57 protein-coding genes (1 of these 57 only partly in view) are annotated in these 55,762 nt (G+C 57.8%); 22 read left to right on the forward strand and 35 right to left on the reverse strand.

The window, feature by feature from the left end; all coding sequences use genetic code 11:
- Window positions 1-138: 138 nt before the first annotated feature.
- From DXX3274_RS01910 to DXX3274_RS01945, 8 genes are all read right to left on the reverse strand, one after another.
- Window positions 139-354, reverse strand: coding sequence for a hypothetical protein (locus DXX3274_RS01910; protein WP_238556077.1), 216 nt, complete (start codon window positions 352-354; stop codon window positions 139-141).
- A gap of 63 nt (window positions 355-417) precedes the next feature.
- Window positions 418-1,179, reverse strand: coding sequence for an amino acid ABC transporter ATP-binding protein (locus DXX3274_RS01915; protein WP_038663273.1), 762 nt, complete (start codon window positions 1,177-1,179; stop codon window positions 418-420).
- An 8-nt stretch (window positions 1,180-1,187) separates the two neighbouring features.
- Complete coding sequence (locus tag DXX3274_RS01920; protein ID WP_038917525.1) at window positions 1,188-2,282, reverse strand: amino acid ABC transporter permease; 1,095 nt, start codon at window positions 2,280-2,282, stop codon at window positions 1,188-1,190.
- Between the two features lie 9 nt (window positions 2,283-2,291).
- Window positions 2,292-3,470, reverse strand: a complete 1,179-nt coding sequence (locus DXX3274_RS01925; RefSeq protein ID WP_042858278.1) for an amino acid ABC transporter permease — start codon at window positions 3,468-3,470, stop codon at window positions 2,292-2,294.
- A 72-nt stretch (window positions 3,471-3,542) separates the two neighbouring features.
- On the reverse strand, window positions 3,543-4,568 hold the full coding sequence (locus DXX3274_RS01930; protein WP_038669033.1) for an amino acid ABC transporter substrate-binding protein: 1,026 nt from the start codon (window positions 4,566-4,568) through the stop codon (window positions 3,543-3,545).
- 297 nt (window positions 4,569-4,865) lie between these two features.
- Complete coding sequence (locus tag DXX3274_RS01935; RefSeq protein WP_042858279.1) at window positions 4,866-5,561, reverse strand: CTP synthase; 696 nt, start codon at window positions 5,559-5,561, stop codon at window positions 4,866-4,868.
- A gap of 114 nt (window positions 5,562-5,675) precedes the next feature.
- Window positions 5,676-6,341 (reverse strand): amino acid ABC transporter permease, encoded by a 666-nt coding sequence (locus DXX3274_RS01940; protein WP_042858282.1) that lies wholly within the window; start codon window positions 6,339-6,341, stop codon window positions 5,676-5,678.
- Between the two features lie 25 nt (window positions 6,342-6,366).
- Complete coding sequence (locus DXX3274_RS01945) at window positions 6,367-7,137, reverse strand: amino acid ABC transporter substrate-binding protein (protein WP_042858284.1); 771 nt, start codon at window positions 7,135-7,137, stop codon at window positions 6,367-6,369.
- 245 nt (window positions 7,138-7,382) lie between these two features.
- Between DXX3274_RS01945 and DXX3274_RS01950 the strand changes: the two genes are divergently transcribed.
- The gene (locus DXX3274_RS01950) at window positions 7,383-8,525 is read left to right on the forward strand and encodes an endonuclease/exonuclease/phosphatase family protein (RefSeq protein ID WP_042858286.1); all 1,143 of its coding nucleotides are present in this window, start codon (window positions 7,383-7,385) and stop codon (window positions 8,523-8,525) included.
- 253 nt (window positions 8,526-8,778) lie between these two features.
- Window positions 8,779-9,621, forward strand: a complete 843-nt coding sequence (locus DXX3274_RS01955) for an SDR family oxidoreductase (protein WP_042858288.1) — start codon at window positions 8,779-8,781, stop codon at window positions 9,619-9,621.
- A 43-nt stretch (window positions 9,622-9,664) separates the two neighbouring features.
- Here DXX3274_RS01955 and DXX3274_RS01960 read toward each other — a convergent pair whose 3' ends face one another.
- Window positions 9,665-10,558 carry a LysR family transcriptional regulator gene (locus tag DXX3274_RS01960; RefSeq protein ID WP_042858291.1) on the reverse strand — a complete coding sequence of 298 codons (894 nt, stop codon included), beginning with the start codon at window positions 10,556-10,558 and terminating at the stop codon, window positions 9,665-9,667.
- A gap of 238 nt (window positions 10,559-10,796) precedes the next feature.
- On the opposite strand from DXX3274_RS01960, the gene DXX3274_RS01965 reads away from it, so the two are divergent.
- Genes DXX3274_RS01965 through DXX3274_RS01975 form a run of 3 tightly spaced genes read left to right on the forward strand, consistent with a single transcriptional unit; the run spans window position 10,797 to window position 13,042 of the window.
- A complete protein-coding gene (locus DXX3274_RS01965) occupies window positions 10,797-11,192 on the forward strand; it encodes a cupin domain-containing protein (RefSeq protein ID WP_042861803.1) in 396 nt (131 codons plus the stop codon).
- A 26-nt stretch (window positions 11,193-11,218) separates the two neighbouring features.
- Window positions 11,219-11,959, forward strand: a complete 741-nt coding sequence (locus DXX3274_RS01970) for an SDR family oxidoreductase (protein WP_042858292.1) — start codon at window positions 11,219-11,221, stop codon at window positions 11,957-11,959.
- 30 nt (window positions 11,960-11,989) lie between these two features.
- A complete protein-coding gene (locus tag DXX3274_RS01975) occupies window positions 11,990-13,042 on the forward strand; it encodes an NAD(P)-dependent alcohol dehydrogenase (protein ID WP_042858293.1) in 1,053 nt (350 codons plus the stop codon).
- Between the two features lie 162 nt (window positions 13,043-13,204).
- On the opposite strand, the gene fis is transcribed toward DXX3274_RS01975, so the two are convergent.
- From fis to DXX3274_RS02030, 11 genes are all read right to left on the reverse strand, one after another.
- Window positions 13,205-13,489: a DNA-binding transcriptional regulator Fis gene (gene fis / locus DXX3274_RS01980; RefSeq protein WP_042858294.1), complete on the reverse strand. Its 285-nt coding sequence runs from the start codon at window positions 13,487-13,489 to the stop codon at window positions 13,205-13,207.
- 23 nt (window positions 13,490-13,512) lie between these two features.
- Window positions 13,513-14,478 carry a tRNA dihydrouridine synthase DusB gene (gene dusB, locus DXX3274_RS01985; RefSeq protein WP_038663237.1) on the reverse strand — a complete coding sequence of 322 codons (966 nt, stop codon included), beginning with the start codon at window positions 14,476-14,478 and terminating at the stop codon, window positions 13,513-13,515.
- Between the two features lie 343 nt (window positions 14,479-14,821).
- Window positions 14,822-15,709 carry a 50S ribosomal protein L11 methyltransferase gene (prmA, locus tag DXX3274_RS01990; protein WP_042858297.1) on the reverse strand — a complete coding sequence of 296 codons (888 nt, stop codon included), beginning with the start codon at window positions 15,707-15,709 and terminating at the stop codon, window positions 14,822-14,824.
- 14 nt (window positions 15,710-15,723) lie between these two features.
- On the reverse strand, window positions 15,724-17,169 hold the full coding sequence (gene panF, locus DXX3274_RS01995) for a sodium/pantothenate symporter (protein ID WP_042858299.1): 1,446 nt from the start codon (window positions 17,167-17,169) through the stop codon (window positions 15,724-15,726).
- Complete coding sequence (locus DXX3274_RS02000; protein ID WP_042858300.1) at window positions 17,159-17,401, reverse strand: YhdT family protein; 243 nt, start codon at window positions 17,399-17,401, stop codon at window positions 17,159-17,161. Before DXX3274_RS02000 ends, panF begins: the two co-directional genes overlap by 11 nt.
- A 440-nt stretch (window positions 17,402-17,841) precedes the next feature.
- Complete coding sequence (gene accC, locus DXX3274_RS02005; RefSeq protein ID WP_042858302.1) at window positions 17,842-19,185, reverse strand: acetyl-CoA carboxylase biotin carboxylase subunit; 1,344 nt, start codon at window positions 19,183-19,185, stop codon at window positions 17,842-17,844.
- 11 nt (window positions 19,186-19,196) lie between these two features.
- On the reverse strand, window positions 19,197-19,658 hold the full coding sequence (accB, locus tag DXX3274_RS02010; RefSeq protein WP_038917541.1) for an acetyl-CoA carboxylase biotin carboxyl carrier protein: 462 nt from the start codon (window positions 19,656-19,658) through the stop codon (window positions 19,197-19,199).
- A 35-nt stretch (window positions 19,659-19,693) separates the two neighbouring features.
- Complete coding sequence (aroQ, locus tag DXX3274_RS02015; RefSeq protein WP_029456545.1) at window positions 19,694-20,146, reverse strand: type II 3-dehydroquinate dehydratase; 453 nt, start codon at window positions 20,144-20,146, stop codon at window positions 19,694-19,696.
- Between the two features lie 238 nt (window positions 20,147-20,384).
- Window positions 20,385-20,984 carry a protein-methionine-sulfoxide reductase heme-binding subunit MsrQ gene (gene msrQ / locus DXX3274_RS02020; RefSeq protein ID WP_042858303.1) on the reverse strand — a complete coding sequence of 200 codons (600 nt, stop codon included), beginning with the start codon at window positions 20,982-20,984 and terminating at the stop codon, window positions 20,385-20,387.
- Window positions 20,985-21,051: 67 nt separating this feature from the next.
- Window positions 21,052-22,053: a protein-methionine-sulfoxide reductase catalytic subunit MsrP gene (gene msrP / locus DXX3274_RS02025; protein ID WP_042858304.1), complete on the reverse strand. Its 1,002-nt coding sequence runs from the start codon at window positions 22,051-22,053 to the stop codon at window positions 21,052-21,054.
- Window positions 22,054-22,289: 236 nt separating this feature from the next.
- Window positions 22,290-23,276, reverse strand: a complete 987-nt coding sequence (locus DXX3274_RS02030; RefSeq protein ID WP_042858305.1) for an MDR family oxidoreductase — start codon at window positions 23,274-23,276, stop codon at window positions 22,290-22,292.
- 152 nt (window positions 23,277-23,428) lie between these two features.
- Here DXX3274_RS02030 and csrD point away from each other — a divergent pair, with 152 nt between their 5' ends.
- The 8 genes from csrD to tldD all read left to right on the forward strand — a co-directional run bounded on the left by csrD (window position 23,429) and on the right by tldD (window position 35,993).
- On the forward strand, window positions 23,429-25,375 hold the full coding sequence (csrD, locus tag DXX3274_RS02035) for an RNase E specificity factor CsrD (RefSeq protein ID WP_042858306.1): 1,947 nt from the start codon (window positions 23,429-23,431) through the stop codon (window positions 25,373-25,375).
- 314 nt (window positions 25,376-25,689) lie between these two features.
- Window positions 25,690-26,733 carry a rod shape-determining protein MreB gene (gene mreB, locus DXX3274_RS02040; RefSeq protein ID WP_012883014.1) on the forward strand — a complete coding sequence of 348 codons (1,044 nt, stop codon included), beginning with the start codon at window positions 25,690-25,692 and terminating at the stop codon, window positions 26,731-26,733.
- A 103-nt stretch (window positions 26,734-26,836) separates the two neighbouring features.
- On the forward strand, window positions 26,837-27,976 hold the full coding sequence (gene mreC / locus DXX3274_RS02045) for a rod shape-determining protein MreC (RefSeq protein ID WP_038663203.1): 1,140 nt from the start codon (window positions 26,837-26,839) through the stop codon (window positions 27,974-27,976).
- A gap of 13 nt (window positions 27,977-27,989) precedes the next feature.
- Window positions 27,990-28,478, forward strand: coding sequence for a rod shape-determining protein MreD (gene mreD, locus DXX3274_RS02050; protein WP_033570505.1), 489 nt, complete (start codon window positions 27,990-27,992; stop codon window positions 28,476-28,478).
- Window positions 28,479-28,502: 24 nt separating this feature from the next.
- Window positions 28,503-29,096, forward strand: a complete 594-nt coding sequence (locus DXX3274_RS02055; protein ID WP_042858308.1) for a nucleoside triphosphate pyrophosphatase — start codon at window positions 28,503-28,505, stop codon at window positions 29,094-29,096.
- Window positions 29,086-30,555 carry a ribonuclease G gene (gene rng / locus DXX3274_RS02060; RefSeq protein WP_042858309.1) on the forward strand — a complete coding sequence of 490 codons (1,470 nt, stop codon included), beginning with the start codon at window positions 29,086-29,088 and terminating at the stop codon, window positions 30,553-30,555. The genes DXX3274_RS02055 and rng overlap by 11 nt, the downstream gene beginning before the upstream one ends.
- A gap of 109 nt (window positions 30,556-30,664) precedes the next feature.
- Window positions 30,665-34,501, forward strand: a complete 3,837-nt coding sequence (gene yhdP, locus DXX3274_RS02065; RefSeq protein ID WP_042861805.1) for an AsmA2 domain-containing protein YhdP — start codon at window positions 30,665-30,667, stop codon at window positions 34,499-34,501.
- Between the two features lie 46 nt (window positions 34,502-34,547).
- Complete coding sequence (tldD, locus tag DXX3274_RS02070; RefSeq protein WP_042858310.1) at window positions 34,548-35,993, forward strand: metalloprotease TldD; 1,446 nt, start codon at window positions 34,548-34,550, stop codon at window positions 35,991-35,993.
- A gap of 49 nt (window positions 35,994-36,042) precedes the next feature.
- Here the strand turns inward: tldD and aaeR are convergent, their stop codons facing one another.
- Window positions 36,043-36,987, reverse strand: coding sequence for an HTH-type transcriptional activator AaeR (gene aaeR, locus DXX3274_RS02075; protein WP_042858311.1), 945 nt, complete (start codon window positions 36,985-36,987; stop codon window positions 36,043-36,045).
- Between the two features lie 326 nt (window positions 36,988-37,313).
- On the opposite strand from aaeR, the gene aaeX reads away from it, so the two are divergent.
- From aaeX to aaeB, 3 genes are read left to right on the forward strand one after another with little or no spacing between them, the layout of a single operon-like run.
- A complete protein-coding gene (gene aaeX / locus DXX3274_RS02080; RefSeq protein WP_042858312.1) occupies window positions 37,314-37,517 on the forward strand; it encodes a p-hydroxybenzoic acid efflux pump operon protein AaeX in 204 nt (67 codons plus the stop codon).
- A 31-nt stretch (window positions 37,518-37,548) separates the two neighbouring features.
- On the forward strand, window positions 37,549-38,472 hold the full coding sequence (gene aaeA, locus DXX3274_RS02085) for a p-hydroxybenzoic acid efflux pump subunit AaeA (protein WP_084478861.1): 924 nt from the start codon (window positions 37,549-37,551) through the stop codon (window positions 38,470-38,472).
- Between the two features lie 14 nt (window positions 38,473-38,486).
- Window positions 38,487-40,442 carry a p-hydroxybenzoic acid efflux pump subunit AaeB gene (aaeB, locus tag DXX3274_RS02090; RefSeq protein WP_042858317.1) on the forward strand — a complete coding sequence of 652 codons (1,956 nt, stop codon included), beginning with the start codon at window positions 38,487-38,489 and terminating at the stop codon, window positions 40,440-40,442.
- Window positions 40,443-40,454: 12 nt separating this feature from the next.
- Here the strand turns inward: aaeB and DXX3274_RS02095 are convergent, their stop codons facing one another.
- Entirely contained in the window at window positions 40,455-40,955 is a 501-nt protein-coding gene (locus tag DXX3274_RS02095) for a DUF1543 domain-containing protein (protein WP_042858319.1), read from the reverse strand.
- Between the two features lie 116 nt (window positions 40,956-41,071).
- Here DXX3274_RS02095 and DXX3274_RS02100 point away from each other — a divergent pair, with 116 nt between their 5' ends.
- Window positions 41,072-41,698 (forward strand): LysE family translocator, encoded by a 627-nt coding sequence (locus DXX3274_RS02100; RefSeq protein ID WP_042858320.1) that lies wholly within the window; start codon window positions 41,072-41,074, stop codon window positions 41,696-41,698.
- A 34-nt stretch (window positions 41,699-41,732) separates the two neighbouring features.
- On the opposite strand, the gene yjgA is transcribed toward DXX3274_RS02100, so the two are convergent.
- The gene (gene yjgA / locus DXX3274_RS02105; RefSeq protein WP_038663181.1) at window positions 41,733-42,281 is read right to left on the reverse strand and encodes a ribosome biogenesis factor YjgA; all 549 of its coding nucleotides are present in this window, start codon (window positions 42,279-42,281) and stop codon (window positions 41,733-41,735) included.
- A 190-nt stretch (window positions 42,282-42,471) separates the two neighbouring features.
- Between yjgA and pmbA the strand changes: the two genes are divergently transcribed.
- A complete protein-coding gene (gene pmbA, locus DXX3274_RS02110) occupies window positions 42,472-43,812 on the forward strand; it encodes a metalloprotease PmbA (protein ID WP_042858321.1) in 1,341 nt (446 codons plus the stop codon).
- A 66-nt stretch (window positions 43,813-43,878) separates the two neighbouring features.
- On the opposite strand, the gene rnk is transcribed toward pmbA, so the two are convergent.
- The 12 genes from rnk to DXX3274_RS02170 all read right to left on the reverse strand — a co-directional run bounded on the left by rnk (window position 43,879) and on the right by DXX3274_RS02170 (window position 52,619).
- The gene (gene rnk, locus DXX3274_RS02115) at window positions 43,879-44,289 is read right to left on the reverse strand and encodes a nucleoside diphosphate kinase regulator (RefSeq protein ID WP_038917556.1); all 411 of its coding nucleotides are present in this window, start codon (window positions 44,287-44,289) and stop codon (window positions 43,879-43,881) included.
- A gap of 224 nt (window positions 44,290-44,513) precedes the next feature.
- Window positions 44,514-44,786 (reverse strand): PTS phosphocarrier protein NPr, encoded by a 273-nt coding sequence (npr, locus tag DXX3274_RS02120; protein WP_042858322.1) that lies wholly within the window; start codon window positions 44,784-44,786, stop codon window positions 44,514-44,516.
- Window positions 44,783-45,637: an RNase adapter RapZ gene (gene rapZ, locus DXX3274_RS02125; RefSeq protein WP_013316003.1), complete on the reverse strand. Its 855-nt coding sequence runs from the start codon at window positions 45,635-45,637 to the stop codon at window positions 44,783-44,785. The genes npr and rapZ overlap by 4 nt, the downstream gene beginning before the upstream one ends.
- A 148-nt stretch (window positions 45,638-45,785) precedes the next feature.
- Complete coding sequence (ptsN, locus tag DXX3274_RS02130; RefSeq protein ID WP_042858324.1) at window positions 45,786-46,274, reverse strand: PTS IIA-like nitrogen regulatory protein PtsN; 489 nt, start codon at window positions 46,272-46,274, stop codon at window positions 45,786-45,788.
- A 92-nt stretch (window positions 46,275-46,366) separates the two neighbouring features.
- Window positions 46,367-46,654, reverse strand: coding sequence for a ribosome hibernation promoting factor (gene hpf, locus DXX3274_RS02135; RefSeq protein WP_022631818.1), 288 nt, complete (start codon window positions 46,652-46,654; stop codon window positions 46,367-46,369).
- A gap of 24 nt (window positions 46,655-46,678) precedes the next feature.
- A complete protein-coding gene (gene rpoN / locus DXX3274_RS02140; RefSeq protein ID WP_042858326.1) occupies window positions 46,679-48,112 on the reverse strand; it encodes an RNA polymerase factor sigma-54 in 1,434 nt (477 codons plus the stop codon).
- A gap of 48 nt (window positions 48,113-48,160) precedes the next feature.
- A complete protein-coding gene (lptB, locus tag DXX3274_RS02145) occupies window positions 48,161-48,886 on the reverse strand; it encodes an LPS export ABC transporter ATP-binding protein (protein WP_022631820.1) in 726 nt (241 codons plus the stop codon).
- A gap of 15 nt (window positions 48,887-48,901) precedes the next feature.
- On the reverse strand, window positions 48,902-49,480 hold the full coding sequence (lptA, locus tag DXX3274_RS02150) for a lipopolysaccharide ABC transporter substrate-binding protein LptA (protein ID WP_038663163.1): 579 nt from the start codon (window positions 49,478-49,480) through the stop codon (window positions 48,902-48,904).
- Window positions 49,458-50,027 (reverse strand): LPS export ABC transporter periplasmic protein LptC, encoded by a 570-nt coding sequence (lptC, locus tag DXX3274_RS02155; protein WP_042858328.1) that lies wholly within the window; start codon window positions 50,025-50,027, stop codon window positions 49,458-49,460. Before lptC ends, lptA begins: the two co-directional genes overlap by 23 nt.
- Complete coding sequence (gene kdsC, locus DXX3274_RS02160) at window positions 50,024-50,590, reverse strand: 3-deoxy-manno-octulosonate-8-phosphatase KdsC (RefSeq protein WP_038663157.1); 567 nt, start codon at window positions 50,588-50,590, stop codon at window positions 50,024-50,026. Before kdsC ends, lptC begins: the two co-directional genes overlap by 4 nt.
- Window positions 50,591-50,639: 49 nt before the next feature.
- The gene (gene kdsD, locus DXX3274_RS02165; protein ID WP_042858330.1) at window positions 50,640-51,626 is read right to left on the reverse strand and encodes an arabinose-5-phosphate isomerase KdsD; all 987 of its coding nucleotides are present in this window, start codon (window positions 51,624-51,626) and stop codon (window positions 50,640-50,642) included.
- Window positions 51,627-51,656: 30 nt separating this feature from the next.
- The gene (locus tag DXX3274_RS02170; protein WP_039694580.1) at window positions 51,657-52,619 is read right to left on the reverse strand and encodes a calcium/sodium antiporter; all 963 of its coding nucleotides are present in this window, start codon (window positions 52,617-52,619) and stop codon (window positions 51,657-51,659) included.
- Window positions 52,620-52,899: 280 nt separating this feature from the next.
- On the opposite strand from DXX3274_RS02170, the gene mlaF reads away from it, so the two are divergent.
- The 4 genes in view from mlaF to mlaC are tightly spaced (at most 11 nt apart) and all read left to right on the forward strand, a layout consistent with a single transcriptional unit that may run on beyond the window.
- Window positions 52,900-53,709 (forward strand): phospholipid ABC transporter ATP-binding protein MlaF, encoded by an 810-nt coding sequence (mlaF, locus tag DXX3274_RS02175; RefSeq protein ID WP_042858332.1) that lies wholly within the window; start codon window positions 52,900-52,902, stop codon window positions 53,707-53,709.
- 3 nt (window positions 53,710-53,712) lie between these two features.
- Window positions 53,713-54,495 carry a lipid asymmetry maintenance ABC transporter permease subunit MlaE gene (mlaE, locus tag DXX3274_RS02180; protein WP_042858333.1) on the forward strand — a complete coding sequence of 261 codons (783 nt, stop codon included), beginning with the start codon at window positions 53,713-53,715 and terminating at the stop codon, window positions 54,493-54,495.
- A 4-nt stretch (window positions 54,496-54,499) separates the two neighbouring features.
- Window positions 54,500-55,129, forward strand: coding sequence for an outer membrane lipid asymmetry maintenance protein MlaD (mlaD, locus tag DXX3274_RS02185; protein WP_042858335.1), 630 nt, complete (start codon window positions 54,500-54,502; stop codon window positions 55,127-55,129).
- Window positions 55,130-55,140: 11 nt separating this feature from the next.
- Window positions 55,141-55,762, forward strand: the 5' portion of a protein-coding gene (gene mlaC, locus DXX3274_RS02190) for a phospholipid-binding protein MlaC (RefSeq protein ID WP_042858337.1). It continues 11 nt past the right edge of the window; 622 of the gene's 633 nt are visible here — the first part of the coding sequence; the start codon lies at window positions 55,141-55,143; its stop codon lies off the right edge, out of view.

Below are 55,762 nucleotides of genomic sequence, written 5' to 3' on the forward strand. Positions count from 1 at the left end.
GGCGGATACGGCCGGCGGCCTGGCGTTGTGGCTTACGGTCTGGTCCGGTTCTGTCTTCCGGCGTTGTGTGGCTCTTCCTCTGTGTACCCTATCCCCTTTTTGTGCCTGTCGGCAGAGAAAACATCCCTTAATACGCGCTCAGTCTCCGGTTGTCCCTCTCCTTAACAACCAGCCGCGGATAAACGCGGCGATCTGCGCCGGCTGGTTAAGATCCAGACAGGGCAGGTCGAGCGTTAATGCGGAATCGCTGGCCACGGCCAGCGTGTCGGCATCGATCAGCGTGTCGATATCACGCCCAGACTCGTGACGGTACAGCAGAATTTTATCGATCGGTTCGTGTTTGAAGCCTTCCACTGCGGTATTCAGAGCATGAAAAAGCCCGCTACAGTGAGCGGGCCTGAGAGATGTTGGGTGTGATTAATGCAGTATCTGAGCCAGAAACGTTTGTGTACGTTCTGAGCGCGGGCTGCTGAAGAAGATATCCGGCGGCGCCTGCTCGACGATCTCACCCTGATCCATAAAGATCACCCGGTTGGCTACAGTACGAGCGAAGCCCATTTCATGGGTCACGCACAGCATGGTCATGCCGTCTTCCGCCAGACCCAGCATAGTATCCAGAACTTCTTTCACCATCTCTGGATCCAGCGCCGATGTCGGTTCGTCAAACAGCATGATTTTTGGTTTCATGCACAGTGAGCGGGCAATCGCGACACGCTGTTGCTGTCCGCCGGAAAGCTGACCGGGGTATTTATGGGCATGCGCGGCGATGCGCACTCGTTCCAGATAGTGCATCGCCAGCTCTTCCGCTTCTTTTTTCGGCATATTGCGGACCCAGCTCGGCGCCAGCGTACAGTTCTGCAGAACCGTCAGATGCGGGAACAGGTTGAAATGCTGGAACACCATGCCCACTTCGGTTCTGATTTTCTCAATGTTGCGGCTATCGTGGTTAAGTTCGATGCCGTCTACCACGATACGTCCCTGCTGATGTTCTTCCAGATGGTTGATACAGCGGATGGTAGTTGATTTACCGGAGCCTGACGGTCCGCACAGAACAATACGTTCCCCTTGTTTGACCTGCAGGTTGATATTTTTCAGTACGTGGAACTGCCCATACCACTTATTCACGTTTTCCAGCGTGATCATGTAGTCGGAAGATGGTGTTAACGTGTCCTGGTTCATGGGTAACCTCAATGAGACTTGCGTCCGGTATCAAAACGTTTTTCTAAGTGCTGGCTATAACGCGACATGCTGAAACAGAAGATCCAATAGAGGATGGCGGCAAATACGTAGCCTTCCGTGGACATTCCCAGCCAGGCCGGATCAACGGTCGCTTGCTGAATGCTGCTGAACAGGTCGAACAGGCCGATGATGATCACCAGGCTGGTGTCTTTGAACAGTGCGATGATGGTGTTGACCAGACCAGGTATCACCATCTTCAGCGCCTGAGGCAGAATCACCAGCCCCTGCATACGCCAGTAGCCGAGCGCCAGAGACTGGGCCGCTTCATATTGCCCCTTGGGCAGCGCCTGCAGACCGCCGCGGACCACTTCCGCCACATAGGCGGACTGAAACAGAATCACCCCGACCAGCGCACGCAGCAGTTTGTCGATGTTGGTGCCTTCCGTCAGAAACAGCGGCAGCATGACGGAGGACATGAACAGTACGGTAATCAGCGGCACGCCGCGCCAGAACTCGATAAAGATGACGCAGAGCGCCCGCAGTACCGGCATGTTGGAGCGACGTCCCAATGCCAGCAGGATTCCCAGCGGCAAGGCGCCGGCGATGCCGATGGCCGCGATGATGATGGTCAGCGTCAGGCCACCCCACTGGCGGGTTTCCACTCGAGTCAGGCCGCCAAAACCACCGAACAGCAACCACCAGGCGATTAGCGGATAGACCACGCACCAGATGGCGATGTAACGGCCGCGGCGCGGCAGGTTGCGCCAGAACATCGGCAGGATGCTGATCAGCGCCAGTACCAGCGCGAAATTGATGCGCCAGAGCTCTTCCCGTGGGTAAAGCCCGTACATGAACTGCTCGAAACGGGCATGGATAAACACCCAGCAGGCACCGTCGCTGGTGCAATCCGCGCGGGTGGATCCGATCCAGTTCGCCTTGAGAATGGCCCAGTTCAGCAGCGGCGGGATCAGCGTCCACAGCAGCCACAGGCAGGCCAGCGTCAGCACACTGTTGGTGATGCTGGAGAACAGGTTCCGTCGCGCCCAGACGATGGCGCGGTTAATGGGCGTCGGGTTGGATGGTGTGTGTGTAATCATGGTCATCCTATTCCTTTAACGCTCAATTAAGGCGATTTTCCGGTTATAGATGTTCATCAGTAACGAGATCAGCAGGCTGATAATCAGGTAGACCGACATGGTGATGGCGATGGTTTCGATGGCCTGACCGGTCTGGTTCAGCACGGTGCCGGCGAACAACGACACCATATCCGGATAACCGATGGCGGCAGCCAACGACGAGTTTTTCACCACGTTCAGATACTGGCTGGTCAACGGCGGAATAATCACGCGCAGCGCCTGCGGCAGAATGACCTTGCGCAGGGTGACCGGTTTGGGCAGGCCCAGCGACAGCGCCGCTTCGTGCTGCCCATAAGAGACGGACTGGATCCCGGAGCGGATGATCTCGGCGATAAAAGAAGAGGTGTACACCGACAATGCCAGCGCCAGCGCCGCCAGTTCAGGAATCAGCACTAGCCCGCCGCTGAAGTTGAATCCTTTCAGTACCGGGAAATCCCAATGCAGCGCCCGGCCGAAAATCAGGTGCGATAAGCCGAGCAACACCACGAGCATCGCCAGCGGAATCGGCCAGACTCTGCGTTGCTGACCGGTAAGGGCATGGTAGCGCTTATTGCGGCGAAAAATCATGGCGGCGACGACCAGCGTAATGATCAGCGCCAGTATCGAAGGAAGCGCCCCCGGGCCGAACTCGGCGGCCGGAATATACAATCCGCGGTTGCTCAGGAAAAAGGTATCGAGCGCATTTACCGCCTGACGTGGGCCCGGCAGGTTGCGCAGTACCGCGAAATACCAGAAGAAGATTTGCAGCAGCGGCGGAATATTGCGGAATGTCTCGATATAGATAGTGGACAGTTTACGCAACAGCCAGTTGTCGGACAGACGAGCCAGACCGACGATAAACCCCAGCAGCGAGGCGCAGATAATACAAATAGCCGAGACCAGCAGCGTATTCAGCAGACCGACGACAAAGACGCGGGCGTAAGTATCGCCTTGTTCATAGTCAATCAGGTGCTGAACAATACCAAAGCCGGCGCTGTTGTTCAGAAAGGCAAAACCTGACGTAATCCCGCGCTGCGCCAGATTGGTTACCGTGTTGTGCAGCAGATAACCGACGGTAACCACGACGATGACGACCGCCAGGATTTGATACAACCAGGCGCGCACCGCTGGATTAGTCAGTGATAAATCACCTTTCACGGTTGGGCGTTGCAGCATGTTGGAGCCTCTGTGACAGATAAAGCAAGGGCACGGCTGGTTCGCAGCACGTGCCCGGTTTTACATCAGGAATCAGCGAACGGCAGGGGCGTACTGGATGCCGCCTTTGTTCCACAGTTCGTTCAGGCCACGTTTGATTTTCAGCTCACTGCCCTGACCCACGTTGCGCTCAAACACTTCGCCGTAGTTGCCCACTTGTTTGACGATTTTGTAGGCCCAGTCGGCCGGCAGTTTCAGGTCTTTGCCGTAGTTGCCTTCTTTGCCCAGCAGGTGCGACATGTCCGGGGTAGTCGGTTTGGCGGCCATCTGGTCGACGTTCTGAGAGGTAATGCCCATCTCTTCGGCGTTCAGCATGGCGAACAGCGTCCAGCGGACAATCGCGTACCAGTCTTCATCACCGCGGCGCACTACCGGTCCCAGCGGTTCTTTGGAGATCACTTCCGGCAGTACCACGAAGTCGGCCGGTTTGCCCAGTTTGATACGCAGGGCGTACAACTGAGACTGGTCGGAAGCCAGCGTATCGCAGCGGCCGGAATCCAGCGCTTTGGCGCTTTCGTCAGAGCGGTCGAAGGTCACCGGGGTGTATTTCATGTTGTGGGTTTTGAAGTAGTCGGCCACGTTCAGCTCGGTGTCGGTACCGGCCTGGATGCAAACGGTTGCGCCGTCCAGCTCTTTAGCGCTTTTCAGTCCGGCTTTGTTATGGGTCAGGAAGCCGATACCGTCGTAGTAGGTCACGCCGGTGAACAGCAGACCCATACCGCCGTCACGGGAGGAGGTCCAGGTGGTGTTGCGGGACAGCAAATCCACTTCGCCGGACTGCAGGGCGGTAAAGCGCTCTTTGGCGGTCAGCGGGGTGAATTTGACTTTATTGGCATCGCCAAAAATGGCCGCAGCGACACCACGGCAGACGTCAACGTCGATACCGGAGTATTTGCCGTTGGCATCGGCATACGAGAAACCAGGAAGTCCATCACTGATACCGCACTGCACGAACCCTTTCTTCTGGATCGCATCCAGCGTTGCGCCTGCGTGTGCCTGGTTGATGAAGGCAAACAGTGAAGCGCTGGCGACCAGCGTGGACATAATCACTTTCTTCATAATCATCGTATGTGCCTAATGTAATAGTAATGTGCTGTTGTGTTTTGGCGCAGTCATGGCTGCGCCTGCTCTGTCTGTCGGCGTTGTGCCCCGGATTCGGGAGCCGTCGTTATCAGAAAGCAAAAACAATGCCAGCTTGTAATAGCCGTGCTACGGGCAAGAAACTAAATCGTATCAGTGGTACGCCGGGATAAATCAGAGGTATAGGGGGATAAAGGGAAGGCATAGGATGCACCAAAATGGAGGGAACAGGCTGCGCTCGATCCAATTTGGTGCAACTTACGTAAAAACCGGGGATTAATGCGCTGAGGCTGCCTCAAGGAGGGCAACTGCCAGCGGCGGCGCTATCTGTTTTAGTGCAGCGCGTTCCGGTTGAAACAGGGTGCCGACAAAAAACGGGTGATCGGTGAGTTCGACAGCGCGAATATCGCCGTTGTCATCCATGCCAGATACCCGGACGCCGGCGGCGGTGAACGCATCCCGAAACGCTTCGTTGATGCCGTAGCGGCAGCGATAGCCTTCGGTGATCGCGTCGCGGCCGTAAGCGCGGCCGATGCGTGAGTCGGGCGACAGGCGAATATCGCCCTGTTTTTCCACCATCTCGCATTGCAATGGAGCAATCACCGCCCGGCCTTCCTGAGTGACTTCCGCATTGTTGGCGTCATGCCAGCCCAACACATGGCGGGCGTATTCCAGCAAGGCGTACTGGCAGCCTCCGCAGGTGCCCAGAAACGGGATACGCGTTTCGCGGGCAAACCGAATGGCCTGCAGGATATTGTCGTCGTGGCGGTACGGGCTGGCGGGTACGCACCAGACGGCGTCGAAGGCGTCGAGCTGAGCCGCGGGCGACAACTGCTCGCTGTCTATCCATTGGTACTGAAGGTTGAGATTAAGCTGGCGAGCGGCGAGGTCGAGAGCGGGCGGGATGGCCTGATGGGCGGTGACGGCAGGGTTGTAGTCACCTATCAGCGCGATTCTGACAGTCTGTTTCATGACATTCTCCGGCTGGTAAAACAGAAGGCTACGGCAAATCGGAGGCAATGTCGAGCTGGTCGCTTTGATGGTGAGAGAGGGGAAAGGCAGGCAGGATAGCCTGCCTGTCGGTTATCAATGCACGGTGTGGCGCTGGTAGTATTTTTCCAGCCAGGTCTGCAAATTGCTCAGCACGGTGCTGAATAGCAGGTAGATTAATGCGGCTTCGATATAGAGAATCAGCGGCTCGTAGGTCACCGACACGATACGCTGCGCCGCCAGAAACATTTCCGGCACCGTGATCACGGCGGCCAGCGACGTGTCCTTGACCAGCGAAATAAAGGTATTCGCCAGCGGCGGCAGCGACACGAATACCGACTGCGGCACGATCACCCAGCGGATAGCTTGTGCGCCGCTCATGCCGAGCGAATAGGCGGCGTTCCACTGCCCCCTCGGTACGGACAGAATAGCGCCGCGCACGATTTCCGAGCTGTAAGCGCCGACGTTAAGGCTGAAGCCGATCAGTGCCGCCGGGAATGCATCCAGCGTGATGCCGGCGTTGGGCAAGCCATAGAAAATCAGGAACAGCTGGACCAGTAGCGGCGTGCCGCGAATCACCCACACATAAAAGTCGCAAATCCGCTTGAGCGATTTCGGGCCGTACAGGCGCAGCAAGGCGACCAGTACACCGATCGTCAAACCGAGGATAAAGGAAAGGATCGCGAGAGGAACGGTGAATGTCAGCCCAGCGGAAAGCAGACTCCAGAAGGAGTCTGCCATGAGTTGTAGCCATGATGGCATCTAAAATAACTCCGATATCAATGCATTATTTGGAAACGTCTTGTCCAAAGTATCGCACAGAAATCGTCTTATAGGTGCCGTCCGCTTTGATTTGATCCAGCGCGTTGTTCAGCGCATCCACCAGTTGCGGCTGGTTTTTGCGTACCAGAATGGCGGACGGATCGCCGCTTTCAGCGGTGGCAACCACTTTCACATTGGCGTCCGGCTTGTGCTTTTTGAAGTCCAGGAACGACAGGTTATCGTTCAGGGTGGCTTCGGCGCGACCGCTCAGCACCAGCTCCAGCGACTGGTTGAAACCGTCGGTCGGCACGATGTCCGCACCGTAGCTGGTCGCCAGTTTGGAGTAGTTGCTGGTCAGGCTCTGGGCGGATTTGTGGCCTTTCAGATCGTTGAACGATTTGATGCTGGTGTTATCGCCACGCACGATCAGCACCGATTTGGCGTCGATATACGGTTTGGTAAAGTCATACTTCACCTGACGCTCTTTGGTTACGCCCACCTGATTAATAACGGCGTCATAGCGTTTGGCGTCCACGCCGGCGATCAGTCCGTCCCAGCGGCCTTCGACGAATTCAGCTTTTACGCCCAGTTTTTCCGCCACGGCACGGCCGACATCCACATCGAAACCGACCAGTTTGCCGGAGGCGTCGTGGTAGGTGTAAGGCGCATACGTACCCTCGGTACCGAATTTAATCACACCCGCGGCCTTGATGGCGCTGAGATCGTCCTGAGCCTGTGCCAGCGCGCTGGTAACCAGTAAAGCGCCGGTAAGTAATGCTAAGCGAGATTTTTTCATCATAGTTCCTGCCAGGTATGGCTATTGCCGTTGTAAGTCAGAAATGCTGCGAATTTACGTGATGTCATGATGTTTGCCAAGTACATAAAGACATGGCTTATATCTGCTATGAATATAGTGAGCGCCGGTATTTTTTACCACTGAGGGCCGCGGGTTAGCATCGCGGGAAGGTGTGATATACGGTGGTAACAATCGGTTGCCAGACTTGTACTTTCCCGCCGTAGTCTGTTGCCTGAGGAGGAGCTATGAAGCTCAGACTTGCCAGCTATAACGTTGAAAACCTGTTTCACCGTACCGCTATTCTCAACCTGCCCGACCCGCAGCAAAGCAGCGAGTTACTGGAGAAAGTTCGTCAGTTGCAGACGCTGCTGGATACCGATAAGTATGACGACGCTCTGAAAGACCGGGTCTTTACCCTGACCAGCAATCTCCAGCCTTACATTGACCTCCGTGTTGATGGCGGTTCGCTCGGCAGTTGGAAAAGCGAGGCGGGCAAGACCGGATTCCGGATTAACAAGAGCTGCCAGGGGCGAGGCGACTGGCTGGGCGAGCTGATTTTTCGTGCCGAAGCGTTCGGCGATCAACAGCGAAAAAATACCGGGCTGGTCATCAAGGCGCTGAATGCCGATATCCTGTGTGCGGCGGAAGTGGAAAACATGGCGGTGCTGCGCGATTTCAACCGGCAAATTCTGGCGGATCAGGCATTCGCTCAGTATGTCTTGATCGACAGCCCGAACGATCCGCGCGGCATCGATGTCGCCTGCCTGACGCGTCATCGTATTATCCAGTTGCGTACCCATATTTTTGACGCCGGCGAGTCGTTTACCCCGCTGTTCAGCCGCGATTGTCTGGAGGTGACGATAGATGTCGGCCTGTCGCGGCCGGTGCATGTGCTGTGTAATCACTTCAAAAGTCAGAACGGTCGTAACGATGACGAGCGCGAACGCGCGGCCAAACGGCGGCGCGCGCAGGCGGAGCGGGTTGCCGACATTGTCCGCGGGTACAATCTGCAGCAGGAGTATGTGGTGGTGATGGGCGACCTGAACGAGGATGTCGCCAACCCCTGGCACAGTCTGGCTCCGCTGTTTTCCATACCGGATTTGCACCCGGCGATCGATCCTTCTCTGCCGGAAACGGCGCGTTATACCTATTACTTTGCTGGCGGTAAGGCTGGAGAACGGCTGAACCAACTGGACTATATTTTCATTTCCACGCCGTTGCATCAGGCGAAGGTCACCTGCGGCATTGAGCGGCGCGGTATCTATAACATTGACAAGATCACCGCCAAAGAAGGCGCGGAACCGGTGACGCCGTTCCCGACCGTCACCTCCTGGGATACCGCGGCGTCGGATCACGCTGCCGTGTGGGTCGAGCTGAATATCTCCTGAATTCGTCCGGCATATGGCGGCGACGGTGAGGAGATTGCACCGTTGTGAATGAGGCGGGTCATCCGCCTCGTTTTCGGGGCACCCGTCTCGTCTTAATGTATGTGCCTCTCGGCGCAGGAAGAAAGGCGCGGCAGCGGAACCCGCCGGTGAACTCATGATTTCTATTCATAAGTACAAGCATTTTCTATCTATAGTATTCATCCCGGCGGCTGCTTAAATTATCGACCATCAAGATAATGATGGAGAAGAGATAATGTCACAGCGAATCTGGCTGATTACCGGGGTCAGCACCGGCTTTGGTCGTGAACTGACGCAGCAACTGTTGGCAAAGGGCGACCGCGTGGTGGGCACGGTAAGAAATCTGGCCAGCGTTCAGCCCCTTATAGATCAATGGCCGGAGACGTTCCGCCCGGAAATCCTGGATGTCACGGATACCGCAGCGATAACCGGTGTTGTCGAGCGGACATTCAAACAGTTCGGCCGTATCGACGTGGCGATCAGCAACGCCGGTTATGGGCTGTTTGGCGCGGCGGAGGAACTTTCCGATCGTCAGATCGAGCAGATGATCGCCACCAACCTGCTGGGATCGATTCAATTTATCCGCAGCGTCATTCCCATCATGCGCCGACAGGGCGGGGGGCGCATTATCCAGATCTCGTCCTATGGCGGGCAGGTGGCCTTCCCCGGCAATTCCCTCTATCACGCCACCAAGTGGGGGATTGAAGGCTTCGTCGAATCAGTCGCGCAGGAAGTCGCTCCCTTTGGCATTGGCATGACGCTGGTTGAACCCGGCGGTGCCCGTACCGAATTCCGCTACGGCAGCGCGCAGGTAGCCACATTGACGCCGGTTTATGACGCGACGCCCGCTCATGCTTTTTTACGTATGCTTGATCCCGCGAATGGGCTGGCGCCGGGCGATCCGGCCAGAATGGCGGCGCGCATTATCGAAAGCGTTGATCGTCAACCAGCGCCGTTGCGCATGGTGCTGGGTTCTCAGGCGTTGCAAGGCACGATCGACGTGCTGCGCAAACGGCTACAGGATTTTGAACAGCAGGTCGATCTGGCCGCGTCCACCGACTTCCCGCCGGGAGCGTAATGCATTATCGATTGTTCGTTATCGCAGGACACGTGCGCTGGCGTCAGCCGCGATAGCGCAGCGCGTCGATAAACAGTGAAAAGGCGGCGGTGTGCTGCTTACGGCTGGGATAGTACAGGTAATAGCCGGGAAACGGTTCGCACCATGACTCCAGTACCTGAATAAGACGCCCTTCTGCGACCGCTTGCCGAATGGTGTCTTCCGGAACGTAAGCCAGCCCCAGACCGGACAGCGCGGCGTCGATACGGTGCTGTAGATTGTTGAATGTCAGTTGGCCGTCGACCCGGACACGGATTTCGCGCCCGTCTCGGGAAAACTCCCAGGCGAACAATCCCCCCAATGTTGGAAGACGCATGTTGATGCAACTGTGTTGCTGTAGCGACTGCGGGGTTTCGGGCACGGCGTGACGGGCGAAATATGCCGGCGAACCGACTACCGCCATGCGCATATCCGGGCCGATGCGAACAGCCACCATGTCTTTGGCGACCTGCTCGCCCAGTCGGACTCCAGCGTCAAAACGCTCGTTAACGATGTCCGTCAGCGCGTTGTCGACGGTAATTTCCAGATGGATATCCGGGTACTGGCTGAGAAACGGTTTCAATGCCGGCCAGAGGACAAAATTCACCGCATGTTCACCGGCCGTCAAACGAATATTGCCCGCCGGTTTGTCGCGCATTTCGCCCAGATCTTCCAGCGCGTATTCGAGTTCACTGAGCGATGGCGAAATATTCCCGAGCAGGCGCTCGCCGGCTTCGGTCAATGACACGCTGCGCGTGGTACGCGTCAGTAGGCGGATGCTTAATCGCTCTTCCAGGCTGCGCATGGCATGGCTTAGCGCCGACTGGGATATGCCCAGTTTCGCCGCGGCGCGGGTAAAGCTTTTTTCCTGCGCGACCATGCGAAACGAAATGAGATCGCTGAAGTTTTCTTTAAGCATTGATTTGCCTCCTGTGGCGCAACGTGCGTGTCGTCGCCTGACACTATACTAAATAAATATATGAATTTAACTCATAGCTCCATGCGGATTTCCCTGTCTAGTCGTCGGTTATCAGGCGCGATACGTTTTCATCAGCGATTGAGTTCGGTCGAACGTGGCGTCTGCTGACTGCGGCAATACCATGTCCATCGCCCTGTTGATGTTAACGCCGGCAATCTGGCCGGGAGTAGAGGAAAAAATGAAGATTATTCGTAATGGCTCACAGCCTTCCCGGCAAGGCCCGGAGGCGTGGTTTACCGGTCAGGTGCGCATTGACGCGCCGTTTCAGGCGACAGAACCCGCCCGCGTGGGCGGCGCGACCGTGACGTTTGAACCCAGCGCCCGCACCGCCTGGCATACCCATCCGCTGGGGCAAACGTTGATTGTCACTCAGGGGCAGGGCTGGGTTCAGGAGTGGGGACAGGCGGTTCAGGCAATCAATCCGGGAGATATCGTATGGATCCCCGAAGGGGTCAAGCACTGGCACGGCGCGGCGGCGGAAACGGCGATGACGCACATTGCGATCGCCGAGTCGCTTGATGGCAGCGTGGTGGAATGGCTGGAGCACGTCAGCGATGAGCAATACCCGAAATAATCTGGGATCACGAGGAGGCCGATATTTTGACTGAGAATCAAGGTAATAAGGTGGTGGTGATTGCCGGAGCCAGCAGCGGGCTTGGCGAAGCGCTGGCTCGCCATCTGGCCGCGGAGGGCGCCCGGCTGGTGTTGGGGGCTCGCCGGTTAGATCGGTTACACGCGCTTGCCCGCTCGCTGGGGTTGCCGGAGACGGCGGTAGTCAGCACCGATGTGACCCGTCCGGAACAGGTTCAGACGCTGGTCGACCGTGCTGTTGCGCTGTACGGCCGCATTGACGTGATGGTCAACAACGCCGGGTTAATGCCGCATTCCCTGCTGGAACGGCGCCGGATTGAGGACTGGGATGCGATGATCGATGTCAATCTGAAAGGCGTGCTGTACGGCATCGCCGCCGCGCTTCCTTATATGAAGCAGCAACAGAGCGGGCACATCATTAATACTTCTTCGGTGGCCGGACACAAAGTCCGTCCCGGCAGCGCGGTTTATGCCGCCACCAAGACCGCGGTTCGGGTGATTTCGGAAGGGCTTCGTCAGGAGGTCAAACCCTACAATATTCGCACCACCGTTATCTCGCCCGGCGCGGTAGAAAGCGAACTGGTGCAAAGTATTACCGATCCTGACATGGCAGCGGGCGTCAAGTCGTTCTATGACGACTATGCTATTTCTGCAGAGTCGTTCGCCCGGGTCGTGGCTTTCGCCATCCGCCAGCCTGAAGACGTGGATATTAACGAAATTCTGTTCCGTCCGACCCGGCAGGAATTGTAATCACGCTTTGAATAAGGCAAGGAGTCAACTATGACCATGAAAGTACTGGGTTATGCCGCGCAGTCATCAACCGCGCCGTTAGCGCCGTTTCACTTCACCCGCCGTACACCGCGCCCCGATGATGTGGTGGTGGAGGTGCTCTATTGCGGCGTTTGCCACTCCGATCTGCATCAGGCGCGCAATGACTGGGGGTTTAGCCATTACCCGCTGGTTCCCGGCCATGAAATCATCGGGCGTGTGACCGCCGTTGGCGCTGGCGTCACCAAATTCAAACCTGACGATCTGGTGGGTATCGGCTGCATGGTGGATTCGTGTCGTGAATGTCAGCCCTGTAAGCAGGGTCTGGAACAATACTGCGATGAAGGCAACGTGCAGACCTATAACGGGGTCGACCGTCATGATCACCAGCCGACCTATGGCGGCTATTCGCAGCAAATCGTCGCCTCGCAGGACTTTGTGCTGCGGGTTCCCGCATCAATGGACCTGAAATCGGCGGCGCCGCTGCTGTGCGCCGGGATTACCACCTGGTCGCCGCTGCGTCACTGGAACGTAGGTAAAGGCAGCAAGGTAGCGGTGGTTGGATTGGGCGGTCTGGGTCATATGGCGATCAAACTGGCTCACGCTCTCGGCGCGGAAGTGACGCTATTCACACGCTCTCCCGGCAAAGAGGCCGACGCCCGGCGTTTAGGCGCTGACCGCGTTGTGCTTTCTACTTCGGCATCGCAGATGGAAACCGTCAAAGGGCAATTTGAGCTGATTATCGACACCGTACCCTACGAGCATGATATCAACCCTTATATGCCGACGCTGACGGTAGACGGCACCCTGGTGTTTGTGGGCCTGCTGGGCGATATCAACCCGATGCTCAGTACCGTTTCGATGATTCTGGGGCGGCGGTCGGTGGCGGGCTCCTGCATCGGCGGGATTGCCGAGACGCAGGAAATGCTCGATTTCTGCGGTGAGCATGGCATCACGTCCGACGTGGAAATGATCGATATTCAGAACATCAACGCCGCCTATGAACGTATGTTGAAAAGCGACGTGAAATACCGGTTTGTCATCGATATGGCATCGCTGGCATAAGCTTCCGGCACGCTGGCTTAAGACAGTCTGATTAAGCGGAAAACGCGAAGGTGAGACGGTGGGACTGTGACACGGTAAGGCAATAAGTAAAAAGGCGCGATTCCAAACCGGTATCGCGCCTTTTGTATTCAGTGGATGACTGATGGTTATCAGTTCATGCCGTTATTTTTTCAGTTTCTTACGCAGCGTGCCGCGGTTGATACCCATCATCAGAGCAGCGCGGGTCTGGTTGCCGCGGGTGTACTGCATCACCATGTCCAACAGCGGCTGTTCTACTTCAGCCAGTACCAGCTCATACAGGTCATTCACGTCCTGACCATTCAGTTGAGCGAAATAGTTCTTCAGTGCCTGTTTAACCGAGTCGCGCAGGGGTTTTTGGGTTACCTGAGCCTGAGAGTTTACAGTGGAAACGGTCAGTACGTCAGAATTCACGCGTTGTTCGAACATAGTTCTGTCAGCTCTTTTTCTGTTTACGCAAGATTTTCAAAATATGCCTTCAACGCCTCCAGCTGTTCGCTGGCGTCCTCTATGGCGTTGAATGTGCGCCTAAACTGGTCGTTTGGGGCGTGCTCCTGGAGATACCAGGACACGTGCTTACGCGCTATACGAAATCCCTTGCCTGGACCATAAAAGTCGTGCAATTCCCGTATATGCCCGATCAACAAGCGCTTGACCTCTGCCAGTGGCAGCGGGGGCAGCAGCTCCCCTGTGTCCAGATAATGCTGGATTTCCCGAAAGATCCAGGGTCTTCCCTGAGCGGCTCGTCCTATCATCAGGGCGTCTGCCCCGGTGTAATCAAGAACCGCTCTGGCTTTGCGCGGGTCAGTAATGTCGCCATTCGCAATGATGGGAATGGAAACGCTCTGCTTAACTGTCCGAATACTGTCGTATTCCGCTTCGCCATTGAACAGACACGCGCGCGTGCGTCCATGAACGGTGAGCGCCTGAATACCACAGTCTTCAGCCAATTTGGCAATCTCTGCACAGTTACGGTGCTCCGGCGCCCAGCCGGTGCGGATTTTCAGTGTTACCGGTACGTCTACCGCTTTCACCACCGCAGTCAGGATCTGTTTGACCAGTTCCGGATACTGCAACAACGCCGATCCGGCCATCTTGCGGTTGACCTTCTTGGCCGGGCATCCCATGTTGATGTCGATTACCTGCGCGCCGTTCTCCGCATTGATTCTGGCGGCCGCCGCCATCTCGTCCGGATCGCCGCCGGCGATCTGCACCGCCCGGATACCGGGCTCATCGCTGTGTACCATGCGCAGTCGCGACTTGTCCGAACGCCACACTTCCGGATTGGAAGAGAGCATTTCGGAGACCGTCATTCCAGCGCCCATCGCGTGACAGAGTGCCCGGAACGGGCGATCGCTTACGCCCGCCATCGGGGCGGCAATCAAACGATTGGGAAGCTGAAATTGTCCAATGCGCATAGACAAAGAGTGACCATACTGTGCCTGCAAGGGCGCGTATATTACGCATTTTTTACGCGATAGGAAAGGCCAAACTTTGAGCAATTGAGCGGAACAGATCAAGGAAATGCCGCATTGCTTCCACGCTGTTTTTATTTTTCCTTTATTTACAGAATGTTATTTTCATGTCGCTGATTTTGTAAACAGGCCGGGGAAATAAAACATCTGCCTGAATATGCTGTTTCACCGCATAGAAACAGTGATTGATGGCAGCGGCAGTACATTTGTCCAGCGTTTGTCCAGCGAAATGTCCACAGGAGACGCCTGCCGGAACCGCGATGTTCCGGCAGGCAATCGCAACAGGTCAGACCGGTTTACGAACGCCGGTAATGCGGCACCACTCTTCTTTTTCCGCCACCGGGTCGAGCTGGAATCGGTCTTCATAGGCTTCCGCCACGCTTTGCGCTTGCGAAGCCAGAATACCGGACAGGCCGAGGTGGCCGCCGCTCTTAGGCAGCACGCCGATCAGCGGCGCCAGTTCACGCAGCGGGCCGGCCAGAATGTTGGCGACCACCACGTCGGCGGACAGGTCTTTTGGCTGATCCTTCGGCAGATACAGCTCCAGACGCTCGGACACGCCGTTACGCTGCGCGTTGTCGCGGCTGGCCTGAATCGCCTGCGGGTCGATATCGATGCCGATGGCGTGGGCGGCGCCGAGTTTCAGCGCGGCAATCGCCAGAATGCCGGAACCGCAGCCGAAATCGATGATGGTCTTGCCGTCCAGATCCAGCCCGTCGAGCCATTGCAGGCACAGCGAGGTGGTGGGGTGGGTGCCGGTGCCAAACGCCAGACCGGGGTCCAGCATCACGTTGACCGCGTTCGGGTCCGGCACGTCGCGCCAGCTCGGGCAAATCCACAGCCGTTTGCCGAACTGCATCGGATGGAAGTTTTCCATCCATTCCCGCTCCCAGTCCTTGTCTTCCAGCTGTTCGATTTTGTGCCGGAAACCGGCGCCGAGCAGCGGTTCCTGCTCCAGCATGGCGACCACTCCGGCCATGTCGGTTTCGGCGTCGTACAGGCCGATGACGTCGGTATCGCCCCATAAACGGGTTTCACCCGGCAGCGGTTCGAACACCGGTGTGTCATGGGTGTCCTGAAACGTGACCGAGACAGCGCCGCTTTCAGACAGCGCGTCGCCCAGTTGTTCCGCGTGTGCGCCGGACGTATTGATTTTCAGTTGAATCCACGGCATAGCAGCCTCTGACCTCAAAGTGATGAAGATGCGGCAGCCGCGGGCTGGCGCCCAACTCGGTTGCCCAGAATAAACGCCACCAGGCTTAACAGCAGCGATGGCACAATGGGATGAAAGCCGGCCAGCTGGATGTTGAAACTGGCGAGCAGGGTGTAGCTGATAGCGCCGGCAAACATTGAACACAGCGCGCCAGTGGCGTTGGCGCGTTCCCAGTACAGGCCCAACACCAGCGGCCACAGGAATACCGCTTCCAGCCCGCCGAACGCCAGCAGGTTCAGCCAGATGATCATTTCCGGCGGCCGCCACGACGCCAGCAATACCAGCAGGCCGAGCAGCAGTGTGGTGAAACTGGACAGATGGCGGATATAACGCTCGTTGCTCATCTTCTGAGGATAGACGCTCAGGTAGAGATCTTTCACGATCGTCGCGGAAGCCTGCAGCAAATGGGCGTTAATGTTCGACATGATGGCAGCCGTCGGCGCAGCCAGGAAGATCCCGGCGGCCAGCGGCGGCAGCACGGTCAGCATCAGCTCCGGCAACACCTGATCGGGAATCGTCAGGTTGGGCAGGATAGCGCGCCCCAGCGCGCCGGCCAGATGCATACCCAGCATCAATATGCTGATGACGAGGGTGCCGATCAGGATACCGCGGTGCAGCGCTTTGCTGTCGCGGTAGGAAATGCAACGCACGGCGGTGTTGGGCAGTCCGATGACGCCGAAACACACCAGCACCCAGAACGACGCCATGAACGGCGCGGACAGGATCTGGTTGCTGCCGTGCGGATCGACCAGCGCCGGGTTGATCTGCGCCAGTTTGCCGACGGCGGCCGGCAAACCGCCTGCCGCGTAGATCACGCCGGCCAGCAACAGCAGGGTGCCGATCAGCATTACAATCCCCTGAAGCGCGTCGTTCAGCACACTGGCGCGAAAGCCGCCGAACGCGGTGTAGAGCGCGATGGTAATGCCGAAAATCAGCAGCCCGACGCTATAAGGGACGTGCGCTACCGTTTCCAGCAGCCGGGCGCCGCCGATAAACTGTACCGCCATCGCGCCGATAAACGCCACCAGCAGGCTTAGGCTGGCGAACCAGACCAGCAAACGGCTGCCGTAGCGGGCGTACAGCATGTCATTGAGGGTGATGGCGTTGTAACGGCGCGCCAGAATCGCGAACTTCTTGCCAAGGATGCTCAGCGACAACAGCATGGTCGGCACCTGAATCATCGACAGCAGTACCCAGCCCAGCCCGTATTTGTAGGCTGCGCCAGGGCCGCCGATGAACGAACTGGCGCTGACATAGGTACCGATCAGCGTCATCGCCAGTACGAAGCCGCCCATCGAACGGCTGCCGATAAAATATTCGGTGAGAAAGTTGCCCTGCTGGCGACGTCGCCAGGCATAGATTGACAGGCCGAACACCAGCAGCAGATAAGCAATCAGCGGCAGGATGACATCACTCTGCATCATGATCCTCCAGTGAAACATCGCGGAACACCACGCGCACCATCAACCAACACAGGCCGATAAACAGCAACGGCAACGCCAGACAAGCCAGTTCGAACCAGTGCGGCAGACCAGTCAGTCCGGGACGGTTGTCGGGCAGATAGGCAAAGAGCACCCAGGCCACCAGATAAGCCAGCGTCAGTATCAGTGACCAGCGGGCTTCGCGGTGAGCCTGGAGAAAGCGTTTATCCATGATTTCCCCTTAATCCGGCAGGAATCAGTGTATATACCCGTCATACTTCAAGTTGCAGGTGCGTTGGCTTTATTACTCGGCCCATCCCTGGGCCTCGCCCCTGCGGGGCCGCGGTAAACCGCGTTCAACGCTGCTCCCGGCGGAGTTGTCGCTCACCCCAGTCACTTGACTTCAGTAAGCTCCTGGGGATTCGCGGCGGCGTCGCGTTACAAGGCTCAATGAGCCTTGCCCTAAAGGGCCAACGCGTTGCGTTGTTCAACACGCGAGCGTGTTGTCCTGCAACTCGAATTATTTTGGGTATAGGTGACACAAAACAGGGGATTTTACGGCATGTCAGCCAATTGCCCAGCGAAAAATCGATGCATCGAGCCAGAAAGAGGCGGGCGGCGCGGAAATAAAAACGGGCCGGCATGGCCGACCCGTTTCATCGGTGCGGGAGATTACTGCAGGCCGAGTTTCTTCTCCAGATAGTGGATGTTGGTGCCACCATGCTGGAAGTTTTCGTCGGACATGATGCGCATCTGCAATTCCACATTGGTCTTGATGCCATCAATGATCAGTTCCGCCAGTGCGTTCTTCATACGGGAAATGGCGATATCGCGGCTTTCACCGTAGGTGATCAGCTTGCCGATCATGGAATCGTAGTGCGGCGGCACGGTGTAGCCCGCGTAAATGTGCGATTCCCAGCGCACGCCAAAACCGCCCGGCGCGTGGAAGCGGGTGATCTTGCCAGGGCTCGGCAGGAAGGTGCTCGAGTCTTCGGCGTTGATACGGCATTCCACCGCGTGACCGCGTACTTTGACCTCTTCCTGCTTGATGGACAGCGGCTGGCCGGCGGCGATGCGCAGCTGTTCCTTGATCAGGTCCACGCCGGTGATCATTTCGGTAACCGGGTGCTCTACCTGAATACGGGTGTTCATTTCGATGAAATAGAACTCGCCATTTTCGAACAGGAACTCGAACGTACCGGCGCCGCGGTAGTTGATGTCCACGCAAGCCTTGGCGCAACGCTCGCCGATATAGCGGCGCAGATCGGCGGTGATGCCCGGTGCCGGCGCTTCTTCCACTACTTTCTGGTGGCGGCGCTGCATGGAGCAGTCGCGCTCCGCCAGATAGATGGCGTTGCCCTGGCCGTCTGCCAATACCTGGATCTCCACGTGACGCGGATTTTCCAGGTATTTTTCCATGTAGACCATGTCATTGTTGAACGCCGCTTTTGCTTCCGCGCGGGTCATGGCGATGGATTGCTCCAGCTCTTTTTCGCTGCGCACCACACGCATACCGCGACCGCCGCCGCCGCCGGAGGCTTTGATAATGACCGGATAACCGATGCGCTTGCCGATGGCACGGTTTTTGTCCATGTCGTCGCCCAACGGGCCGTCAGAGCCCGGCACACAGGGAACACCGGCTTTTTTCATGGCGCTGATGGCGGACACTTTGTCGCCCATCAGGCGAATGGTGTCGGCGCGCGGGCCGATGAAAATGAAGCCGGAGCGCTCAACCTGCTCGGCGAAGTCGGCGTTTTCGGACAGGAAACCGTAACCGGGGTGGATCGCCACCGCGCCGGTGATTTCCGCCGCCGAAATGATCGCCGGAATATTCAGGTAGCTTTTCGTGGACGGAGCCGGGCCGATACACACGGTTTCGTCCGCCAGCAATACGTGTTTCAGGTCGCGGTCCGCTGTGGAGTGCACGGCGACGGTTTTGATGCCCAGTTCTTTACAGGCACGCAAAATGCGCAGAGCAATCTCACCGCGGTTGGCGATGACAATTTTATCTAGCATGGTAAGCCTCGTTATTCGATGACAACCAGTGGCTCGTCAAATTCAACCGGCTGGCCGCTTTCAACCAGAATGGCTTTCACCACGCCTGCTTTGTCCGCTTCGATCTGGTTCATCATTTTCATTGCTTCAACGATGCACAGGGTATCGCCCACTTTTACCTGCTGGCCGACTTCCACGAAGGCTTTGGCGTCCGGGCTCGGCGTGCGGTAGAAGGTACCGACCATCGGCGAGCGCACGACGTGACCGCTGATGGCGGCCGGCGCGGCTTCTGCAGCGGCGGCGGGCGCAGCAACCGGGGCGGCGGCCGGAGCGACCTGCGGCATCGGCGCGTAGGCCTGTTGCATAATGGGGTAGCTACCCGGCGCCGGAGCGCGACTGATGCGTACTGACTCTTCGCCTTCGGAGATTTCCAGTTCGGCGATGCCGGATTCTTCAACCAGTTCGATCAGCTTCTTGATTTTACGAATATCCATGAATGTGGTTCCGTACTCTTGTTTATTGGAAACGGTTAATTGGACGTTGACAGGCGTTTGACCGCCGTCTGTAAACCATAATGGTATCCGTCTGCCCCCAGACCGCAGATCACCCCGGCCGACACGTCGGACAGGTAGGAGTGATGGCGGAAGGGTTCACGTGCGTACACGTTGGTCAGATGGATCTCGATAAACGGGATGGCGACCGCCAGCAGGGCATCCCGCAGCGCCACACTGGTGTGGGTAAAGGCTGCCGGGTTAATCAGAATGAAATCGGTGTTTCCTCTGGCCTGATGGATACGGTCAATCAGCTCATGTTCCGCATTCGACTGCAGGTGGGAAAGCTGCACGTTCAGCGCTGCCGCATCCTGCTCCAGTCGGCTCACGATCTCCGCCAGCGTCGTATGGCCGTATTTGTCCGGCTCACGGGTGCCCAGCAGATTCAGGTTTGGACCGTTAAGGAGCAAAATGTGAAACTTGTCTGCCATTGTGCTGCTATCTCCCTCGATTGGCTCAGTGGCGCACAACATAACGCGAAGCTATCCGTTTGTCACCCTTTGCCGGGCGAAAATATCCGTTTTCACCCGCAAGGTTTGAACATTATAGCCATATCGTAGCAGTTGGCAGCGAAATACTGGTCTTATCTGCGGAGTTGCCACGTCGGTATTGACAAAATTTTACGAAATTTCACTGAAAACGCCGCCTGATTCACGCCGATATTCCCGATTAACGACGCCACTGGCGCAATTTCTTGTAGCGAAAAAGCAGCAAGATGACGGCAACTAACGCATAAATGATTGGCAATGGCGACAGCGATTTGACCGACCAAAGATAATGAACCGGGGCGAGGATCGCGACCAGATAAATGAGATTGTGCAGCTTTTGCCAGCGAGCTCCCAGTTTTCGCTGTGCCGATTGGGTGGAGGTCGCCGTCAGCGCCAGCAGGATTAGCCAGCTCGCCATACCGAGCGTCAGGTAAGGGCGCAGGAAAATCTCTTTTCCCAGCAGATCGAGATGATTGACCCCCAACTCCAGCAAGGTATAGCTAAGCAGGTGCAGGCTGGCCCAGGCGAAACACCACAGCCCCAGCAGGCGGCGACAACGGATTAGCAACGGCTGCTTACCGTAGCGCGCCAGCGGCGTCACCATCAGCGTCGCCAGCAGCAGTTTCAGCGCCATTCTACCGGTAAAATGCTGGATATCTTTTGCCGGATCGGCGCTGAACGCGCCCTGATTGACGGCGAATACCAGCCATGCCAGCGGCAGAAACGCCGCCAGATGGAGCGCCACTTTCAGGGCTGTGATGTGTCGGGCGGTTAAACGCATGCGGACGTTTTCCTGTGCATTGAGCATTCCTGTGAGTCCCGGATCATACGGATTAAACCCGCGGCGATCAGAAGTTCGCCCGTAAATCCAGCCCCTGATACAGCGAGGCGACCTGATCGGCATAGCCGTTGAACATCAGCGTCGGCTGGCGTTGAACGTTCAACAATCCGCCGGAGCCGATCACCCGTTCGCTGGCCTGCGACCAGCGCGGATGGTCGACGTTCGGATTGACGTTGGCGTAAAACCCGTACTCGTTGGGTGCGGACAGATTCCAGGTAGACGGCGGCGGCTGTCGGGTCAACCGGATATGCACGATGGATTTGATGTTCTTGAAGCCGTATTTCCACGGCGTAACCAGCCGTATCGGCGCGCCGTTTTGCGGCGGCAGCGTTTTGCCGTATACGCCGACCGCCAGCAAGGTCAGCGGGTGCATGGCTTCGTCCATGCGTAACCCTTCGACGTAGGGATAGTCCAGGCCGCCGCCCACGAAACTGTCTTTCTGACCGGGCATCTGCGCCGGGTCATAGAGCGTCTGAAAGGCGACATAACGGGCGTCGCTGGTTGGCTCGGCCAGTTTTATCAATTGCGACAGTTCAAAGCCGACCCACGGGATCACCATCGACCAGGCTTCGACGCAGCGAAAACGGTAGATGCGTTCTTCCAGCGCGAAACGGCGACGAATGTCGTCGATATCCAGCGTCATGGGTTTGGCGACTTCGCCGTCAATCCGGACTTTCCAGCTCTCGGTCTTGAGACCGCCCGCGTTGGCGGCAGGGTCGGCCTTGTCCAGACCGAATTCGTAGAAGTTGTTGTAGCCGGTTACTTTGTCTTCCGGCGTTAACGCCAGATCCGGGCGCCACTGCGGCGGCTGACTGAACGTCAGCGGCTTGCCGGGCGGCGCGACAGGCGCCGGTTTGCCCTGGAACCAGTTGAGCAGGTCGGCGCGCGCGCCGGACGACAGGCTCAGCGTGGCGGCGGTAAGGCCTAGCGCCTTGAGGACGGTTCGGCGTTGGTGGAACAGCGATTCCGGCGTCACATCGGCGCCGGTCAGTTTGCGATGTCTGGGCATGGTGAACTCCCGCTTTTGATTATTGATGTCTGGCTGGGGGATTCGGGTTAAATGCTCGCCCTGATGGCGATGTGGTCAGTATGCGGTGAAATAATGTGCCGGGGAAACGTTCTTTTTTTACCGGGTGTTACATATCTACCGGATATTACACTCTACTGAGTGTGCCGGTTGTTCATTCTAGCGGTTGCTGCAAAGGAGAAGAGGACGGGCCGTTGTCGGCCCGTCCTGAAACCGGGTTAGTCCGCTGCGCCGACGCGCACCAGCGTACGGCCGGTAACCCGGTTTTCCAGCAGTGCAGCGGCGGTGGCGGGAACCTGCTCCAGCGTAATTTCCTGCGTGACTTGCTCATAGAAGGAAGCCGGCAGCAGTGTGGCCAGACGACGCCAGGCTTCCTGACGCCGTGCGCGTGGCGTCATCACCGAGTCGACCCCTTGCAGGCGCACATTGCGCAGAATAAACGGCATCACCGTGGCAGGCAGCGATACGCCGCCTGCCAGCCCGCATGCCGCGACGGTTGCGCCGTAATGCATTTGGGTCAGCAGCGTCGCCAGCACCTGATCGCCCACCGTGTCGATGGCGCCTGCCCAGCGTTGTTTCTCCAGCGGACGACCGGCGGTGGCGAACTCCTGGCGATCCAGCACCTGATGCGCGCCAAGTTGTTGCAGATAGGCGCTGTTGTCCGCCCGGCCGCTGATCGCCGTAACCTGATAACCCAGCGCGTGCAACAGCGCAACGGCGGTACTGCCGACGCCGCCGCTGGCGCCGCTGACCACCACCTCGCCGCTCGCCGGGGTCACTCCGCCTTCTTCCAGCGCTATGACGCACAGCATGGCGGTGAAGCCGGCGGTGCCGATGATCATCGCCTGACGCGGCGAGAGCCCCTGCGGCAACGGCACCAGCCAGTCGGCCCGCACTCGCGCCTGTTCCGCCAGCCCGCCCCAGTGATTTTCTCCCACGCCCCATCCGGTCAGTACCACGGCCTGCCCGGCCTTGAAGTCGGGATGGTCGCTGTGGCGAACGGTTCCGGCAAAATCGATACCCGGCACCATCGGGAACTGACGAATGATCTTCCCTTTGCCGGTGATAGCCAGCGCATCCTTATAGTTGATGCCGGACCAGTCGACGTCGACGGTGACATCGCCATCAGGTAATTGTGACGGTTCGATGGTACTGACGTCGGCCAAAGTCAGACCGTCTTGTTGCCTGAGTACTAAAGCGCGCATAAAAATCCTCCTTATCGGGGACAAAAATAGAGGTAAATCATTTAAGGACTATATTTGTAACGGGTAGTATGCGAACTGATAAATCGCAAAGAACACACAAAGTATCTCATGAAAGCACTTTTCAATTCTTTGATACGGAGTTAGGCGCAGGGATGGGGTTGACTGCCAGAATATCGATATTGATGACGATGCTAACGACATTGGCCGTAGTGCTAATGTTGGCCAGCAGCATTTTTAGTTTTGTGTGTTATAGCCAGCAACGAATGGAGCACCAGCTCAGGGCGGTGGCGGCGAGTATTGATCAGGCACTGCTGGTGCAGCCGCCCGGCAGTATCCAGTTCTGGTTGCCGGCGGTGATGAAAGCGGCCGGAATCGTGGAGCTGGAGATTCGCGACGGTCACGAAAGCCTCTATTTATTACGTTTGCCGGAAATGTTGTCTGACGGCGAGGATCGGGCGCTGCTCTATCGTCATACCCGTTTATCGCTGCTGCACCATACTGACGTGCGGGTAAACGTAACCTACGTCGACCCGTTGCTCGGGACGCCCCGCTATCTCAAATCCTCGTTATCTATCGTGCTGATGATTTTAGTGATTGCGGTGGTCGTATTTCATGGCGTGCGCTGGCTGCGACGTCAAATGGCCGGTCAGGAACAGCTGGAGAAGCGCGCCCGACGCATTCTGGCGGGCGAGCGCGATACCGTGATGCACGGTTCGGTACACGAATGGCCGGCGACGGCCAGCGGCGCGCTGGACCAGTTGCTGCTGGATTTGGCGGAGGCGCGCGAAGCGCGCAGTCGGGTGGATACGCTGATCCGCTCGTTTGCGGCGCAGGATGCGCAAACCGGCCTGAATAACCGGCTGTTTTTTGAAAATCAGCTCGCCACGCAACTGGAAGATCCGGAAGACGTCGGCACGCACGGCGTGGTGATGATGATCCGCCTGCCGGATTTTGACACCTTGCAGGAAACGCACGGCTACGGCGGCGTGCTCGAAGAGTATCGCAATACCCTGATCAACCTGCTGTCCACGTTTGTCTTACGCTACCCCTCCGCGCTGCTGGCGCGTTACTACCACAGCGATTTTACGGTGCTGCTGCCGCACCGCACCCTGAAAGAAGCGGACAGCATCGCCAGCCAACTGGTGAAAGCGATCGATATTCTGCCGGTTACGCCGTTGATCGATCGGGAAGACATTTTGCACATCGGCATCAGCGCCTATCACGGCGGACAGACCACCGAACAGGTGATGGAAAGCGTGGAAGATGCCACTCGCAACGCCGTATTGCAGGGCGGCAACGGCTGGTGCGTTTATGACCGGCGGGTGCCGGAAAAAGGCCGCGGCAGCGTGAAGTGGCGCACGCTGCTGGAACATACCCTGCTGCGCGGCGGGCCGCGTTTATATCAGAAGCCGGCGATTACCCGCGACGGCGAGGTGCATCACCGGGAAATGTTTAGCCGAATTTATGATGGCACCCAGGAATTGCTGGAGGCGGAGTACATGCCGCTGGTGCGTCAGCTCGGCCTGACCTCCGGTTATGACCGGCAGTTGATCAACCGGGTGATTGCCCTGACGGTCAGTTGGCAGGATTCGGTGCTGGCTTTACCGATTACGGTGGATTCGCTGTTACAGCGGCCGTTCCTGCGCTGGCTGCGCGAAACCCTGCTCCAGTGTCCGAAAAGGCAGCGTGAGCGATTATTGTTTGAACTTGCTGAAGCGGATGTGTGTCAATATATCGGCCGTTTGCGACCGATACTTGCCATGATCACCGGTCTGGGCTGCCGGCTGGCGGTGACGCAGGCCGGGCTGACGCTGGTCAGCACCGCCTATATCAAGTCGCTGCGGGTGGAGGTGATCAAGCTGCACCCGGGGCTGGTGCGCAGCCTGGATAAGCGACCGGAGAACCAGCTGTTCGTCAGTAGTCTGACCGAAGCCTGTAAGGGGACGCACGCTCAGGTGTTCGCCGCCGGCGTGCGTACGCGCGAAGAGTGGCAGACGTTGCTGGATAAAGGCGTTTGCGGCGGTCAGGGCGATCTGTTCGCCGCTTCCGAGCCTGTCGGCAACACGCTGAAAAAATATTCACCGCGCACGTATGTTTGATGTCAAAATCCGAACAAATTAGCGTAGAATATCGGCGCCATAGCGTAGCTGACCGGTTTGCTGAACGGGGCGGCGCGCACGAAAATGTTAGATTTTATGTCGGTGGTTCGCGCAATTTTCGGGGACAGCTCGCGACAATCCCAGCCGCTGCCAGAAGGATCGCTGTTCTGCAGGCATTTATTATCATGGCAATTTGCGCAAACATCATTTTTTCACCGTAGCAGAGCCGGTTAGCGCCTTGTCGCTGTTGCGTGTGGTTGGTACAGTAAGCGGATTTCATTTCCGCCCCCAGCTTGCAGGATTATCCTTTAGTTATGTTTAAGAAATTTCGTGGCATGTTTTCCAACGACTTGTCCATCGACCTGGGTACCGCCAATACCCTGATTTACGTAAAAGGACAAGGCATTGTACTGAATGAGCCTTCCGTGGTGGCTATTCGCCAGGATCGTGCCGGTTCCCCGAAAAGCGTGGCCGCCGTCGGTCACGAGGCCAAACAGATGTTGGGCCGTACGCCGGGCAATATCGCCGCCATTCGTCCGATGAAGGACGGCGTGATCGCCGACTTCTTCGTCACCGAAAAAATGCTGCAGCACTTCATCAAACAGGTGCACAGCAACAGCTTCATGCGTCCGAGTCCGCGCGTGCTGGTGTGTGTGCCGGTCGGCGCCACCCAGGTTGAACGCCGTGCGATCCGTGAATCCGCTCAGGGCGCAGGCGCCCGCGAAGTGTTCCTGATCGAAGAGCCGATGGCGGCTGCGATCGGCGCCGGTCTGCCGGTATCCGAAGCGACCGGCTCCATGGTAGTGGATATCGGCGGCGGTACCACGGAAGTGGCGGTGATCTCCCTGAACGGCGTGGTGTACTCCTCTTCGGTGCGTATCGGCGGCGACCGCTTTGACGAAGCCATCATCAATTATGTGCGCCGTAACTACGGCTCGTTGATCGGTGAAGCGACCGCTGAGCGTATCAAACACGAAATCGGTTCCGCCTATCCGGGCGACGAAGTGCGCGAAATCGAAGTGCGCGGTCGTAACCTGGCTGAAGGCGTGCCGCGCGGTTTCAACCTCAACTCCAATGAAATCCTGGAAGCGTTGCAGGAACCGCTGACCGGTATCGTCAGCGCCGTGATGGTCGCACTGGAACAGTGCCCGCCGGAACTGGCGTCCGATATTTCTGAACGCGGCATGGTGTTGACCGGCGGCGGCGCGCTGTTGCGCAACCTCGATCGCCTGCTGATGGAAGAAACCGGCATTCCGGTCGTGGTGGCGGAAGATCCGTTGACCTGCGTAGCGCGTGGCGGTGGTAAGGCGTTGGAAATGATCGACATGCATGGCGGCGATTTGTTCAGCGAAGAATAATCCGGCCAGAACAAAGAAGGGGGACCGATCGCATGGATGAAAGCCTGCCGTATTCATCCCGCGTGGTAGCCCCCTTTTTTATTGTCGAGGAATACGCAATTTTATGAAGCCGATTTTTAGCCGGGGCCCTTCCCTGCAACTGCGCCTTTTTCTTGCAGTTATTACCGCAATTGTCATTATTTTTGCTGACAGTCGGCTCGGTACGTTTGTCAAAATCAGAACGTACATGGATACCGCCGTCAGCCCGTTCTATTTTCTGGCGAATGGCCCGCGCGCCATGCTGGACAACCTGTCCGCCAATCTGACCTCACGTGAACAGCTGGAGCGGGAAAATACCGCCCTGCGTCAGGAACTGCTGCTGAAAAACAGCGATCTGCTGCTGCTGGGGCAATTTCGTCAGGAGAACGCCCGTCTGCGCGAACTGCTGGGGTCGCCGCTGCGTCAGGAAGAGCAGAAGATGGTCACGCAGGTGCTGTCCTCCGGTTCCGATCCCTATAGCGATCAGGTGGTGATCGACAAAGGCAACGTCAATGGCGTGTATGAAGGGCAACCGGTCATCAGCGATAAAGGCGTGGTCGGCCAGGTTGTCGCGGTGGGGCAGTTTACCAGCCGCGTGCTGTTGATTTGCGATGCGTCTCATGCGCTGCCGATTCAGGTGCTGCGCAACGACATCCGCGTTATCGCCGCCGGCAACGGCTGCACCGAAGATTTACAACTGGAACATCTGCCCAACAATACCGATATTCGGGTCGGCGATGTGCTGGTCACCTCCGGTCTGGGCGGGCGTTTCCCGGAAGGGTATCCGGTGGCGGTGGTGTCGTCCGTGAAAGTGGACACCCAGCGCGCTTACACCGTTATTCAGGCGCGTCCTACCGCTGAACTGCAACGTCTGCGTTATCTGTTGCTGATGTGGGGCGTCGACAGTAATTCCCGTACCGCGCTGCCGCCGGACGACGTGCACCGGGTAGCGAACGAGCGCCTGATGCAGATGATGCCGCACGTGCTGCCGTCGCCAGAGGAAATGGGGCCGCCTGCGCCGTCGTCAAACACGCCGGCGGCTGACTTTGTCGGCCCGCCCGCGCCGCCTGCTAAAACGGCGCCGGCCAAAACCAATAATGCGGCGCCGTCCAAACCGGCGAACGCCACATCATCCCGGCATACCACGACGCCAGCCGCCAATCCGGCTGCGCCGTCGCAGCAAAGGACCACGCCCGCGCCCGGCGCGTCGGGAGGTAACCAATGACGGGAGGTAACCCATGAATAGTTACCGCCGGCACGGGCACTGGATCATCTGGCTCTCTTTTCTGGTGGCAATGGTGCTGCAGATCATGCCCTGGCCGGATGACCTCTACATGTATCGCCCTTCCTGGTTGACGCTGATCCTGATTTATTGGGTGATGGCGTTGCCGCACCGGGTTAATGTCGGCACCGGGTTTGTGCTGGGGATGATCACCGACCTGATCCTCGGCTCCACGCTGGGAGTACGGGCGCTGGGGCTGAGCATCATCGCTTATCTGGTGGCGTTCAAATTCCAGCTGTTCCGCAACATGGCGCTGTGGCAGCAGGCGCTGATCGTCATGCTGTTGTCGCTGGTGCTGGATTTGCTGGTGTTCTGGGCTGAGTTCCTGGTGATCAATGTCTCTTTACGACCGGAAATTTTCTGGAATAGTGTCGTCGACGGCATACTGTGGCCGTGGCTGTTCCTGCTGATGCGCAAGATTCGCCGCCAGTTTGCCGTTCAATAACAAGCAAATGATAAGAGGAAAGTGATGACCGATCTGTATCTGGCATCCGCGTCGCCGCGTCGCCGCGAATTGCTGACGTTGCTGGACCTGGCGTTCGATATTTTGAAGATCGATGTCGCCGAGCAACGCCAGCCGGATGAAACGCCGGAACAGTATGTCAGCCGTCTGGCGTGCGACAAAGCCGCCGCCGGCGTGGCGGCAGCGCCGATGGATTTGCCGGTGCTGGGCGCCGATACCATTGTGGTGCTGAACGGTCAGGTGCTGGAAAAACCCCGCGATGAAGAAGACGCCGTCCGCATCCTGCGCGCGCTGTCCGGCCAGCGTCATCAGGTGATGACCGCGCTGGCGCTGGCGGACCGCCGTGAGAGCGTGTCGGCGCGGGTCGTGACCGAGGTTCAATTCCGCACGCTATCCGACGACGAAATTACGCAATATATCGCCAGCGGCGAGCCGATGGATAAAGCCGGCGCTTACGGTATTCAGGGAAAGGGCGGATGTTTCGTTAAATCGATTTTCGGGAGCTATCACGCCGTGGTAGGGTTGCCATTGGTGGAAACTCTTGAATTGTTCACACATTTTTCTGCACGGCGTAAAGAACGAGGAACCCATGACCGCTGAGTTGCTGGTAAACATTACCCCTTCAGAGACGCGTGTCGCTTATATTGACGGCGGTATTTTGCAGGAAATCCATATCGAGCGGGAAGCCCGGCGTGGAATTGTCGGCAATATCTACAAAGGCCGGGTCAGCCGTGTGCTGCCGGGCATGCAGGCGGCGTTCGTCGATATCGGGCTGGATAAAGCGGCGTTTCTGCACGCTTCCGATATCATGCCGCATACCGAGTGCGTGGCTGGCGACGAGCAGAAAAATTTCCATGTGCGCGACATCGCCGAACTGGTGCGTCAGGGGCAGGACCTGATGGTCCAGGTGGTGAAAGACCCGCTCGGCACCAAGGGCGCGCGCCTGACTACCGATATCACGCTGCCGTCACGTTATCTGGTGTTCATGCCGGGCGCGTCGCACGTCGGGGTCTCCCAGCGTATTGAAAGCGAAGCCGAGCGCGAGCGCCTGAAAAAGACGGTGGCCGATTACTGCGACGAGCAGGGCGGCTTTATCATCCGTACCGCCGCCGAGGGCGTGGGCGAAGAAGAGCTGGCGCAAGATGCCGCCTTTCTCAAGCGCTTGTGGACCAAGGTGATGGAGCGCAAAAAGCGCAACCAGACCAAATGCAAACTGTATGGCGAGCTGGCGCTGGCCCATCGCATCCTGCGTGATTTTGCCGGCGCGTCGTTGGATCGCATCCGTGTTGATTCAAAGCTGACCTACGACTCGCTGCTGGAGTTCACCGCCGAATACATCCCGGAAATGACCAGCAAGCTGGAGCATTACAGCGGCAAACAGCCGATTTTCGACCTGTACGACGTGGAAAACGAGATTCAGCGGGCGCTGGATCGCAAGGTAGAGCTGAAATCCGGCGGCTACCTGATTATCGACCAGACGGAAGCGATGACCACCATCGACATCAACACCGGCGCGTTTGTCGGTCACCGCAATCTGGACGAAACCATTTTCAATACCAATATCGAAGCGACGCAGGCGATTGCCCGTCAGCTGCGGCTACGCAATCTGGGCGGGATCATCATCATCGATTTTATCGACATGGGGAATGAGGATCACCGCCGTCGCGTGCTGCATTCGCTGGAGCAGGCGCTAAGCAAGGATCGGGTCAAAACCGGTATCAGCGGCTTCTCTCAATTGGGACTGGTGGAGATGACGCGCAAGCGCACCCGTGAGAGCATAGAACATGTGTTGTGCAGCGAATGTCCTACCTGTCGCGGCCGCGGGTCGGTCAAAACCGTGGAAACCGTGTGCTATGAAATCATGCGCGAAGTCGTGCGTGTGCACCATGCTTATGATTCCGACCGCTTCCTGGTTTACGCCTCGCCGGCGGTGGGCGAAGCATTGAAAAGCGACGAGTCGCATGCGCTGGCGGAAGTGGAGATTTTCGTCGGCAAGCAGGTCAAGGTTCAGATCGAACCCCTGTACAGTCAGGAACAGTTTGATGTGGTCATGATGTAAGGTCATGCCGCCCGCCGCCAAGACCGGCTGGCGGGTTTTTTGCTGTTAAGGTTTTTGCTCGTCGCCGGTGACGAACAACGAGGAGACATGTGTGAGGCGACTGGCCGGCATAAAACGATTGCCCGGAATAGCTGCAGCCACGGGGGCCATTCTGATTGTACTGGTCGCGCTGCTGGTCAGCGGCCTGAGAATGGTGCTGCCGACGCTGGATACTTTCCGGCCACAGGTCGTGGCCTGGGCGCAGTCCGTCACCGGTTTGCCGATGGAGGTGGAGAGCCTCAGCGGCAGTTGGGAAACCTTCGGCCCCACGCTGGATATCACTAATCTACGTATTCATCATCCGGACGCCGAGTGGCAATCGGAACGCATTTCGGTGGCGCTGGATGTTTGGCAGTCGCTGCTGCATCTGAAGTGGAAATTCCGCGATCTCACGTTTTATCACCTGCAAGTAGACATCAAAACGCCGATCGACCCCGATCGACAGCGCGCCCGTACCTGGGAGCCGGATCAACTTGGCTCGTTGTTCCTGCGACAGTTCGATCATTTCGATCTGCGCGATAGCCGCATTCGTTTCCTGACCCCGGCGGGTACCCAGGCCGAGCTGCAAATTCCTCAACTGACCTGGCTGAACGGTAAAAACCGGCACCGGGCGGAAGGGCAAATTAGCCTGTCCAGTCTTAACGGCCCGCACGGCATGGTGCAGTTGCGGATGGATTTGCGCGATGAGCAGGGCTGGCTGAATAACGGCGTGGTCTATCTGCAGGCCGACAACATCGACATGAAACCGTGGCTGGGCCGCTGGATTCGCAACAACACCGGGCTGGAGAGCGCCAATTTCAGCCTCGCCGCCTGGTTACAGGTGCGGGAAGGCGACATGTACGGCGGCGATCTGTTGCTCAGTCAGGGCGATGCCAGCTGGCGCGACGGCGCCACGTTGCACCGGCTGGGAATTAACGGCATGACGCTGCACGCCAGCCGCTACCAGAACGGCTGGCAGTTGGATGTGCCGGCGCTGAACCTGTCCACCGATGGCGTCGACTGGCCGAAAGGGCAGCTGTCCGCCCTGTGGCTGCCGGCGAATGCTCAGTTGCTGGGGCCGGACCGTCCGGCCGAGTTACGCATCCGCGGTCGTCACCTGGCGTTGGAGCGCCTGGGGCCGCTGCTGCCGCTGTTAAGCACCACCACGCCGGAACTGAAAACCCGCTGGCAGGCACTGCAACCGGAAGGGCAATTGACCACGCTGGCGCTGGATATCCCCTTGCAGCAACCCGAACAGACTCGCTTTCAGGCGAGCTGGCAGGATGTCGGCTGGAAAAACTGGCAACTGCTGCCGGGCGCCAATCATGTTTCCGGCGAGGCGGCGGGCAGTCTGGCGCGCGGGCGGGTGCGGGTGAATCTGGCGCAGAGCACCTTGCCGTATCAGGATATGTTCCGCGCGCCGCTGGATATCCGGCAGGCGGACGCCACGCTGGACTGGCGCAACGACTCTCAGGGCTGGGAGCTGTGGGGGCAGGGGCTGGACGTTCGCTCCCGTTCGCTGTGGGCCAACGGTGATTTCCGCTATCGTCATCCCGCTCAGGGAGAACCGCGGCTGGATATTCTGGCCGGGATTCGGCTCGGCGATGCCGCCGATGCCTGGCGCTACTATCCCGAACCTTTTATGGGCAAGGATCTGGTGGATTACCTGACCGGCGCCATCAAATCGGGACAGGTGGATAATGCCACGCTGGTGTTCGCCGGTAACCCGGCGCATTTCCCGTTCGAGCATCAGGAAGGGCAGTTTCAGGTCTGGGTGCCGCTGGAAAAATCGCGTTTCGAGTTCCAACCCGGCTGGCCCGCGCTGGACAATCTGAATATTACCCTGAATTTCCTTAATAACGGCCTGTGGATGTCGGCGCCGCATGTGATGCTGGGCGAGGCCGAAGGGCGCAACATCAATGCCGTGATCCCGGATTACAGCAAGGAAAAACTGCTGATTGACGGCGACATCCGCGGAAGCGGTAAAAAAGTGAGCGATTACTTCGCGCAGACGCCGATGAAACCCACGCTGGGCAGCGCGCTGACGCAGCTCCAGATTGGCGGAGACGTGCAGGGCAACCTGCATCTCGATATCCCGCTCAATGGTGGGTTGGTGAAGGCCAGCGGCGACGTAGCGCTCAACAATAACCAGCTGTTTATCAAGCCGCTGGATGTGTCGCTCCAGTCAGTCAGCGGGATGTTCCATTACGATAACGGCAACCTCTCCAGTCAGACGCTACAAGCGCGCTGGCTCGAACAACCGCTTACCTTCAACTTCTCGACTCAGGAACAGGAAAAGGCGTTTCTGGTTAATGTCGGATTGCAGGGAAGCTGGGCGGTGTCCCGTTTGCCGGGGCTGCCCAAGCCGGTAGCGGCGGCGCTTAATGGCAATGCCGGCTGGCAGAGCACGGTACAGGTAACGCTGCCGCATCAGGGGCCATCCAGTTATGAAGTGACGGTTCAGGGCGATCTTAAAGAAGTGAGCAGTCACTTACCTTCTCCGCTGAATAAAGCCGGAGGAACGGCGCAGGGGCTGCAGGTCAGCGCCAAAGGGGACGTCCGCGGTTTCTCGCTCACCGGTTCGTTGGGAAAAAATCAGGCTTTCAACAGTCAGTGGCTGCTTAAAGATAACAAGGTCATGCTGACGCGAGCCGCCTGGCAGGAAGGGACGAAACCCCCACCGCTGCCGGATGATTCGTCGCTGACGCTGGCGCTGCCGCCGCTGGACGGCGAGCGCTGGCTGGCGCTGCTGCCCGGCGTGCGCAACGCCGTGACGGCGCAGGCCGGAACCAGCCGTTTTCAGTGGCCGGAGCGGGTGACGCTGACCACGCCGGAACTGAAAATACTTGGTCAGCAATGGCATGACCTGATGTTTACCAGCCGCAGCCAGAACGGCGGCAGCGAAATTACCGCCGCCGGCAGGGAAATCGACGGCCGCCTGCTGATCCCAACTTCCGGGCTGTGGCGCGGCGATGTGCGCTATCTTTATTATAATCCGCAGTGGCAAGGGGACGATGCGACCAACCCGGCGGCGCTGGCGGAGAAAAAATCGCCGCTCAACGATCCCAGCATCCGCTTTGAAGACTGGCCGGCGTTGCAGTTCGAATGCCGTGAATGCTGGTTGATGGGGCAAAACGTCGGGCAGATGAAAGGCACGTTGCAACCGGAACCCAACAAGCTGGTGCTGGCTAACGGGCTGGTCGATAACGGTAAGGCGAAGCTGACGCTGGACGGCAGCTGGCAGGAAAGCGGCGAAGGTACCCGCACGGCTATCAAAGGGCAATTGTCCGGCGGCAGCCTGAGCGACAACGCCGACTGGCTGGGGTTGGCGACGCCGCTGCGCGCCGGCGCGTTCAAGGTAGACTACGACCTATACTGGCACGGTTCGCCGTGGGCGCCGCATATCCCGAGCCTGAGCGGGATCCTGAAAACCGATATCGGCAAAGGCGAAATCGTCAACGTCGGCACCGGCCAGGCCGGGCAATTATTACGGCTGGTGAGTTTCGATGCGCTGCTGCGTAAGCTACAGTTTGATTTCAGCGACACCTTCGGCAAAGGCTTTTACTTTGACTCGGTTCGCAGCACGGCGTGGATAAAAGACGGCGTGCTGCACACCGATAATCTGCTGGTGGACGGCCTTGAGGCGGATATCGCCATGAAAGGCGATATCGACCTGGTGAAGCGTGAACTGTCGATGGAAGCGGTGGTGGCGCCGGAGATTTCCGCCACCGTCGGCGTAGCGACCGCCTTTGCGGTCAACCCGGTAATCGGGGCGGCGGTGTTTGCCGCCAGCAAGGTGCTGGCGCCGTTGTGGAGTAAAATTTCCCTGATTCGTTACCACATTTCCGGTAGTGTGGATCAACCAAAGATTCAGGAAGTAGTGCGTGAACCGCAAAAAGCCAAAGCCGCCGAGGCGGCGGGCCAGTAACTGCGGTCTGGTTATCTGATGACATTGACAATAAGAGTGACATTCTATGAGTCTGACATTTGTCAGTGAGCAATTACTCACGGCCAATAAACTGAGCCATCAGGATTTACAGTCTATTTTAGGCACGTTGAGTGAACGGCGTATCGACTACGCCGACCTGTATTTTCAGTCAAGCTACCATGAGTCCTGGGTGCTGGAAGACCGCATCATCAAGGACGGTTCTTATCATATCGATCAGGGCGTGGGTATCCGGGCCATTAACGGCGAGAAAACCGGTTTTGCCTACGCCGACCAGATTACGCTCAACGCGCTGCAGCAAAGCGCGCAGGCCGCGCGCAGCATTGTGCGCGAGCAGGGCAACGGCGCGGTTAAAACGCTGGGCGAAGTGCCGCATCGCGGCCTGTACCCGCAGGCCAATCCGCTGGACAGCCTGACTCGTGAAGAGAAGATCGCGCTGTTGCAACGGGTTGACGTCACCGCCCGCGCGGTGGATGCGCGCGTGCAGGAAGTCACCGCCAGTCTGACCGGCGTGTATGAGCTGATTCTGGTGGCCGCCACCGACGGCACTCTGGCGGCGGACGTGCGCCCGTTGGTGCGTTTATCGGTGAGCGTGCTGGTGGAAGAAGACGGACGGCGTGAACGCGGCTCCAGCGGCGGCGGCGCGCGTACCGGCTACGACTATTTCTGGCAGCAGGCGGATGGCGAAGTGCGGGCGGAAGCCTGGGCCAAAGAAGCGGTACGCATGGCGCTGGTCAATTTGTCCGCCGTGGCGGCGCCGGCTGGGTCGATGCCGGTGGTGCTGGGCTCTGGCTGGCCGGGCGTGCTGTTGCACGAAGCGGTCGGGCACGGTCTGGAAGGCGACTTCAACCGTCGCGGCACTTCGGTGTTCAGCGGTCAGGTCGGCAAGTTGGTGGCGTCCGAGCTGTGTACGGTGGTGGATGACGGTACGCTGGAAGGGCGCCGCGGTTCGCTGGCGATGGATGACGAAGGCGTGCCCGGCCAGTACAACGTGCTGATCGAGAACGGCATTCTCAAAGGCTACATGCAGGACAAACTGAACGCCCGTCTGATGGGCGTCGCGCCGACCGGCAACGGCCGCCGCGAGTCATACGCCCATTTGCCGATGCCGCGTATGACCAACACCTACATGCTGGCGGGCAAATCTACCCCGGAAGAGATCATCGCCAGCGTGGATTACGGTCTGTACGCGCCGAACTTTGGCGGCGGTCAGGTGGATATCACCTCCGGCAAGTTCGTGTTCTCCACGTCCGAGGCGTACCTGATCGAGAACGGCCGCGTCACCAAACCGGTGAAAGGCGCGACGCTGATTGGCTCCGGCATTGAAGCCATGCAACAGATCTCGATGGTCGGCAACGATCTGACGCTGGATAGAGGCGTTGGGGTATGCGGCAAGGAAGGACAAAGCCTGCCGGTCGGCGTCGGTCAGCCGACCCTGAAGCTCGACAACATTACGGTGGGCGGCACCGCCTAAGCGTTGTTGATACGTTAGTTGTTAAATCAGGCCGCCGATGCGGCCTGATTTATTTCTGCGGCGGCTCGCTCTGCGGATGTTCCTGCCGGTATCCTTGATAAATCAGCGCCACCTTATTGAAATACTCGGTCAGGTAATTAATGCACACCTGCACCTTCAGCGGCAGATTGTCGCGGCGGGTGTAGAGCGCGTACACCGGACGCGGGTCCGAATGATAACGCGGGAACAGGATCTCTATTTCGCCGCGTTTGATCTCTTCAAACACCCACATCAGCGGCACATAGGCGATGCCGGCGCCGTTTTTCAGCCAGCGAATCAGCGTCAACGGGTCGTTGGTGACGAAGCGCCCTTGTGGCATCAGCCGGGTGGTGATGCCTTCTGGCGCTATCAGCTCAAATTCACTGTGTGGGCGGACGCTGTACTCCAGCCAGGACGCATTACTCACATCACCGGGCTTTTCCGGCACGCTGTTTTGCGCAAGATAGCTTTTGGACGCGCAAACCACCATCGGCATCGAACCGATACGGGTACTGTACAGGCTGGAGTCCTGCAGCGCGCCGACCCGAATGACGATGTCTAACCCGTCGGCAATCAGGTCCGGCGCGGGAATGCCACACACCAGATTGACCGACAGCCCTGGGTATTCTTTCAGCATGTCGGCCGTCATGGTGGCTAGCACGTTTTGCGCCATCGTGGCGGAGCTACCAATATGTAACGTACCGATCAGCGTGTTGTTGAAGGCATACAACTGCTCATGTACTTCCTGCGCTTCGTGCAACATGCGGCGGCAGCCGTGGTAGTAAATCCTGCCGGCTTCCGTCAGCCCGATGCTGCGGGTGCTGCGGTTGAGCAGTTTCACCTGTAGTTCATCTTCCAGCCGGGTAACCGTCTGGCTGACGGCGGAAACGCTCATTTCCAGCTGGCGTGCGGCGGCGGTGAACGAGCCGAACTCCACTACTCTGGCGAAGACCGACATGCTCTTTAATCGTTCCATTGTTAATCCTGGCTTAAAAGTGATTTAGATCACACTGCGTAGATAACATAATAATAACGTTTCATAATATAGCCTGTTTGACCACGAAGAGCGGGCCTGATTACTCGTCTTCGCTGCCGTGGTCGTTCCAAATGGTTTAAAACGCTGATTTAACATCGCAAGCAATAGATTCATTAAATCAGAGCCCGCCATCGAGATTATTCAGTTAAAGCTGTGTCTTTCACCCGCTGGCAGCGATGCTGGCGGGAATGGGTGTCCGTCTCTTTTTCCCATCACCGACACACTCTGTTGCTGACGCGCGATGGCAAATGAAGAAGGAAAAGAGGATGCATTCACTCCCGGTCATGGTGCTGTTCGGCCTGTCGTTTCCGCCAGTGTTTTTTGTGCTGTTGGTAACGCTGGCATTGTTTTTTATTTGTGTCCGACTGCTACATCCCACAGGTATCTACGATTGCGTCTGGCACCCGGCGTTGTTTAATACCGCGTTATTTGTCTGTCTGTTCTATCTGCTGTTTCATTTCGGTCTTTGAGGTTGTTGTGAAAGCATCTGTTGTGAAAGTGATGATCAAAAAATTCAGCCGCCTGGCGGTCACCTTATTGCTGGTATTGGTGGCGATGGTTGCGCTGGTACGGGTGTGGTCGTTTTATACCGAATCCCCCTGGACCCGTGATGCCCGCTTCAGCGCCGATGTGGTGGCAATCGCCCCCGATGTCAGCGGTTTATTGTCCGATGTGAAGGTGCAGGATAACCAACCGGTGAAGCAGGGCGACATACTGTTCGTGGTTGATCGACCGCGTTATCAGCAAGCGCTGGAACAGGCACAGGCCGACGTGGACTATTATCAGGCGCTGGTCGATGAGAAAAAACGAGAGTCGGCGCGTCGTTTGCGTCTCGGCGTGCAGGCGATGTCGCGCGAAGAGATCGAACAGTCCGGCAATGCGCTGCAAACCACGCAGCACCAACTGGCGAAGGCGCAGGCGGAGCTGGAACTGGCGAAACTCGATCTGGCGCGGACGGTGATACGAGCCCCGGCCGATGGCTGGATAACCAACCTGCACGTGCATGCCGGCGAATACATTACCCGCGGCTCCACCGCGGTGGCGCTGGTGAAAAAAGATTCGTTCTATCTGCTGGCCTACATGGAAGAAACCAAACTGGCGGGCGTACGCCCCGGCTATCGGGTGGAAATCACCCCGCTGGGCAGCAACCAGATACTGTTCGGCGCGGTGGATAGCATCGCCGCCGGGGTGACCAACGGCAGTAGTTCTGCCGATGCCAAAGGGCTGGCGACGGTGGATTCCAATCTGGAGTGGGTGCGGCTGGCGCAGCGGGTGCCGGTGAAAATTCGCCTCGAACAGCAATGGGGCGACCTGTATCCAGCGGGCACCACCGCCACGGTAGTGGTGACCGGTGAACATACCCGTAACACCACGTCGATGTCGCCGCTGTTGCAATTGCTGCATCGCCTGCGCGAGTTTGGTTAAGCGGGAAGGGCATCATGCATAATTCCTCTCTGGCGCGGCTGCGTTTTGCTTTAAAAATCAGTCTGGCGGTAGTGATGCCGCTAATGCTCGGGTTTTATTTTCAGATGGGCTCCCCCCGTACCGCGGCGTTGACCGCGGCGCTGGTGATTTCCGCCCCCGCATTTGTGGCCGGAGGGGAACCGTTTTCCGGCGCGATTCGGCACCGCGGTATCCTGCGAATTATCGGCACGTTTATCGGCTGTTTCGGCGCGTTGGTGATCATCATTTCGACTATTCGGGCGCCCGTCGTGATGCTGTTGCTGTGCTGTGCCTGGGCGGGCTTTTGCGTCTGGATGTCATCGCTGGTGAAAATGGAGAACTCCTACATTTTTGCGCTGTCCGGCTATACCACGCTGATCATTTTGCTGGCCAGCCAGGGGGCGCCGCAGCAATTACCGCAGTTGGCCGTCGAGCGCTGTAGTGAAATTGTGCTGGGTATTGTCTGCGCTATTTTGGCGGATTTGCTGTTTGCCCCGCGCTCGGTCAAACCGGCCCTTGATCGCACGGTGGATGAGTTATTGCTGGCGCAATACCAATTCTTGCAGCGTTGCGTCAACGGCATTAGCGGCGATGAGCTGGATGCGGACTGGCATAGCTTAATCAGAAAAACCAAAGCGCTGAATGACATGGGCGGTATTTTGGCGATGGAGTCTTCCCGCTGGAAAGGGAGCCCGCGTCGATTAAACGCGCTGGTATCTGAATCCTGGACTCTGATTACGCAGAGCTGCGAAATCTGGCTGGTTCTGCGCGAAGGGAATACCGTGTTACACGGCGGGATCGTCATGCTGCTGGGTAATCCCGTTTCAACGCCGGCTGAGCTGCGTGGGCGGCTGCGACAACTGCGTCATCTGGCGGCCACGCACAGTGGAAGCCTGCCTCCCGCATTGGTGAGCTGGCTGTCAGCGTGCGCTCGCTATCAGTTGCTAGCTAGCGGGATAAAAACCAATGCGCGGATTGGCAGGAAGGAGCAGCAGCTGTTGGCTGCCGAGGTATTTGCCAAACCGAAATCCGCGCAAACGCATTATGCGATGATTAATGGATTGCGAACCGGTGTGACAACCGTGTTGGGGTGCTTGTTCTGGCTGATGTCCGGGTGGACATCCGGCAGCGTGTGTATGTTGATGATCGCCGTGGTTACTGCATTGGTTGCCCGGATGCCTAATCCGGTGATGGCGGTGAAGGACTTTCTGATTGGCGCGATTTTGGCATTACCGTTGGGCGCATTGATGTTTATGCTGGTTTTACCCGCCACACAGCAGAGCGCGCTATTGATGTGCCTGAGCATTGGCATTATGGCATTTGTTTTGGGCATTGAATTGCAGAAACGGCGCATCGGTACCATGGGCGCGCTGGTCAGCACCCTTAACATACTGGGGTTGTCAAATCCGATGTCGTTCAATTTATCGTCGTTTCTGGATAATGCGCTTGGTCAAATCATCGGCTGTGTTCTGGCGCTGTTGGTTGTGTTGCTGATAAAAGACAACTCCCGGCTTCATACCGGTCGCGCGTTGCTTAACCGATTTGTATATGGTGCGGTGTCCGCTTTATCCACGCGTTCTGCGCGTCGGCGGGAGAATCATCTGCCGGCGTTGTATCAGCATCTGTTTTTATTGCTGAACCTGTTTCCGGACGACATCGCCAAATACCGGCTGGCGCTGTCGCTAATCATGGTGCACCAGCGTCTGCGCACGCTGGAACTGCCGGTTAACGCCAGCTTGTCCGCGTTTCACCGCCAGATACGGTTGACGGCGGCGCAGGTGATTGACGCTGCGCATGACCGCCATCGCAGCCACCATTTCTCCCGGCTGCTGACGCAGATGGATGAATACCAGCACCTGTTGCGCGAGCATCAGGTATCGGATAGCGCGATTGATGCGGTCGGCCGCCTGACTGCGCTGCTGCATCGCCACAAGCACGCGTTTGGCGACTAGGCAGGGAAGCGGTTACAACGGGTGATACCCCTGCCACTGCGGCGACGATGCGCGTCCGGTTGGGTTGGCGGTCAGGTGGATATGCCAGCGGTCCAGCAGGGTTAGCGGCAGGCAGTCGTCCACATCGCGTAGATCGTCCTTGTGCTGCTGGAATACTTCGGTCAACAACACCGCTTTGGCGCGCCGTTTGGCCTGTTCCGCATCCGTCGCCACGAACAGCCCGAACTGATGCACTTCCGCCGGGTCGTGCGGCAGATATCCGCCCATATTGATGAACCAGAGTTTTTCCCGCCCATGAAACGGCTGACGGCTGAGCGTGATATCATAGCCGTCCGCCCACTGACAGGGGGTGTAGCTATCGACGTGGACCTGGCTTTTATCGCCGAACCAGTTGGCTTTCAGCAGGGGAAATCCGTCTTCGGGGCGCTCCACGGCGGCGAACTGGACGTCATGCAGTTCGATGTTGGCGCCCTGGGCGCGTCCGCCCACGTAATACATAAATAGCGTTGTCATGTGGGATCAGTCTCTTAGGGTTGTGGTCTGCCATTTTGTTGTGTTTTGAATTACATAACGAAAGCGTTACCTTAATCGCTTGTAAGATAAATTGACATCAACGGAAGACAGAATTAATGACTGTGCATCTTTGGCTGGTTTACCTCGGTGTGATCGCCGTGCTGATTGCCGTACCGGGCCCGTCGGCTCTGCTTAGTATGGCGCATGGCCTGCGTTACGGGCAACGGCGTGCGCTGGCGACCATTCTGGGCGGTGCGACCGGCTCGCTGGTGCTGATGACGGCGTCCGCGCTGGGACTGGGCGCGATTCTGGCGGCGTCGGCGACGGCGTTTCTGGCGCTGAAAGTGGTGGGGGCGCTCTACCTGATCTGGCTCGGCATTTCCGCCTGGCGGACACGGGAGGACACCCTGACGCCGTCAGTGGAGGTGGATGAAGCGGCGCCGGGTGCGCTGGGTCTCTATCGCCACGGCTTTATGGTGGGGGTCAGCAATCCCAAAGACATCCTGTTCTTTGCCGCCCTGTTTCCCAATTTTATCGATACCAGCGCGCCGCAAGCCATGCAGTTCGCGCTGCTGGCGCTCACCTGGGTGGTGCTGGATTTCAGCATCATGTTTACTTACGCCTGCATGGGTCACCGCGTATCGGCGCTGTTTGCCCATCCGCGCCGCCTGCGGTTGTTCAACCGCGCTACCGGCACCCTGTTCATTTTCGCCGGCTCCGCGTTGGTGGCATCAACCAAATAATAAAAAGTAGGCACCGTAAGGTGCCTGCCTGACATTACTCGGCTTCCGCCAGTTCGCGCAGATACTGGAAAATCTGTCGGGCCGACTTGGACGGCTTGTTGGCGGCTTTTTCTTTCTGGGCGTTACGCACCAGCGAGCGCAGTTGCTGGCGATCGGCCTGCGGATAAAGCGCAAGGATGTCCGGAATCGCCCCGTCGCCTTCGGTCACCAACCGGTCGCGCAACTGCTCCAGTTTGTGGAACAGCGACACCTGCTGGTTGTGGCGGTTGCGCAGCTTGTCCAGCGCGGTCTGGATGGGTTCCGGATCGCGGGCGCGCAGCATCTTGCCAATCAGCTGCAACTGACGGCGGCGGCCTTCCTTGGTGATGCGCTGCGCCAGTTCAATCGCGGCGCGCAGGTCTTCATCCAGCGGGATGCGCTCCAGCGCGTTCTTACCCAGCTCAACCAGCTCGGTGCCCAGCGCTTTCAGGGCTTCAGCATCGCGTTTGATTTCGCTTTTGCTGACCCAAATTATCTCTTCGTCTTCATCGTCCTGGCTGGCGTCCGGGACGTCATCCTGCCAGTCTTCGGGATGTTTGTTCATCGTGGCTCCCCAATAAAAGAGGCTGATCCTATCAGGTTATGGGCTTTGTGCGAAATTGTCCGCCGATCCTGTTAGACTCAATCACAGGCTACCTCATTTTACGTCTGAGGTAAGGTGACGAATAGCAGGCGGACAGCATTCGTTGCATCATGGATTATCTGAATGTTTTCTCACTCATTATGGCAAATCGATGACAATAATCACTCAGGTTGCAGAACAGCGTAAAGCGCTGGAACAGGCGGTATCGCAGGCGCTGGAATTGGCCCGTGCCGGTTCTGATGCGGCGGAAGTTGCCGTCACGAAAACAACGGGGATCAGCGTCAGCTCCCGGTATGGTGAAGTTGAAAACGTCGAATTCAACAGTGACGGTGCGCTCGGTATTACCGTCTACTATCAACAGCGCAAGGGCAGCGCGTCGTCCACCGATATGAGCCCGGACGCTATTGCCCGCACGGTGCAGGCGGCGCTGGATATTGCCCGTTACACGTCGGTTGACCCATGCTCTGGTCCGGCGGACAAGGATCTGCTGGCGTTTGAGGCGCCGGATCTGGACTTGTTCCACCCGGCGGAGCTGGACGCCGATCGCGGTATCGAGTTGGCCGCCGCCGCTGAGCAGGCGGCGCTGAAAGCCGACAAACGCATTACCAACACCGAAGGCGGCAGTTTCAATAGCCACTATGGCATCAAAGTGTTCGGCAACAGCCACGGTATGCTGCAAAGCTACTGTTCCAGCCGCCACTCCATGTCGGTCAGCGTAATTGCCGAGCACAACGGCGAGATGGAGCGCGATTACGCCTACACCATCGGCCGCGAGCTGGGCGATCTGAGCTCGCCGGCATGGGTTGGCGAAGAGTGCGCCCGCCGTACGCTGGCGCGCCTGTCGCCGCGTAAACTGGCCACTATGGAAGCGCCGGTGATGTTCTCCGCCGAGGTCGCGACCGGGTTGTTCGGTCATCTGGTCGGCGCCATCAGCGGCAGCAGCGTCTACCGCAAATCCACCTTCCTGCTGGATAGCCTCGGCAAACAGATTCTGCCGGAATGGCTGACCATTCAGGAACTGCCGCATTTGCGCAAAGGGCTGGCGTCCACCCCGTTCGACAGCGAAGGCGTTCGCACCGAGCAGCGCGATATCGTCAAAGACGGCGTATTGCAAACCTGGCTGTTGACTACTTATGCCGGTCGTAAACTGGGCATGAAGAGTACCGGCCACGCCGGCGGGATTCATAACTGGCGTATTGCCGGGCGCGGGCTGGATTTTGACGGCATGCTGAAGGAAATGGGCACCGGGCTGCTGGTCACTAGCCTGATGGGGCAAGGCGTGAGCGCGGTAACCGGGGATTATTCCCGCGGCGCGGCCGGATTCTGGGTGGAGAACGGCGAAATTCAGTATCCGGTGAGCGAAATCACCATCGCCGGCAACCTGAAAGATATGCTGCGCAACATGGTGACCATCGGTGATGATATCGAAACGCGCAGCAACATCCAGTGCGGCTCGGTCTTGTTGCCGTCGATGAAGATTGCCGGGGTATAAGGTTTATTGTCGCCGACATTGACTGCCCGGACATTCAGGGCAGTCGTTTGGCGCATGTCGCCGTTATCAGCGGTGGTATTCACCCGCCGCTTCCGGCTGGTAGAGCAGTTCCATCACTTCAATCCGCGTTTCTTCGCCATTCGGCAACGGCCAGGCAATGCTGTTGCCGACGTGCATGCCGAGCAGCGCGGCGCCCAGCGGCGCCATGACCGAAATCTGCTCCCGGCTGTCTTTCAGGCTGGCCGGATAGACCAGCGTGCGGATATGTTCTTCCGTCGTGAGCAGATCGCGGAACCGAACCCGGCTGTTCATGGTGACTACATCGGCCGGGATCTCGACCGGCTGGACGATATCCGCCCGGTCCAGTTCTTCGCTCAGGGCCTGAGCCACCTCTGTATCGGCAAAAGCGGGTTGCTCCAGCAGCGCATCCAGGCGTTCGGCATCCAGCTCGCTAATCGTCAGGTGCGGTTTATCCATATGTCTCTCCAGTTTTTGCAATAGCAGATAACAACGCCCCCGCCGCGATGGGCAGGGGCATAAGTTAATCTGATGGTAGCAGGGATGCCGGGAACTTACCGCATAAAAACTCGCCGCATAAAAACTTACTACATAAAAACGTACCACATAAAAAACTGACCGCAGAAAAAGGAACAGAGCGGGATTACGAGGCGACTTGCGCCAGCAGGAGCAGCCCCGGCAGATTACTCCTCGTCAAACCCGGCTTCAAACAGCTGAATGACCGCCGCCAGCGCCTGTTCTTCATCCGGGCCGGTGGCTTCCACTTCGATATGACGCCCTTTGGACGAGTCCAGCATCAGCATGGCGATGACGCTGCTGGCGTCGGCTTCGGTGCCGCTTTCGTTGCGTAGCAACACCGCGGCGTCAAAGCTTTGCACCAGCTCGAACAGTTTCATGGCCGGGCGGGCGTGCATTCCCAGGCGGTTTTTCACTTCAACGGTTTGCCTGACGGTCATGATTTGCGTTTTTCCAGCGTACGGTGGCGTGACTGCACGTTTTTGCCACGGGAGCGAAAGTAATCCGCCAGTTGCTCGGCGATGTAGACCGAGCGGTGTTTCCCGCCGGTACAACCGATAGCGACGGTAAGATAGCTGCGGTTGTTGGTTTCCAGCATCGGCAGCCACAGTTCCAGGTAGCTGCGGGTCTGGTAGATGAAGTTGTGGACTTCGGTGTGCCTGTCGAGAAACGCGGCCACCGGTTTATCCAGACCCGTCATCGGACGCAGTTTCGGGTCCCAGTGCGGGTTAGGCAGGAAACGCACGTCAAACACGTAGTCCGCATCAATCGGGATGCCGTGCTTGTAGCCGAATGACTCGAATACCATAGTCAGTTCGCGCTCGCGTTTACCCAGTAAACGGGTACGCAGCATTTCCGCCAGCTCATGCACCGACATTTCCGAGGTATCGATGATCAGATCGGCGCGCGAGCGCAGCGGCTCCAGCAGATCGTTTTCTTCATCGATAGCGCTTTCCAGCGACAGGTTTTTGCTGGAGAGCGGATGCAGGCGACGGGTGTCGCTGTAACGCCGAATCAGCGTATTGCGATCGGCATCCAAAAACAGCAGTTGGGGAGAGAAGCTCTGGGGCAGGCGGGTCAGGGCATGTTCCAGCACTTCCGGCGTTTCCGGCAGGTTGCGCACGTCAATGCTGACCGCCGCGGAGATATTCCGTTCCGCCAGCGTGTGCGCCAGCTCGGGCAACAGCACCACCGGCAGGTTATCCACACAATAGAAACCCATGTCTTCCAGCGCGCGCAGGGCTACGGATTTCCCCGAACCTGAACGACCACTGACAATCATCAGCACCATCTGACGACTCCCCCCTGGCAGCGGGATGGTGAATGTCCACCGCCACAGTTAGCTAACTTCGTTTTCCCGGCCGGGCCGGCATCCTGTCAGGCTCGCGCCTGATGTTACGTGTGTTGTGGATAGCAACCGAAACCGGCGCCGCCAGCCGTCAGGGCTGGTCGGACAGATCCGCTTCCGTCATGATCTGATACAGCTCTTCATCGCTTTGAGCGGCGCGCAGCCGCTTACATACGGTTTTATCCGCTAACCGTTTGGCGACGAGCGACAAAGTATGTAAATGGGTTTTACATTGTTCAGTGGGAACCAGCAAGGCAAAAAGCAGATCGACCGGCTGGTTGTCGATGGCGTCAAAGGCAATCGGCTGTTCCAACTGGATAAAGACGCCAACCGCGCCCAGCGTATTCTCGTCTTCCAGCTTGCCGTGCGGAATGGCAATGCCACTGCCGATACCGGTGCTGCCCATGCGTTCCCGGGTCAGGATCGCTTCAAACACCATCTGCGGCGGCAGGTTGAGCTGTCTGGCGGCCAGTTCACTGATGATTTCCAGTGCGCGCTTTTTGCTCTGACAGTGGACGGCGCTACGCGTGCACTCCTTACGGAGAACGGCGCTAAGTTGCATAACGGGCTCGTTGTTCATGATACGTTCACTTAACGACACTGTTGCCTTCGGTTACCGGCCCGCCATCATACAGCAGGCCGGTTGCTGTCCCTGCACCTGAAACGGCAAAATCAGTGCTGTTTCAGTTTATCCTTATGTTTGTTTAACTGTCTTGCCAGCTTGTCGATCAACAGATCGATGGCGGCATACATATCATCCGCTTCCGATGTGGCATGCAGCTCACCTCCGTTGACGTGGATGGTGGCATCCGCAATGTGCAGGATCTTTTCCACTTTCAGTACCACGTACACCTGATTGATACGATCAAAGTATTGCTCAAGTTTGGCGAATTTTAAGGTTACGAATTCGCGCAGAGCATCCGTAATTTCGACGTGGTGTCCGGTAATGTTAAGCTGCATATCGTCTTCCTTCTCATGTAGGGGTCAAACCAGCTGTTTACGCTGGTTTGACGGCGGGATAGATAAAGACTCTCGATACTTGGCGACAGTACGGCGGGCCACAATGATTCCCTGTTCGGAAAGCAGTGAGGTCAGCTTGCTGTCGCTCAGCGGTTTAGCGGGGTTTTCCGCTGCAATGAGTTTCCTGACCAGCGCACGGATAGCGGTGGATGACGCTTCGCCTCCGTTGTCGGTGTTGACGTGGCTGGAAAAGAAATACTTCAGCTCAAAAATACCGCGCGGACTGTGCAGAAATTTCTGGGTCGTTACGCGGGAAATGGTGGACTCGTGCATGTCCACGGCCTGGGCGATATCCGCCAGCACCATGGGTTTCATGAATTCTTCGCCGTGTTCGAAGAACGCCTGCTGTTGTTCCACAATACAGCGGGTAACCTTCAACAGGGTATCGTTACGGCTTTCCAGGCTCTTGATGAGCCAGCGAGCTTCCTGCAGATGACTGCGGATGAACTGGCCGTCGCTGTCGTTGCGCGCGCTGCTGCCAAGCGCGGCGTACTGCTGGTTGATCTGCAGCCGCGGCACGCTGTCGGTGTTGAGTTCCACCGTCCAGTGGCCTTGCATCTTGCGCACCAGCACATCCGGAATGACATACTCGGACTCGCCGGTGTTGATCGACTGCCCCGGACGCGGATCCAGCGACTGGATCAACGCCAGCGCTTCTTTCAGCACTTCTTCCTTGAGACGGCTGGTACGGATCAGGGTGCGAAAGTCATGGTTGGCAAGCAGGTCGAGGTATTCGCTGACGATGAGCCTGGCCTCGGCCAGACGGGGAATGTCAGTGTCGAACTGCGATAGCTGCACCAGCAGGCACTCGCGCAAATCGCGGGCGGCTACGCCGACAGGATCAAAGCGCTGTACGCGCTTGAGCACCGCTTCCACTTCTTCCAGCGTCACCTCGTCATTACCAATGCTGTCGCGGATGTCGTCCAGCGACACGGTCAGGTAACCGGTGCTGTCCACCGCGTCCACGATAGACGTGGCGATGGCGGAATCGGTGTCGGAAAACGGCGTCAGCTCCACCTGCCACATCAGGTAATCCTGTAGCGTCTGGGTGGTTTCGCCCTGATAGACAGGAAGCTCTTCGTCGCGGTAGTCAGTACTGGTACCGGACGGCGTGCCGGCGGTGTAGATTTCATCCCAGGCGGCGTCGAGCGGCAACTCGTCGGGCATATCTTTCTGCTCCAGCGCCTCGCGGGTATCCAGCGTTTCGCTGTCGCTGCTTTCCTGGGTTTCCACTTCGTCATGAATATCGGCTTGCTCCAGCAACGGGTTGCTTTCCAGCGCCTGTTGGATTTCCTGCTGGAGTTCAAGCGTGGACAACTGCAGCAGGCGGATGGCCTGCTGTAACTGCGGTGTCATAGCCAGTTGCTGGCTGAGCCTGAGTTGCAAACCTTGCTTCATAACGCGCGCTAACTTCCTTTTTGAATGATCAACCTAAACATGACGTTATCAGAGTCGGAAGCCTTCGCCCAGATAGACTCGTTTTACCTGCTCATTCGCCAGTATATCCATCGGTGAGCCGTGGGCAATAAGCTGGCCCTGACTAACGATATAAGCGCGTTCACAGACATCAAGCGTTTCGCGAACGTTATGGTCGGTAATCAACACGCCCAGCCCGCTATCGCGCAGATGCTCAATGATTTTCTTGATGTCGATGACCGAAATCGGGTCTACCCCTGCAAAGGGTTCGTCCAGCAGGATGAATTTGGGGTTGGCGGCCAGCGCCCGGGCGATTTCCACCCGGCGGCGCTCACCACCGGACAGCGATTGTCCCAAACTATCGCGCAGGTGAACAATATGAAACTCTTCCATCAGTTCGTTGGCGCGATCCTGCTGCTGCTCACGGGTCAGATCTTTTCTGATTTCCAGCACCGCCATCAGGTTGTCGTAGACGCTCAGACGCCGGAAAATCGAGGCTTCCTGCGGCAGGTAACCGATGCCGCGGCGGGCGCGATCGTGCAGCGGCAGCAGACTGATGTCCTCATCGTCGATCACGATGCGGCCTTCGTCGCGCGGGACGATACCGACAACCATATAAAAGGTGGTGGTCTTGCCGGCACCGTTGGGCCCGAGCAGCCCGACGATTTCGCCCGAATTCACATTCAGGCTGACGTTCTCCACCACTTTGCGGCCTTTATACGCCTTGGCCAGATTTTCGGCGATTAGTGTTGCCATGGGTTAGCGCGTTACTCACTGTTGTTTGGTGGGCTTGCCGGTGTTGCCGCTGGGCTTGGCGCCGTTCTGGGTGCCTTTGTCCTGCAACTGCGTCGGGACCAGCACGGTGGTGACTCGTTTGCCTTTGTCGCTGAACGCTTCCATCTGCTGCTGCTGCACCAGATAGGTGATGCGGTCGCCCTTGACGTTGCTGTCCAGCTGTTCCAGATAGGCGTCGCCGGTCAGAATAACCAGCTGCTTGTCCATTTCGTAACGCATCTTCTGAGAATGGCCTTTGACCGGCTTGCCGTTGTCCTGCATCTGATAGAAGGTGGCCGGGTTGCCGTAACCCTCGATCACTTCATGGCCCTGTTGGCCGTTAGGACGGGTGACCACAACCTTGTCGGCCTGCGCTTTTATCGATCCCTGCGTGACGATAACGTTGCCGGTGAACGTCACCACATTGCCCTGCATGTCCAACGCCTGCTGATCGGAGGTGATATGGATGGGTTGATCGGTGTCGCCGGTCAGCGCCAGTGCCGGAATACTGACGGCAAAAAGCGAGCTGGCGATCAGGATGCTGTGTAAGACATTAATTTTTTGGTTGGATTTCATAATAGGATTTTACCTTATCGATCAGCTCAGCGGTTTTGCTGCGCAGATTTCCGCGCATTTTCAGTCCGTTAGAGGTAAAGTTGACACCGTACAGGGTGACTTCGTCATCCGACGTCACGTCCTGCGTAACCAGATTTATCTGCGCATTATCCGTTTTAATTCGCTCCAGCTGCGAGTCGTTGGTCAGGCTGTTGACCTCGACATGACCGTACAGATACAGCATGCGATCTTTCGTCAGTTTGGCGCGATCGGCCCGTACCGACCAGGTGGCGACGGCTTGTTCATTGAACATGGTCGCCACCGGCTGGGTAAACCAGCTTACCTGGTCGGCGTTGTAGTGCTCCGCTTTTTCGGCCACCAGCTTGTAGCTCAGCTTTCCGGTCGGGTCATACACCACGGTAATGTTTTGCTGCATGGTATAGGCCGGATCGTTATTCTGCACTTCCGTCGGCCCGTTTCCCGCACGCTGGTTTGTCAGATTTAACCCGATCAGCACCAACGCAATCAATGCCAGCAACAGCGTTAGCCAGCGTTTTGTTTTACTCATATCGACAGCCCTTTGGCGAAATCCAGTTTACCCTGCGCCAGCAAAATAAGATCGCAAATCTCTCTGACCGCGCCGCGGCCGCCGGCAATGCGCGTCACATAGTGCGCGTTGGGCAGCAGCAACGGATGGGCGTCGGCCACCGCGACGCTCAGCCCTGTCTCGGCCATCACCGGCCAGTCGATCAGATCATCGCCGATATAGGCAACCTGGCTGGCGGTGAGCGACAGTGTATCCAACAGCTCGCGGAAGGCCAAAAGCTTATCCGATTGTCCCTGATAAAGATGACGGATACCCAGCGTCTGGCAGCGGTCGACCAGCAACTGCGACGAACGGCCGGTAATAATCGCCACGTCGATGTCGGACGTCAGCAGGCAGCGAATACCGTAGCCGTCGCGTACGTTGAAGGCTTTTAGTTCTTCGCCCTGATTCCCCATGTAGATCAGGCCGTCGGAAAGCACGCCGTCGACATCGCAGATTAACAGACGTATATCACGGGCGCGTTGCATGACCTGGGTATCGACAGGTCCGTAGCAGGTATCGGTTTGCGGCCGGATTTCACTCATTCACACATATCCTTGGTTTTTCATTCCGCGTTGTACGCACGCCGCCGGTTCATACCACGCCGGCGCGCAGCATATCGTGCATGTGGACGATCCCCAGCAGGCGCTCGTCCTCCGCCACCAGCAGCGAGGTGATATGGCGGGATTGCATCAGGTTCAGAGCATCCACCGCCAGCGTTTGCGGCGTAACCCGGATACCGCCGCGGGTCATCACATCGGCGATGCCGGCGCTGTTCAGGTCGATATTCATGTCGAACACCCGGCGCAGGTCACCGTCGGTAAAAATGCCTTCGATACGATCGCCGGGGCCGCAAATCACCGTCATCCCCAGATTCTTGCGGGTAATCTCCAGCAGCGCGTCACGCAGCGATGCGTCGCGGCCGACACGGGGGATTTCGTCGCCAGTGTGCATGATATCGTTGATCCGCAACAGAAGTTTGCGGCCAAGTGCGCCGCCGGGGTGCGACAACGCGAAATCTTCGGCGGTAAAGCCGCGCGCCTGCAACAGCGCGACGGCCAGCGCATCGCCCATCACCAGCGTGGCGGTGGTGCTGGAGGTCGGCGCCAGACCCAGCGGGCAGGCTTCCTGCGATACGTGGACGCAAAGATGGATGTCCGCCGCTTTGGCCATGGTGCTTTCCGGATTGCCGGTCATGCAGATCAGGCACACCTGCAGGCGCTTCAACACCGGGATGAGCGCCAGAATTTCATGGGACTCGCCGGAGTTGGAAATGGCGATTACGATATCTTGCGCGGTAATCATGCCCAAATCGCCGTGACTGGCTTCGCCGGGGTGGACGAAAAAAGCGGGCGTGCCGGTGCTGGCGAAGGTGGCCGCCATCTTGCAGCCGATATGCCCCGACTTACCCATGCCCATCACCACTACCTTGCCGTGGCAGTAAAACATTTTCTCGCAGGCGTGCGAAAAATTGTCGTCAATGTATTGATCCAACTGCGCGAGGCTGTCGCGTTCGATGGTCAGGACCTGCCGGCCGGCGGTCTGGAAATCGAAACCAGGTTGTAGCTCGAAATGTGACATGTAAAACATCCTGCGTTGCCAATGCTCTGGCTATGAGAACAAGAACAGCACCGAAAGGTACGCGATGAACGCACACAACAGCAATGCGCCCGCGCCCTGACCGATGCGCCGTTTCTGGCGGAGACAGAGAACCGTCAGGAGCGCGCTGACCCCCAGCATCACCCAGTAGTCGCGCGCAAACGCGAGCGGGTTTACCGCACCGGGGGACAACAGGGCGGGCACGCCCAGCACTATCACGATATTAAAGATATTGGAACCAATCAGGTTGCCGAGCGCGATGTCGTCTTCTTTTTTCAGGGTGCCGACGATCGCGGTCGCCAATTCCGGCAGACTGGTGCCGACGGCCAGCACCGTCAGCCCGATGGTCAGTTCGCTGATATTAAAGTAATTGGCGATGACCGTGGCGTTATCGATCACAATCCGCGCCGACATCGGCAGAATAATCAGGCCGATCAGCAGCCATAACAGCGCCACGGTCTGATTATTTTCTCTGGGCAGCTCGGCCATCTGCTCGCGGGTCAGGCTGTCGTCGCCGCGGTTCTGGGCGGCGTGCGCCATACGCAGCATCAGCACGATACAACCACCGGCGGCCAGCAACAGAATCACGCCATCCAGGCGGCTCAGGAAGCTGTCGTGCAGCAGGACGCCGCACAGCAGCGTTACCACCAGCATGGGCGGCAGTTCCTGACGCAGCAGTGTGGAATGAAAGGTCAATGGGCGGATCAGGACGGCGCTGCCGAGGATCAGCAGAATATTGGCGATGTTCGAACCCAGGACATTGCCGACCGCCATGTCGGTCTGATGGTTGAGCGCGGCGGTCACGGATACCATCAGTTCGGGCAGCGAAGTACCCATTCCCACAATCGTCATGCCGATAATCATCGGCGGTACGCCAAATGTGCGGGCCAGTACGGCAGCGCCATACACCAGACGGTCGGCGCCATAAACCAGTAATACTAAACCAACAATTAACAGTACTGTCGCAAAAAGCATGCAGCGTCCTTTATTCAGGTATAATCACCGGTTTATTGGCGAACAAACCAGTATTTCTGGACGAATAATAAGCAAAACCGCCATTTTTCCTCGTTAGCGCTAATTCTGACTGCGCAGGGCGAAAAAGTAAAACCAATGGCAATTTTGGTCACGAACCGGTGTCCTGATTCTGTAACAGTGAAGGGCCAGCGTAACACCCCGGAAGACGGTTGTCGGGGCGGTGCGGCGCAAAAATGTGAAAACGGGCGGCTGCCATCGGCGGTCGTTGAGGAAAGAGACCATGAACCACGAAAATCTGGTAGAAATTCGCGGGCTCAGTTTCCGGCGGGGCAACAGGCCGATTTTTTCGGATGTCTCGCTGAACGTGCCAAAACAAAAGATCACGGCCATCATGGGGCCGTCCGGCATCGGTAAAACTACGCTGCTGCGTCTGATTGGCGGACAACTGCAACCGGACAGCGGCGAAATCTGGTTCGACGGGGAAAATATTCCGATTCTTTCCCGTTCCCGTCTGTATGAGACCCGTAAGAAAATGAGCATGCTGTTTCAGTCCGGTGCGCTGTTTACCGATCTGAACGTGTTCGACAATGTCGCCTGGCCGCTGCGCGAACATACGCAACTGCCCGAGCCGCTGCTGCACAGTACGGTGATGATGAAACTGGAAGCGGTTGGGCTGCGCGGCGCGGCGGAACTGATGCCGTCGGAGCTGTCGGGGGGAATGGCGCGGCGGGCGGCGCTGGCGCGCGCCATTGCGCTCGACCCGCAGCTGATCATGTTCGATGAGCCGTTCGTCGGCCAGGACCCGATCACCATGGGCGTGCTGGTGAAGCTGATCGACGAGTTGAATCATGCGCTTGGCGTGACCTGCATCGTAGTGTCCCACGATGTACCGGAAGTGCTGAGTATTGCCGATTATGCTTACATCATCGCCGACCAACGGGTGGTGGCGGAAGGTTCGCCGGCTGAATTGCAGCAGAATGACGATCCGCGCGTGAGGCAGTTTCTGGACGGCATTGCCGATGGCCCGGTGCCGTTCCGCTATCCGGCAGGCGATTATCAGCATGGGCTGTTAGGCTTGAGGAGTAAGTAATTCATGCTAGTACAGGCATTAGCGTCGCTGGGACGCGTTGGCATTCAGGTCTGCGCCGCTTTCGGGCGTGCCGGGCTGATGCTGTTCAATGCGCTGGTCGGAAAGCCGGAGCCAGCCAAACAGTGGCCGCTGCTGCGCAAACAGCTGTATAGCGTCGGCGTGCAGTCGCTGCTGATCATCATGGTGTCCGGCGTCTTCATCGGTATGGTGCTGGGGTTGCAGGGGTATCTGGTCCTGACTACCTACAGCGCCGAAGCCAGTCTGGGCATGATGGTGGCGTTGTCGTTGCTGCGCGAACTGGGGCCGGTGGTGACCGCGTTGCTGTTCGCCGGACGCGCCGGTTCCGCCCTGACGGCGGAAATCGGGCTGATGAAGGCCACCGAGCAGTTATCCAGTATGGAGATGATGGCGGTGGACCCGTTGCGCCGCGTGGTGGCGCCGCGATTCTGGGCCGGGGTAATCACCATGCCGCTGCTGACGGTGATTTTTGTCGCCGTCGGCATTTGGGGCGGGGCGCTGGTCGGCGTGGACTGGAAAGGCATCGACAACGGCTTTTTCTGGTCGGCGATGCAAAACGCGGTGGAGTGGCAGAAAGACTTGCTCAACTGCGTTCTCAAGAGCCTGGTGTTTGCCATTACCGTTACCTGGATTGCGCTGTTCAACGGTTATGACGCGATTCCGACGTCAGAAGGCATCAGCCGCGCGACGACCCGCACCGTGGTGCATTCGTCGCTGGCGGTACTGGGATTGGATTTTGTGCTGACAGCACTGATGTTTGGGAAATGAGTCGATGCAAACAAAGAAACATGAAATTTGGGTTGGCGTATTCATGCTGATTGCGCTGTGCGCCATAGTCTTTTTATGTCTGAAAGTCGCTGACCTGAAATCGCTGGGGCAACAACAGACCTACCGTTTGTACGCGACCTTCGACAATATCGGCGGTCTCAAAGCGCGTTCACCGGTGAAAATCGGCGGGGTGGTGATTGGCCGGGTGGCGGATATCTCGCTGGACACCAAGACGTATCTGCCGCGGGTGGCGATGGATATCGATAAGCGTTACGACCACATTCCGGATACCAGCTCGCTGGCGATTCGGACTTCCGGTCTGCTGGGTGAACAGTATCTGGCGCTGAACATGGGTTTTGAAGACGAGGACATGGGCACGTCGATTCTGAAAGACGGCGGCACCGTCCAGGACACCAAGTCGGCCATGGTGCTGGAGGACCTTATCGGTCAATTCCTATATAAGAGCGGCGGCAACAATACTGACAATGCCAGCCAGAATAATGCCGGTCAGGACACGGTTACCCCACATAATGCGAATCAGAGCCATGCTCAACCGGCACCAACCAAACCGGCGGAGAAAAGTGGCGAGGCGGCAACCCCTGAACCTGGCGCAAAACCAGCCCAACAGCCTTGAGAGGACACAGCATGTTGAAACGTTTATTGATGGTTGCTTTGTTGGTGGTAGCCCCGTTTGTCAGCGCTGCTGACCAGACCAACCCTTACAGCCTGATGCGCGACGCGGCGCAGAAAACCTTCGACCGCCTCAAAAATGAACAGCCGCGCATTAAGCAGGACCCCAGCTATCTGCGTACCGTAGTGCGTGAAGAACTGCTGCCTTATGTGCAGGTGAAATACGCCGGCGCATTGGTGCTGGGCCAGTATTATAAGAATGCTACGCCGGATCAGCGCGAGACTTATTTCAAGGCGTTTGAGGCTTATCTGGAACAGGCATATGGTCAGGCGCTGGCGTCTTATCACGGTCAGACCTACGAGATCGCGCCGGAGCAGCCGGTGGGCAACGCCGAGATCGTTTCCATTCGCGTGACCATCATCGATAACGGCGGCCGCCCGCCGATTCGTCTGGATTTCCAGTGGCGCAAGAACACCAAAACCGGTTACTGGCAGGCGTATGACATGATCGCCGAAGGGGTGAGCATGATTACCACCAAGCAGAACGAGTGGGCGTCCACGCTGCGTCAGAACGGCGTCGACGGCCTGACTAAGCAGTTGCAGGCCGCGGCTCAGCAGCCGATTTCGCTGGGTCAGA

This window comes from Dickeya sp. NCPPB 3274 (genome assembly GCF_000406205.1).
In the GTDB taxonomy this organism is placed as follows: domain Bacteria; phylum Pseudomonadota; class Gammaproteobacteria; order Enterobacterales; family Enterobacteriaceae; genus Dickeya; species Dickeya fangzhongdai.

Excerpts from the sequence above, each read along its gene's own strand:
- lptA (WP_038663163.1), bottom strand. The coding sequence starts at position 49,480 with ATGAAATCCAACCAAAAAATTAATGTCTTACACAGCATCCTGATCGCC.
- DXX3274_RS02000 (WP_042858300.1), bottom strand. The coding sequence starts at position 17,401 with ATGGATAAACGCTTTCTCCAGGCTCACCGCGAAGCCCGCTGGTCACTG.
- DXX3274_RS01960 (WP_042858291.1), bottom strand. The coding sequence starts at position 10,558 with ATGCTTAAAGAAAACTTCAGCGATCTCATTTCGTTTCGCATGGTCGCG.
- DXX3274_RS01975 (WP_042858293.1), top strand. The coding sequence starts at position 11,990 with ATGACCATGAAAGTACTGGGTTATGCCGCGCAGTCATCAACCGCGCCG.
- DXX3274_RS02030 (WP_042858305.1), bottom strand. The coding sequence starts at position 23,276 with ATGCGCGCTTTAGTACTCAGGCAACAAGACGGTCTGACTTTGGCCGAC.
- hpf (WP_022631818.1), bottom strand. The coding sequence starts at position 46,654 with ATGCAGCTTAACATTACCGGACACCACGTCGAAATTACGGATGCTCTG.
- npr (WP_042858322.1), bottom strand. The coding sequence starts at position 44,786 with ATGACCGTCAGGCAAACCGTTGAAGTGAAAAACCGCCTGGGAATGCAC.
- ptsN (WP_042858324.1), bottom strand. The coding sequence starts at position 46,274 with ATGAACAACGAGCCCGTTATGCAACTTAGCGCCGTTCTCCGTAAGGAG.
- mlaE (WP_042858333.1), top strand. The coding sequence starts at position 53,713 with ATGCTAGTACAGGCATTAGCGTCGCTGGGACGCGTTGGCATTCAGGTC.
- DXX3274_RS01940 (WP_042858282.1), bottom strand. The coding sequence starts at position 6,341 with ATGCCATCATGGCTACAACTCATGGCAGACTCCTTCTGGAGTCTGCTT.
- prmA (WP_042858297.1), bottom strand. The coding sequence starts at position 15,709 with ATGCCGTGGATTCAACTGAAAATCAATACGTCCGGCGCACACGCGGAA.
- DXX3274_RS02055 (WP_042858308.1), top strand. The coding sequence starts at position 28,503 with ATGACCGATCTGTATCTGGCATCCGCGTCGCCGCGTCGCCGCGAATTG.
- accB (WP_038917541.1), bottom strand. The coding sequence starts at position 19,658 with ATGGATATTCGTAAAATCAAGAAGCTGATCGAACTGGTTGAAGAATCC.
- DXX3274_RS02170 (WP_039694580.1), bottom strand. The coding sequence starts at position 52,619 with ATGCTTTTTGCGACAGTACTGTTAATTGTTGGTTTAGTATTACTGGTT.
- DXX3274_RS01920 (WP_038917525.1), bottom strand. The coding sequence starts at position 2,282 with ATGACCATGATTACACACACACCATCCAACCCGACGCCCATTAACCGC.
- aroQ (WP_029456545.1), bottom strand. The coding sequence starts at position 20,146 with ATGGCAGACAAGTTTCACATTTTGCTCCTTAACGGTCCAAACCTGAAT.
- pmbA (WP_042858321.1), top strand. The coding sequence starts at position 42,472 with ATGACAATAATCACTCAGGTTGCAGAACAGCGTAAAGCGCTGGAACAG.
- mreC (WP_038663203.1), top strand. The coding sequence starts at position 26,837 with ATGAAGCCGATTTTTAGCCGGGGCCCTTCCCTGCAACTGCGCCTTTTT.
- tldD (WP_042858310.1), top strand. The coding sequence starts at position 34,548 with ATGAGTCTGACATTTGTCAGTGAGCAATTACTCACGGCCAATAAACTG.
- mreD (WP_033570505.1), top strand. The coding sequence starts at position 27,990 with ATGAATAGTTACCGCCGGCACGGGCACTGGATCATCTGGCTCTCTTTT.
- dusB (WP_038663237.1), bottom strand. The coding sequence starts at position 14,478 with ATGCGCATTGGACAATTTCAGCTTCCCAATCGTTTGATTGCCGCCCCG.
- lptB (WP_022631820.1), bottom strand. The coding sequence starts at position 48,886 with ATGGCAACACTAATCGCCGAAAATCTGGCCAAGGCGTATAAAGGCCGC.
- lptC (WP_042858328.1), bottom strand. The coding sequence starts at position 50,027 with ATGAGTAAAACAAAACGCTGGCTAACGCTGTTGCTGGCATTGATTGCG.
- rpoN (WP_042858326.1), bottom strand. The coding sequence starts at position 48,112 with ATGAAGCAAGGTTTGCAACTCAGGCTCAGCCAGCAACTGGCTATGACA.
- rapZ (WP_013316003.1), bottom strand. The coding sequence starts at position 45,637 with ATGGTGCTGATGATTGTCAGTGGTCGTTCAGGTTCGGGGAAATCCGTA.
- rng (WP_042858309.1), top strand. The coding sequence starts at position 29,086 with ATGACCGCTGAGTTGCTGGTAAACATTACCCCTTCAGAGACGCGTGTC.
- DXX3274_RS01930 (WP_038669033.1), bottom strand. The coding sequence starts at position 4,568 with ATGAAGAAAGTGATTATGTCCACGCTGGTCGCCAGCGCTTCACTGTTT.
- DXX3274_RS01965 (WP_042861803.1), top strand. The coding sequence starts at position 10,797 with ATGAAGATTATTCGTAATGGCTCACAGCCTTCCCGGCAAGGCCCGGAG.
- DXX3274_RS01955 (WP_042858288.1), top strand. The coding sequence starts at position 8,779 with ATGTCACAGCGAATCTGGCTGATTACCGGGGTCAGCACCGGCTTTGGT.
- kdsD (WP_042858330.1), bottom strand. The coding sequence starts at position 51,626 with ATGTCACATTTCGAGCTACAACCTGGTTTCGATTTCCAGACCGCCGGC.
- DXX3274_RS01925 (WP_042858278.1), bottom strand. The coding sequence starts at position 3,470 with ATGCTGCAACGCCCAACCGTGAAAGGTGATTTATCACTGACTAATCCA.
- aaeX (WP_042858312.1), top strand. The coding sequence starts at position 37,314 with ATGCATTCACTCCCGGTCATGGTGCTGTTCGGCCTGTCGTTTCCGCCA.
- aaeA (WP_084478861.1), top strand. The coding sequence starts at position 37,549 with ATGATCAAAAAATTCAGCCGCCTGGCGGTCACCTTATTGCTGGTATTG.
- DXX3274_RS02100 (WP_042858320.1), top strand. The coding sequence starts at position 41,072 with ATGACTGTGCATCTTTGGCTGGTTTACCTCGGTGTGATCGCCGTGCTG.
- aaeR (WP_042858311.1), bottom strand. The coding sequence starts at position 36,987 with ATGGAACGATTAAAGAGCATGTCGGTCTTCGCCAGAGTAGTGGAGTTC.
- rnk (WP_038917556.1), bottom strand. The coding sequence starts at position 44,289 with ATGGATAAACCGCACCTGACGATTAGCGAGCTGGATGCCGAACGCCTG.
- yjgA (WP_038663181.1), bottom strand. The coding sequence starts at position 42,281 with ATGAACAAACATCCCGAAGACTGGCAGGATGACGTCCCGGACGCCAGC.
- fis (WP_042858294.1), bottom strand. The coding sequence starts at position 13,489 with ATGTTCGAACAACGCGTGAATTCTGACGTACTGACCGTTTCCACTGTA.
- panF (WP_042858299.1), bottom strand. The coding sequence starts at position 17,169 with ATGCAGAGTGATGTCATCCTGCCGCTGATTGCTTATCTGCTGCTGGTG.
- DXX3274_RS02095 (WP_042858319.1), bottom strand. The coding sequence starts at position 40,955 with ATGACAACGCTATTTATGTATTACGTGGGCGGACGCGCCCAGGGCGCC.
- mreB (WP_012883014.1), top strand. The coding sequence starts at position 25,690 with ATGTTTAAGAAATTTCGTGGCATGTTTTCCAACGACTTGTCCATCGAC.
- DXX3274_RS01935 (WP_042858279.1), bottom strand. The coding sequence starts at position 5,561 with ATGAAACAGACTGTCAGAATCGCGCTGATAGGTGACTACAACCCTGCC.
- DXX3274_RS01945 (WP_042858284.1), bottom strand. The coding sequence starts at position 7,137 with ATGAAAAAATCTCGCTTAGCATTACTTACCGGCGCTTTACTGGTTACC.
- aaeB (WP_042858317.1), top strand. The coding sequence starts at position 38,487 with ATGCATAATTCCTCTCTGGCGCGGCTGCGTTTTGCTTTAAAAATCAGT.
- csrD (WP_042858306.1), top strand. The coding sequence starts at position 23,429 with ATGGGGTTGACTGCCAGAATATCGATATTGATGACGATGCTAACGACA.
- mlaD (WP_042858335.1), top strand. The coding sequence starts at position 54,500 with ATGCAAACAAAGAAACATGAAATTTGGGTTGGCGTATTCATGCTGATT.
- mlaF (WP_042858332.1), top strand. The coding sequence starts at position 52,900 with ATGAACCACGAAAATCTGGTAGAAATTCGCGGGCTCAGTTTCCGGCGG.
- DXX3274_RS01950 (WP_042858286.1), top strand. The coding sequence starts at position 7,383 with ATGAAGCTCAGACTTGCCAGCTATAACGTTGAAAACCTGTTTCACCGT.
- msrQ (WP_042858303.1), bottom strand. The coding sequence starts at position 20,984 with ATGCGTTTAACCGCCCGACACATCACAGCCCTGAAAGTGGCGCTCCAT.
- msrP (WP_042858304.1), bottom strand. The coding sequence starts at position 22,053 with ATGCCCAGACATCGCAAACTGACCGGCGCCGATGTGACGCCGGAATCG.
- kdsC (WP_038663157.1), bottom strand. The coding sequence starts at position 50,590 with ATGAGTGAAATCCGGCCGCAAACCGATACCTGCTACGGACCTGTCGAT.
- accC (WP_042858302.1), bottom strand. The coding sequence starts at position 19,185 with ATGCTAGATAAAATTGTCATCGCCAACCGCGGTGAGATTGCTCTGCGC.
- DXX3274_RS01915 (WP_038663273.1), bottom strand. The coding sequence starts at position 1,179 with ATGAACCAGGACACGTTAACACCATCTTCCGACTACATGATCACGCTG.